The organism is Mesorhizobium sp. M0106, assembly GCF_040322715.1.
GTDB lineage: Bacteria > Pseudomonadota > Alphaproteobacteria > Rhizobiales > Rhizobiaceae > Mesorhizobium.
Genome location: NZ_JAMYUA010000040.1, coordinates 1 through 55,760 on the forward strand (window position 1 = coordinate 1; position 55,760 = coordinate 55,760).

General features: G+C 60.9%; 43 protein-coding genes and 10 pseudogenes. 19 read left to right on the top strand and 34 right to left on the bottom strand.

Features of this window, described 5'->3' with window-relative positions; genetic code table 11:
- Nucleotides 1-4: 4 nt before the first annotated feature.
- The 3 genes from tnpB to NKJ55_RS27740 form a co-directional block, all read right to left on the bottom strand.
- Nucleotides 5-202, bottom strand: coding sequence for an IS66 family insertion sequence element accessory protein TnpB (gene tnpB, locus NKJ55_RS27730; RefSeq protein WP_352452648.1), 198 nt, complete (start codon nt 200-202; stop codon nt 5-7).
- Nucleotides 199-552 (bottom strand): IS66-like element accessory protein TnpA, encoded by a 354-nt coding sequence (gene tnpA, locus NKJ55_RS27735; RefSeq protein WP_352452649.1) that lies wholly within the window; start codon nt 550-552, stop codon nt 199-201. Before tnpA ends, tnpB begins: the two co-directional genes overlap by 4 nt.
- A gap of 348 nt (nt 553-900) precedes the next feature.
- Nucleotides 901-2,043: a hypothetical protein gene (locus tag NKJ55_RS27740; protein ID WP_352452650.1), complete on the bottom strand. Its 1,143-nt coding sequence runs from the start codon at nt 2,041-2,043 to the stop codon at nt 901-903.
- A 166-nt stretch (nt 2,044-2,209) separates the two neighbouring features.
- On the opposite strand from NKJ55_RS27740, the gene NKJ55_RS27745 reads away from it, so the two are divergent.
- Nucleotides 2,210-2,323, top strand: coding sequence for a hypothetical protein (locus tag NKJ55_RS27745; protein WP_352452685.1), 114 nt, complete (start codon nt 2,210-2,212; stop codon nt 2,321-2,323).
- Nucleotides 2,324-2,344: 21 nt separating this feature from the next.
- Nucleotides 2,345-2,950 (top strand): hypothetical protein, encoded by a 606-nt coding sequence (locus NKJ55_RS27750; RefSeq protein ID WP_352452651.1) that lies wholly within the window; start codon nt 2,345-2,347, stop codon nt 2,948-2,950.
- 16 nt (nt 2,951-2,966) lie between these two features.
- Here NKJ55_RS27750 and NKJ55_RS27755 read toward each other — a convergent pair whose 3' ends face one another.
- The 3 genes from NKJ55_RS27755 to NKJ55_RS35680 form a co-directional block, all read right to left on the bottom strand.
- On the bottom strand, nt 2,967-3,149 hold the full coding sequence (locus tag NKJ55_RS27755) for a hypothetical protein (RefSeq protein WP_352452652.1): 183 nt from the start codon (nt 3,147-3,149) through the stop codon (nt 2,967-2,969).
- 12 nt (nt 3,150-3,161) lie between these two features.
- A complete protein-coding gene (locus tag NKJ55_RS27760) occupies nt 3,162-4,478 on the bottom strand; it encodes a site-specific integrase (RefSeq protein WP_352452653.1) in 1,317 nt (438 codons plus the stop codon).
- A 361-nt stretch (nt 4,479-4,839) separates the two neighbouring features.
- Nucleotides 4,840-4,962, bottom strand: a complete 123-nt coding sequence (locus NKJ55_RS35680; RefSeq protein ID WP_502904520.1) for a sunset domain-containing protein — start codon at nt 4,960-4,962, stop codon at nt 4,840-4,842.
- A 717-nt stretch (nt 4,963-5,679) separates the two neighbouring features.
- Between NKJ55_RS35680 and NKJ55_RS27765 the strand changes: the two genes are divergently transcribed.
- From NKJ55_RS27765 to NKJ55_RS27780, 4 genes and pseudogenes are all read left to right on the top strand, one after another.
- Complete coding sequence (locus NKJ55_RS27765; RefSeq protein ID WP_352452688.1) at nt 5,680-6,000, top strand: hypothetical protein; 321 nt, start codon at nt 5,680-5,682, stop codon at nt 5,998-6,000.
- Nucleotides 5,964-6,118: pseudogene (locus NKJ55_RS27770) on the top strand (IS5/IS1182 family transposase); the annotation flags it as partial. The gene NKJ55_RS27765 and the pseudogene NKJ55_RS27770, both read left to right, overlap by 37 nt.
- A gap of 557 nt (nt 6,119-6,675) precedes the next feature.
- Nucleotides 6,676-7,356 carry an outer membrane protein gene (locus NKJ55_RS27775; RefSeq protein ID WP_352452654.1) on the top strand — a complete coding sequence of 227 codons (681 nt, stop codon included), beginning with the start codon at nt 6,676-6,678 and terminating at the stop codon, nt 7,354-7,356.
- Nucleotides 7,357-8,289: 933 nt separating this feature from the next.
- Nucleotides 8,290-8,607 carry a hypothetical protein gene (locus NKJ55_RS27780; RefSeq protein WP_352452655.1) on the top strand — a complete coding sequence of 106 codons (318 nt, stop codon included), beginning with the start codon at nt 8,290-8,292 and terminating at the stop codon, nt 8,605-8,607.
- A 564-nt stretch (nt 8,608-9,171) separates the two neighbouring features.
- Here NKJ55_RS27780 and NKJ55_RS27785 read toward each other — a convergent pair.
- Together NKJ55_RS27785 and NKJ55_RS27790 are read right to left on the bottom strand one after the other, a co-directional pair.
- Nucleotides 9,172-9,390, bottom strand: coding sequence for a hypothetical protein (locus NKJ55_RS27785; RefSeq protein ID WP_352452656.1), 219 nt, complete (start codon nt 9,388-9,390; stop codon nt 9,172-9,174).
- A 706-nt stretch (nt 9,391-10,096) separates the two neighbouring features.
- Nucleotides 10,097-10,309 carry a DUF982 domain-containing protein gene (locus NKJ55_RS27790; protein ID WP_352452657.1) on the bottom strand — a complete coding sequence of 71 codons (213 nt, stop codon included), beginning with the start codon at nt 10,307-10,309 and terminating at the stop codon, nt 10,097-10,099.
- A 334-nt stretch (nt 10,310-10,643) separates the two neighbouring features.
- On the opposite strand from NKJ55_RS27790, the gene NKJ55_RS27795 reads away from it, so the two are divergent.
- Together NKJ55_RS27795 and NKJ55_RS27800 are read left to right on the top strand one after the other, a co-directional pair.
- The gene (locus NKJ55_RS27795; RefSeq protein ID WP_352452658.1) at nt 10,644-10,883 is read left to right on the top strand and encodes a hypothetical protein; all 240 of its coding nucleotides are present in this window, start codon (nt 10,644-10,646) and stop codon (nt 10,881-10,883) included.
- A 239-nt stretch (nt 10,884-11,122) separates the two neighbouring features.
- The gene (locus NKJ55_RS27800) at nt 11,123-11,329 is read left to right on the top strand and encodes a hypothetical protein (protein ID WP_352452689.1); all 207 of its coding nucleotides are present in this window, start codon (nt 11,123-11,125) and stop codon (nt 11,327-11,329) included.
- A gap of 141 nt (nt 11,330-11,470) precedes the next feature.
- On the opposite strand, the pseudogene NKJ55_RS27810 reads toward NKJ55_RS27800, so the two are convergent.
- Together NKJ55_RS27810 and NKJ55_RS27815 are read right to left on the bottom strand one after the other, a co-directional pair.
- A pseudogene (locus NKJ55_RS27810) lies at nt 11,471-11,690 on the bottom strand (transposase); the annotation flags it as partial.
- Between the two features lie 33 nt (nt 11,691-11,723).
- Nucleotides 11,724-11,956, bottom strand: a pseudogene (locus NKJ55_RS27815) (aminoglycoside adenylyltransferase domain-containing protein); the annotation flags it as partial.
- 934 nt (nt 11,957-12,890) lie between these two features.
- Here NKJ55_RS27815 and NKJ55_RS27820 point away from each other — a divergent pair.
- The 3 genes and pseudogenes from NKJ55_RS27820 to NKJ55_RS27830 all read left to right on the top strand — a co-directional run bounded on the left by NKJ55_RS27820 (nt 12,891) and on the right by NKJ55_RS27830 (nt 18,503).
- Nucleotides 12,891-13,871: pseudogene (locus tag NKJ55_RS27820) on the top strand (class I SAM-dependent methyltransferase).
- Nucleotides 13,872-14,275: 404 nt separating this feature from the next.
- Nucleotides 14,276-16,825 (top strand): tetratricopeptide repeat protein, encoded by a 2,550-nt coding sequence (locus tag NKJ55_RS27825; RefSeq protein WP_352452659.1) that lies wholly within the window; start codon nt 14,276-14,278, stop codon nt 16,823-16,825.
- Nucleotides 16,826-17,612: 787 nt separating this feature from the next.
- A complete protein-coding gene (locus NKJ55_RS27830) occupies nt 17,613-18,503 on the top strand; it encodes a hypothetical protein (RefSeq protein WP_352452660.1) in 891 nt (296 codons plus the stop codon).
- Nucleotides 18,504-18,955: 452 nt separating this feature from the next.
- On the opposite strand, the gene NKJ55_RS27835 is transcribed toward NKJ55_RS27830, so the two are convergent.
- The 10 genes from NKJ55_RS27835 to NKJ55_RS27880 form a co-directional block, all read right to left on the bottom strand.
- A complete protein-coding gene (locus NKJ55_RS27835; RefSeq protein WP_352452661.1) occupies nt 18,956-19,474 on the bottom strand; it encodes a hypothetical protein in 519 nt (172 codons plus the stop codon).
- Between the two features lie 417 nt (nt 19,475-19,891).
- Nucleotides 19,892-23,881, bottom strand: a complete 3,990-nt coding sequence (locus tag NKJ55_RS27840) for an nSTAND3 domain-containing NTPase (protein WP_352452662.1) — start codon at nt 23,879-23,881, stop codon at nt 19,892-19,894.
- A 46-nt stretch (nt 23,882-23,927) separates the two neighbouring features.
- Nucleotides 23,928-26,246 (bottom strand): nSTAND3 domain-containing NTPase, encoded by a 2,319-nt coding sequence (locus NKJ55_RS27845; protein ID WP_352452663.1) that lies wholly within the window; start codon nt 26,244-26,246, stop codon nt 23,928-23,930.
- Nucleotides 26,243-28,288, bottom strand: a complete 2,046-nt coding sequence (locus NKJ55_RS27850) for an ATP-binding protein (RefSeq protein ID WP_352452664.1) — start codon at nt 28,286-28,288, stop codon at nt 26,243-26,245. The genes NKJ55_RS27845 and NKJ55_RS27850 overlap by 4 nt, the downstream gene beginning before the upstream one ends.
- Complete coding sequence (locus NKJ55_RS27855; protein WP_352452665.1) at nt 28,285-28,815, bottom strand: hypothetical protein; 531 nt, start codon at nt 28,813-28,815, stop codon at nt 28,285-28,287. The genes NKJ55_RS27850 and NKJ55_RS27855 overlap by 4 nt, the downstream gene beginning before the upstream one ends.
- Entirely contained in the window at nt 28,815-30,098 is a 1,284-nt protein-coding gene (locus tag NKJ55_RS27860; protein WP_352452666.1) for an SIR2 family protein, read from the bottom strand. Before NKJ55_RS27860 ends, NKJ55_RS27855 begins: the two co-directional genes overlap by 1 nt.
- Nucleotides 30,099-30,619: 521 nt before the next feature.
- Complete coding sequence (locus tag NKJ55_RS27865) at nt 30,620-32,098, bottom strand: protein adenylyltransferase SelO (protein ID WP_352452667.1); 1,479 nt, start codon at nt 32,096-32,098, stop codon at nt 30,620-30,622.
- A 351-nt stretch (nt 32,099-32,449) separates the two neighbouring features.
- Nucleotides 32,450-33,058, bottom strand: coding sequence for an RES family NAD+ phosphorylase (locus tag NKJ55_RS27870; protein WP_352452668.1), 609 nt, complete (start codon nt 33,056-33,058; stop codon nt 32,450-32,452).
- On the bottom strand, nt 33,059-33,736 hold the full coding sequence (locus NKJ55_RS27875; protein WP_352452669.1) for an XRE family transcriptional regulator: 678 nt from the start codon (nt 33,734-33,736) through the stop codon (nt 33,059-33,061).
- 92 nt (nt 33,737-33,828) lie between these two features.
- Complete coding sequence (locus NKJ55_RS27880; protein ID WP_352452670.1) at nt 33,829-34,908, bottom strand: RHE_PE00001 family protein; 1,080 nt, start codon at nt 34,906-34,908, stop codon at nt 33,829-33,831.
- 123 nt (nt 34,909-35,031) lie between these two features.
- On the opposite strand from NKJ55_RS27880, the gene NKJ55_RS27885 reads away from it, so the two are divergent.
- The 4 genes and pseudogenes from NKJ55_RS27885 (at nt 35,032) to NKJ55_RS27900 (ending at nt 41,117) form a co-directional block, all read left to right on the top strand.
- Nucleotides 35,032-36,684, top strand: coding sequence for a TnsB C-terminal domain-containing protein (locus NKJ55_RS27885; protein ID WP_502904519.1), 1,653 nt, complete (start codon nt 35,032-35,034; stop codon nt 36,682-36,684).
- A 7-nt stretch (nt 36,685-36,691) separates the two neighbouring features.
- Nucleotides 36,692-37,571: pseudogene (locus NKJ55_RS27890) on the top strand (TniB family NTP-binding protein).
- Nucleotides 37,572-37,576: 5 nt separating this feature from the next.
- The gene (locus tag NKJ55_RS27895) at nt 37,577-38,644 is read left to right on the top strand and encodes a TniQ family protein (protein ID WP_023722827.1); all 1,068 of its coding nucleotides are present in this window, start codon (nt 37,577-37,579) and stop codon (nt 38,642-38,644) included.
- A gap of 154 nt (nt 38,645-38,798) precedes the next feature.
- A complete protein-coding gene (locus NKJ55_RS27900; protein ID WP_352452671.1) occupies nt 38,799-41,117 on the top strand; it encodes a TOTE conflict system archaeo-eukaryotic primase domain-containing protein in 2,319 nt (772 codons plus the stop codon).
- A gap of 82 nt (nt 41,118-41,199) precedes the next feature.
- Here NKJ55_RS27900 and NKJ55_RS27905 read toward each other — a convergent pair whose 3' ends face one another.
- From NKJ55_RS27905 to NKJ55_RS27920, 4 genes are all read right to left on the bottom strand, one after another.
- Nucleotides 41,200-42,615, bottom strand: coding sequence for a hypothetical protein (locus NKJ55_RS27905; protein ID WP_352452672.1), 1,416 nt, complete (start codon nt 42,613-42,615; stop codon nt 41,200-41,202).
- Entirely contained in the window at nt 42,509-42,910 is a 402-nt protein-coding gene (locus NKJ55_RS27910; protein WP_352452673.1) for an SWIM zinc finger family protein, read from the bottom strand. Before NKJ55_RS27910 ends, NKJ55_RS27905 begins: the two co-directional genes overlap by 107 nt.
- 100 nt (nt 42,911-43,010) lie before the next feature.
- Nucleotides 43,011-43,712: an SMC-Scp complex subunit ScpB gene (gene scpB, locus NKJ55_RS27915; RefSeq protein ID WP_352452674.1), complete on the bottom strand. Its 702-nt coding sequence runs from the start codon at nt 43,710-43,712 to the stop codon at nt 43,011-43,013.
- 2 nt (nt 43,713-43,714) lie between these two features.
- Nucleotides 43,715-44,671: a DUF1403 family protein gene (locus NKJ55_RS27920; RefSeq protein ID WP_352452675.1), complete on the bottom strand. Its 957-nt coding sequence runs from the start codon at nt 44,669-44,671 to the stop codon at nt 43,715-43,717.
- A gap of 126 nt (nt 44,672-44,797) precedes the next feature.
- On the opposite strand from NKJ55_RS27920, the gene NKJ55_RS27925 reads away from it, so the two are divergent.
- The gene (locus tag NKJ55_RS27925; protein WP_352452676.1) at nt 44,798-45,904 is read left to right on the top strand and encodes a tyrosine-type recombinase/integrase; all 1,107 of its coding nucleotides are present in this window, start codon (nt 44,798-44,800) and stop codon (nt 45,902-45,904) included.
- Between the two features lie 41 nt (nt 45,905-45,945).
- On the opposite strand, the gene NKJ55_RS27930 is transcribed toward NKJ55_RS27925, so the two are convergent.
- Together NKJ55_RS27930 and NKJ55_RS27935 are read right to left on the bottom strand one after the other, a co-directional pair.
- The gene (locus NKJ55_RS27930; RefSeq protein WP_352452677.1) at nt 45,946-46,638 is read right to left on the bottom strand and encodes a nucleotidyl transferase AbiEii/AbiGii toxin family protein; all 693 of its coding nucleotides are present in this window, start codon (nt 46,636-46,638) and stop codon (nt 45,946-45,948) included.
- Nucleotides 46,638-46,901, bottom strand: a complete 264-nt coding sequence (locus NKJ55_RS27935) for a hypothetical protein (RefSeq protein ID WP_352452678.1) — start codon at nt 46,899-46,901, stop codon at nt 46,638-46,640. The genes NKJ55_RS27930 and NKJ55_RS27935 overlap by 1 nt, the downstream gene beginning before the upstream one ends.
- 311 nt (nt 46,902-47,212) lie before the next feature.
- Between NKJ55_RS27935 and NKJ55_RS27940 the strand changes: the two are divergent.
- A pseudogene (locus tag NKJ55_RS27940) lies at nt 47,213-48,265 on the top strand (site-specific integrase); the annotation flags it as partial.
- Nucleotides 48,266-48,333: 68 nt separating this feature from the next.
- Nucleotides 48,334-48,548, top strand: a pseudogene (locus tag NKJ55_RS27945) (integrase); the annotation flags it as partial.
- A gap of 21 nt (nt 48,549-48,569) precedes the next feature.
- On the opposite strand, the gene NKJ55_RS27950 reads toward NKJ55_RS27945, so the two are convergent.
- The 8 genes and pseudogenes from NKJ55_RS27950 to NKJ55_RS27985 all read right to left on the bottom strand — a co-directional run.
- On the bottom strand, nt 48,570-49,052 hold the full coding sequence (locus NKJ55_RS27950) for an RES family NAD+ phosphorylase (protein ID WP_352452680.1): 483 nt from the start codon (nt 49,050-49,052) through the stop codon (nt 48,570-48,572).
- A complete protein-coding gene (locus tag NKJ55_RS27955) occupies nt 49,049-49,480 on the bottom strand; it encodes an antitoxin Xre-like helix-turn-helix domain-containing protein (RefSeq protein WP_352452681.1) in 432 nt (143 codons plus the stop codon). Before NKJ55_RS27955 ends, NKJ55_RS27950 begins: the two co-directional genes overlap by 4 nt.
- 89 nt (nt 49,481-49,569) lie before the next feature.
- A complete protein-coding gene (repC, locus tag NKJ55_RS27960) occupies nt 49,570-50,775 on the bottom strand; it encodes a plasmid replication protein RepC (RefSeq protein WP_352452687.1) in 1,206 nt (401 codons plus the stop codon).
- Between the two features lie 154 nt (nt 50,776-50,929).
- Entirely contained in the window at nt 50,930-51,916 is a 987-nt protein-coding gene (gene repB / locus NKJ55_RS27965) for a plasmid partitioning protein RepB (RefSeq protein ID WP_352452682.1), read from the bottom strand.
- A 75-nt stretch (nt 51,917-51,991) separates the two neighbouring features.
- The gene (gene repA, locus NKJ55_RS27970) at nt 51,992-53,200 is read right to left on the bottom strand and encodes a plasmid partitioning protein RepA (protein WP_352452683.1); all 1,209 of its coding nucleotides are present in this window, start codon (nt 53,198-53,200) and stop codon (nt 51,992-51,994) included.
- A 733-nt stretch (nt 53,201-53,933) separates the two neighbouring features.
- A pseudogene (locus NKJ55_RS27975) lies at nt 53,934-54,213 on the bottom strand (zincin-like metallopeptidase domain-containing protein); the annotation flags it as partial.
- A gap of 370 nt (nt 54,214-54,583) precedes the next feature.
- A pseudogene (locus NKJ55_RS27980) lies at nt 54,584-55,167 on the bottom strand (Tn3 family transposase); the annotation flags it as partial.
- Nucleotides 55,163-55,401: pseudogene (locus NKJ55_RS27985) on the bottom strand (leucine zipper domain-containing protein); the annotation flags it as partial. The pseudogenes NKJ55_RS27985 and NKJ55_RS27980, both read right to left, overlap by 5 nt.
- 137 nt (nt 55,402-55,538) lie before the next feature.
- Here NKJ55_RS27985 and NKJ55_RS27990 point away from each other — a divergent pair.
- On the top strand, nt 55,539-55,760 hold a 222-nt coding region (locus NKJ55_RS27990; RefSeq protein ID WP_352452684.1), incomplete at its 3' end, for a hypothetical protein.

A 55,760-nucleotide genomic window follows, 5' to 3' on the forward strand; every position in this document is an offset into this window, starting at 1 on the left:
AATATTATGTGGCGGAAAAATCCGGACCGGCGGGCCTAGGCTGGCACCAGGAAGGCTCCGCCACATAATCTCGCCCGACGCATAAATGCGGATCCCGGCCCAACGTCTCCTGAACCTGCAGAGCGAGGCCTTGCATCCCGCGACGCATATCGGTTCGGCCGACCGCCAACCAGATCCGCACCTGGCTCGGGACCGGGATCATGAAACGCCCAGCGCCTTCACCATCGCCGCCGCCAGTGTCGGCGGCGTGGTCAGCGGAATCCGCAGCCGCACCTTGCCGGCGATCTCCAGCTCGATCACCGCTGGTGGCGCCGCCGGCACCGAAGCGGCGACAGGCTCATCGGGAACCACGACAACTTCGGCAAAGCCCGTCTCGCGGGTTCTCATCGTGCGCCGCCACTTATAGATCAGGCTGGTCGCGACATCGTACTGACGCGCTACCGCCGCCACTGTGGACCCGGGCGCGAATGCCGCGGCCAGTATCCGGCACTGATCCTCTTCACTCCAACGACGCCGACGCTCCGGCCCGGTCAATAACGTCACATGGCTCATGCTGTGCTGCTAACTACGCTCGTAAGGACGACCTTATGAGCGCAGCCTCGCTACCGTGCCATGCTCGCGCAAGGCGGTCTTCGCCGGAGGCGTACCCCCAGTGTCGCCGCTGGGGCTTTTTGCTGTGGGTGAGGCCGAGGCGCTGGAGGTGGAGGCCGCAGGCCGAGGCGCTGGAGGTGGAGGCCGCAGGCCGAGGCGCTGGAGGTGGAGGCCGCAGGCCGAGGCGCTGGGGGTGGAGGCCGCAGGCCGAGGCGCTTTCACGGGTGGCCCCTACCCCAAGGGGGGAAGTCCGCCCGCTGCCACGTAAATTAGAGCGTTCGCGTGATCGACCTTCTGTGGGAGTCCGGTCTAGCGCCCCATACGGGTAAGAAAGTCATAAATGGCTTGGTCCAGTATCTCCGAAGGATCATTGGCGAAGTCGCGTACTGGCGAGCCCTCCTTGGCCTGAAGCTGGCGTTGGGTCTGACGGATCGCCAACATCTCTTCCAAGTGAGCATCGTGTAAGAGCACGAACAACTTCCCACCTTCCCGCATTGCCCCGAACGCTGCCAGCTCTGCATTTTCATGCGGCACCGCGCGGCTTACTAGGAAACAAACGGAACGCAAGGCCGCAGCGTTCACATAGCGTTCCGTGGAGTAAATCTGACCTGGGGTAATACCATCGGAATAGTTCTTGCACTCGAATATGATGGCTCTGGTCCGAAAGTCTCTTGTAAGCGTATCCCAAAAGGGATGACCAGCTCGTACCCGATAAACAAGATCAAGAATATCCAGTCCGTCTTCGGTGCGGCTTTGGGGGCGAGGATCGACAAGATAATCGCCGAATAGATAGTTCACAATCTCCTGTAGGAGCGCTTCGTACGCCTTAGCATCTTCTCGTCCCGGCTGAATGCTCCTGAGCTTGTCCCGTAGGACGTCCCCCTCAAGCGGCCCTTCTTCGGAGAAGCCGAGCCCGGCCTCACCGAACTCAAGGTAATCGGGAGTGTCCTCGGAGAACCGGGAGTCGGTCGCCTTCGACCTCTCCGCCAGACGCCGAGCACTTTCGCCAATCCTCTCTACAGCGGCCAATTCCCCAAAGAACTGTGAAAACCGTTTAGTCAGTCCAAGGCGTTTCGGCGGGAGCCTTCTTAGCTGTCGCTCGATCTGCCCTCTGTCCCATATCTCGATTTCGAAATCTCTCTCTAGCCATTCGCGGTGGGCGGGTTCGACGTTACAGCTGAGCAGGACGTAATGCATGCTGGATGAATCGACATTTGAAAGGACTGCTTTGGACCGCGCCACAACATCTCGCAACTCACGAAGGGTGGGCGGGTTCGCCGGCACCACCTTGGTATCGATGACAATGCTGTCCTCCTTCTTGCTCGCATGGATATCCGCAGTCTGCGATGCTGATGTAAGCGGGGACCACTGCCGCGCAATCTGGTACCCAATAGCGAAAAACAATTCCGCGCAGAGCGCCTCAAAGCGCTCGCCCAGCCCTCTGATTTCCACAGCAGCCCTCTCCGTCTCCAACCTGACCAATCGCTAAGTGGGTAACTTCATGGCCTCCACAAGCGCCCTCTTTGCCTTGTCCGGGTCCTGCCCCGCTTAGCCATGCTGGGTTAGTTCCAGGTTCTTCGCACGGTCGCTGTCGGTATGTCCAATCACCCTCACCGCCATCGCCGACACGATGAACGACATGGGGGCGAAGACCTCCCGGGGAGGCAAGTGGTCCGCGACTCAGGTAATGAGGGTGCTGGATCGGGTGGCCATCGCCCCCACCGAACCGTGAGCCCAGAGTATGGATGGTCCCGTGCCGCAGTCAGTCTCCTTCACCACTCCAGTCATCAACCTTGGGCGGCGCACACGCGGCGACATCTACCTTGGCATACCCTCCGAGGCGTTTGCGACGGAGATAGGCAAATCGATCATCTCCTGGGGTATGTTCGAGAACGCTTTCAACGTACGTCTTGAGCAGCTACTCCGCCATCTGCCCCTGCCGGAGGGCGAGCGCTTGCCACACACTTACGGCGAGAGGCGCAAGCTCTTTGCCGCCAAGTTCTCAGAGCTTGAGGTCAATACGTCCGTTGCCGAGAGGCTCGCCCAGAAGCTGCTCAGGGCAGAAGACTGTCAGCGATACCGCAATGCCGTTGCCCACTCCGACATCAAGTGGACGATGGATTTTCGTGACGGGGAGGCGTTCCCGGCTATTCAAATCGAACTAAGGCGGGGCAAGGCTAAGGAGCTGCCCTACGTGACGCTCCCTGACATGGAGGCACTCTCCGAAGACCTGTTGCTTGCCGGAGGCCTTCTAAGTGCACTGTCGATAACAGCCGGCGATGCGTGGCCTGCCAAGGCTCTTGGAGACCGCGAGGTTGCATTGCTCCGCTCCATCTTCACTGGAGACGCCTTGGAGTAGCGAACCCAGGGGCTGCCTACCTGAGGGCGACACAACCACGCGCATACGTCCCACAGCGCGAAACCACGCCCGTCCACCGGTCCTGCATCAGGTAGCTTTCACCGCTCATCCCCAGCAGGGGCCGCATCTCAACGCGGAACGTGGTGGCGACGATGATGGATGCGACGATGATGGCACCCGGCACTAGAAACTTTTCCATGCGTAGTCCCCCTCAATTGGCACTGTTGGTAGGCGGTGGAAGCACCGGCACAATCTTGAGCATCTCCGCCGCCAGGCCAGGCAACATGGCATCTGAGGAGCCGTACTTGACGTGAACCGAGGGGGACGAGTGACCCGCCATATACTCCCGAGCACTGTCCTCCACTCCGTAGCGCCGGCAAAGGTCAACGAAGAGGTGGCGCAGCCCGTGATTAGGAGCGACCCCAGGCCGGACCAGGCCCACCGCCTTGCTCTTCACCCACCGCCCAATGAGCGACGTTGCGCCGTCCCTGAATAGCTGGCCAGAAGGAGCCGCCCTCACCCACTCAAGGAAACCCTCAGCCTCCAGGGCCGGATGGACAGGAATGCGCCGTTCGCTGCTAGCCGTCTTGAGGGAGCGCTTACCGGCGCTTGTCACCTTGAGGAACCACGATCCCTCCGCCTCAAAGAAGTCAGCCTTCCTCAGAGTGTTCGCCTCGCTTATCCGCAGGCCTGCATAGAGGCACAGCCAGGGCAACCAGCGCTTGCTTGAGTCGGTCTCCCTCCGTGCTGCCTTTAGAACCGTGCGGGCCTCCTCAAGCCTATACGCGGTCTCCCCGCCAGGCTTCTCCATATAGCTTGGCAGCTCCACCTTGCCCGACACCGTCTCCGCCGCCGCCATGGCCTCCCGGTACTGCCTCAAGCGCTTGCCCCAGTTGATGATGGTCCCAAGGTTGACGAGCCTGTCCGCTATGGACCGATTGGAGGGCTCTCCCGCCTTCAGCATCGCATCCGCCCAGGCCTCGACCTCGTGCACTGTCACGGTCGCCGCGTTGGATGAGCCCCGGTGGCGAGCAAAGGACTCCGCTATCCGCTTGTACTTTTTGACCGATTTCTCCGGCATCGACTTGGAGCCCTGCCCCGCACTCCGCTTGGTGGCTTGAGCATCGATGATCGTGGCGAATGTGACCACGGGCCGGCCTTGCGCGGCCCCTACGGGCACTGACTCCAGGACGAAGGCGGGAGAGCCCTCAAGCTCAGGCACCGGCCTGTAGTCGCCGCCGCTCCGCGCCACTAGGCCCCGCCGAGCAGCCCCCATCATGTCCACTAGTTCGAAGGTCAGGAGACGCCGCGCCTCCTCCGTAACCAGGAGCCCACGAGCCGCGAGGGCCGCATCAGCGTCAGCCCCATGCATTCCTTCCAGAGCCATCACAAAGTCTGGCCCCAGGCTCGCCTGGAGTGCTGGGAACTTGATGAATAGGGAGAGGGCCAACCTGACCCGCTCATCCTCCCCGGCCTTGAAGTAGGCCAGAAGAGCGCCCCGAAGCTCGGCCAGTTCGCTGGGAGGCATTGAGGCCGCCGCCCTAGCCAGCACCCCGCCATCGTCCGCACGGGCCTCAGAGACGGGGAGACTTGGAGGAGCGTAAAACGGCTCTTCCTCATGTGCCGCCAGGAAGGCCTTGGCGTATTCCCCCGCGAGTGCGAAACGTTGCTTCTGGGTTAGACCCCGAGGACCATGCTCCAGGAGCGCCCCCCACGCCCCGACGCGCAGCCCCTAAAAGCCGTTCTGACCGTTTCGAATTCGTCGCCAGATCAGAGCCGTAACCAGGCTAATCACTGATTGCTTCATAGTTCCCCCACGCCCCACGCCATTCGCATATCGTCCACACGACTATGGACTTACGCACAGCGGCTTCCCCTGCCCGAAATTCCTATCGCTTCGATCTTCGCCACCCCGCCGAACGGGCATCTGCTTCTGAGCAAAACCACCGTTCGCCTTTTGATTCCGAAATCCGGGTCGCGTCGTAGAATTTTTGCCCTGACCGGTGATAGATGCGCTCGCCTTCGGCTGGATGTTGTCTTTAATCTTGCACCCGCTGTTCCCCGTGGCGAAGAGCAAAGGCCAACGCGCCGCCCACAGCTGCAGCTCTGCTTGCGCCGTTATATAAGATAAGCCTAATGTAGTTAATGATCCGGCTATTGAGAAGGGACGGCAGCGCCCTCGGGTTGGGCACTATCTTAGCCACCGCCTGCACTTTCGGGATGCCGGCGGCATCGGCCCATGACATCTGGTATGAAAAGCAGTGCTGCCAAGACGAGCATTGTGAGCCGATCCCAGATGGCGCGGTGCGCGAAACAAGGAAGGGCTTCAAAATGCCCTCCGGTGAGTTGCTGCCTTACGCGGACAACAGGGTGCGTCGATCACACGACATGCGTTTCCATTGGTGCCATACCCAAAAAGCAACGGCAAACCGGCATCGTGAAGTGCAACCTGGCCCCGACAGCACAATCTGCCTATACGTGCCGCCTAGGTCCTTCTAACTCTCTGTCCATCATACCACTCTGGCTTCGTCACCGAAGATTTCTCCGGATGCGTTCAACTTAGAAAGTCCATTTCGACCGAGGTCGAAGGCCTGACCAGCCTGTTCTTCGCCACCGGGCCAGACCGCCGGGCTTGTAGACACACCGGCCTTTCTTGATTTGACCTTTCAGGACGGTAGGCACATGCTTCCGGTAAAGGGCTTCGACTATTGAAAAGTTAGGCGGATCGCATGGTCCTCTCCAGCCCTCTCCAGAGCCGCGTTGGATCTTCCCGTTCGCTTCGACCGCCCGGGCCGAAAGGCTTGCCTTTCCTCGGAGATCTGGTCGCTTTCGGCAGAGACGAGCTCGGTTTCATCACTGAAACCGCACGTCGATATGGCGATGTTTGGCTCAATCTTGCCGGATGGCCCGCTCTTCTGGTCAGCGATGTGGAGGCTATCGAGACAATCCTCGTCAAAGATCATGACAATTATATCAAACATCGGCTCGCGTTGCGCCATGTAAAGGCGCTGTGGGTGAGGAGATCGTTGCCTGCGAAGCCGCTGGCGTGACGCCGATCGTGCTCAAGCCTTTAACCTCAGGGCGAAGGCGGACGGGCGCTTTGGCAAGCAGGACTTCATCTATCAGCCTGAAACCGACACCTATCGTTGCCCAGCAGGCGAACAACTGATCTGGCTGCCGCGAAAAGTCGTTGATCAACCTGTCGAGTTCAACGGGCACGGTTGGTGTCGAGGTCATCGGTCCTGACTCTCCTACGGCCTCACTGTCGCGATTGCAGTGCGATATCCACATGCTTTATGGCATGCTCGGAGGTCTTAGAATACCTGCGACATATCAAAGGGTTACAGTGTCAAACCTACTCGAAATGGTCCGTTGATTCTGCTGGATTTTCTTCGAAATTGTCAAACCTCAATTTCGGCCTGGTCGAGCTGTGCAGCACTCCCGACCGCGAGCAAGCCCCTTCCCTCCCGATCCGCCCGACGATGCTTCCGCTGTGCAGGAAGAGTGCATCTGCTGGTCGGGGGCCGGCGACGATTCCGATCGGGACAAACCAGCGGCCCGGCCCAATACCGTCCCGCGGTGCTGCCGTTGGTGGTAGCTTGGCCCTTCCGCGGTTGTCCTCTTGGCCGCTCCGGCCCACCGCTTGTTGCTTGTCTGCAACACACGGTGAGATTGCGCGCTCCGGCTTGTCGGTTGCATTCCGTCGGGCTGGTGGGGACACAGAAATGAAATTTGTTTTGGCAGCCGCAATTCTCGGCGCAACGCTCACGTCGGCGATGGCGGCAGATGTGGTCCAAGAGCTTCCAGTTGCTTCCACGTATGATTGGACGGGCGGCTATGTCGGCGGCCAGATCGGTTACGCCTGGGGGAGAGACCACATCCAAGACGAAAACCTCGCTGACGGGTCCACCGATTACTCGGATAAATTCAAGATGCGGGGCGTGACCGGTGGTGTTTTTGCCGGCTACAATATGCAGTGGGGCAGCGTTATCGGCGGCATTGAAGGTGACGTCCAGGCCTCCGGGATTATCGGCCACAACCCGGACTGGCCATTCGGCACTGACGACAACACCCGTATCAACGCCCAAGGCTCATTGCGCGGGCGCTTGGGCTATGCCTTCGACAACTGGCTGCCCTATGTCACCGGTGGCTTGGCGGTAGCGCATATCCGCACGAAGTTCGAAGATGGCGGAGCAACGGATTCCGAGTCGCAAGTCAAGGCTGGCTGGACGATTGGTGCTGGCGTCGACTACGCCTTCAGCAGTAATTGGTTCGGCAAGGTCGAATATCGTTACACCGACCTGGGCAAGATCACCACGGCTACCGACAACACTGATCCAGGCTGGGAAGAGCACGAAAAAATCAAGCTAAACGAGGTCAGGATCGGCATCGCCTATAAGTTCTGATTGAGCAGCGCCTTGAATGCAGTTCTTACGCCGTTCCGGCATATGAAAGCCCCGCGAAATTCCGCCGCCTCCGTCGGGGTTCGAGTGCAACCGAGTTTACTGGCGCTGACTCTTAAACTCGCCAGTGAGCATCCGATCTTGGTCGCAATATCTTTCAACGGTTCTTTACTAAGATATCCATGAAGAATTACCTTGCGACGGGCTTGCTTTTGAGCTTTGCGTTCATTTCGGGGGCTCCTCAACTACGCGTTCACAACACGCGATTCTATACGAATCATTGAAGATTGTCGTTGGCTTCACATCCAGAAACGTATCTCGGAATGCATTTTTTAAGATTTCTTCATGCCGCCAAGCTGCCGATAATATTCCTGCTCACCTGTTTCCAACACCACACAGCCCTCCCACGAAGGGCAAGATTAATAACGAGCGAGACCGCGAGATAGAAAGGTGGCATAGGGGTGGTCGCCGACCTGGACGACAGTAAGGACCGGTCGCCAAGTCGACTGTTATCGCTTATACAGGAATTCCCCCGCGTGCGCGCAAGCGCGCAAGGGGTACTGCAATCGCTAGTGAGGCCGATACGCGCACCAGCTCGGCCCAACAGCGATGCTAATTCTGGATAAGAAAGTTTTTAGGGTGGGGGCATCCCATTCTCTGCCAGATGCGATTCCGGCGCACCCGCATCCCCTCACGTGCAATTTTTTTGATTGCCTTTGATTTCTCCGAAAATCAAACCTGCTTTTTTGCCTCTCACCCGTATATAGCGTGACAGAGCGACCTTTGCTGCGTTGGGGAAGATGAAGACCGGCCTCGCCGGAACCGCGCCTCGAGCGCACCAAGCCTCCTTCGGATTTATTCTTTACCCGCTCCGCGCATCGCATCATGGGACTACCCGGCCTGCCAGCCGGAATTCAAACCTGGGGAATTCTCAACATGAATACCGAAACCGGCGGCATGCGTGCGGTGCACTGGCCGGCCAAAAAAAGATCCAGCCGCAGCGCTTGCCGTGCTGCAAGAGATCGCGACACCATCGCCGAAACGCGTACGGAAGGCGCGCAGGGTTATCTTAACCCGCGAGACGCCAATCCCGATGACGCCGAGACGCATGACGTGCCAGGCGACGAGGTGACGTCTGAAACTATGGTGGAGCCGGCACAGGATGGGCTCGACGAAACCCAAGGGGACATTCATGGTCTTCTGTCGGGAAAAATCAAGAAGAATGTTTGGCAGAAATTTCTGAGCGGGAATTAGAGAACCAAGCACGGAGCGAGCCTCTGTACTCTTTCGCTTTGACGCTCAGCCAGCCCGCTAAGGGACTTCTTCCGTCGGCCCCTGTTTGGCCCGATCAATAGCCGCAAGTAATGACTGTAGGGTTGGCGGCAGTTCTGGTTCGACCGCCAGATTTACGAACGTTTGTACGTTATGACGATAGCCTTCGGAACGGATCAGTTTCCGAAACGCTTCGGAGACAGACTGATGGTCTGCTTTGTTGCTCGTTGTCACGTTCGGGAAGTCCGTCCCAATGATCCGTAACTCGCCCGCAACGAACGGGTTCCATCAGGAGGTCGGAATATTTGGTAGAAATTTCTGAGCGGGAGATCGGATAGGCTGGCTCGCGCGAAGACCCCCCGTGCCCCCTTCGTTTGCCGCAGCATTGATCCTCGCTCTTTGAACTGAAGATTCGTGTCTATCTAGCGTCGGTGTTGCACATCGTGAACGTTGGAATGCTTCTGTCCAATGTTTGCTCACGCTGTGATGCCAACGGGCAGGCTCTTGCGGCAGGGTGCCGCAAGGCGAATGAAACGCCGGCCCAGTTCAACCCGCGCGACATCCTTCAAAGCTGGCGGGATCGATCTTCACCAAGCCGTCTGCAGCCTCGACCGCAGTTCGTATCCTGCTGCACAGCGCGAGATTTTCCGCCAGCATTTCTTCAGTGCGTTGAAGCGCGAGCTCGGTCCGGTGGATGCGCTGCCTGGCATTGGCAACTTCCGATGTCAAAAGATCGGCCGCCATCCCGTGGCCGTAGGGTTCCATAGTGTCCGTGTCCATGGGTTTCTAATACATGGGGGGCGATATCGTTCCCTGATGTCGGGCGAAACGGCGGGCCGCAGAAAAGCGCGATGGGCCGAATGACCAATGCGCGCCGTGTCAAAACAGCGCCGGCAACAGGCGAACGGCTTCGGCCGCTCTAGATCCCACGGGCAGAGGCGATCACGGTCCAGAGGGCCATTGATCTGTTCAGGTACGACTACAACGTAAGCGAAGACACACTCAGGCGGCTGGTGATCAAGCACCGTCTTCACAACCAGACAATGCCCGGTGCTCCGTGGAGAATAAGCGCTCCCGGTTTGGCTATGGCGCTCGCCGGCGATGATGACGCGCTTGCGCGGTTGAGGCGGGACGATCGCGAGCATCCGGACGTAACTCGGTATTTCAAGCGGCTCGGCATCCCGCGACCCTGACCTGTTATCAAAAGTTATGGTCGCGGCGACTGTCTAAAATAGACATTAAGTAGATGTCGCGGCCCGACAGGGCCCCACACATGCCCATACGTGCGGAATTTCTCGACGAGGCCGCGCGTGCGAACTCTTGCCTCGAAACAGGGGCCGGAGATACTCCAGCCTTCTCGCGCAAGCATTCGGCGTCTCCGCATGATCGACGCACGATGTTTGCACAAATGTAATGGCCGCTGCAAGAGTGATGCACGATGGACAGTGGTGGGGCACGCGTTGACGAGATGTCAAGCAGTCAGGATTTTCGCTTCCTTGGCGGCGTTGAGAAATGCCACGCGCGCTACCTGCGGTGCGCTGCCGCCGCCGAGCACCTTCATGCATGCCATACGAGCCTGGATGCGGCGGCCGGTTTCTCCAATGGGCCAGCGGTAAAGCAGCATTTCGGCGGCTTCGCGGGTGCTCGAAACACTGACTTTGCCCGAGGACAGCAAAACGGTCACGGGCTCTTCGAACGTGCCGACGTCTCGTTCGCAGGTCATATGCTGGTCTCCTTTCGCAACCTCCCAAGACCTTACGGGTGAACCCTCCGTTCCGTTGCGTCACGTTTGTCCCGGTGGGCGAACATTCTGTGAGGATGGGACCTCGTCCAGAGCGCGGGCTTGATCGCTCAGACTGGACTCGCTAACGCGTTGCGGTCCTCAAATAGCGAGAACCGTCCTTATCGCTACGGGCCACTTGCCGGCGCAGGCATCCGCAGACGGAAGTCAATACTCATTTCTGGGGATGGAAATCTCGCGTGCAGATCGGCGAAGCTGGGCAAGAGGAGTGATCGTCATGACCGTTCTTGCCCATAGCCTCGCCAGCGACCCCAACGGAACGTGGCGGGTCGTCTTCTTGCCTGAAGAGCTGCATCTCTATGTGGAGATCAATCGGCTAGGCGCCGGCACAAATCCCGTTGACTGGATGAGCCTCGACGACTTCCTTGCACGGCGCCCAAAAGATGCTCTCCACCAGCGGGCGCGCGACAGACTGGTCTCGCTTATTTGCAAGGCGCTTGGGGCCTGTCCCGGCTGACGCCGAACCGTTCTATCGACTGGGAAATAGCCTGTGCTTCTATCCGAAGGCGATGGGGGAAAGCGCTATGGGCAGGGGAAGAATGATCGCGGTTTTGGCCGCAGCTCTGGTGATTGCCGGTTGCCAGAACAGCGGGTACTTGCTGAAACCATACAGCGCTTCTGTCGCGCCCAAGCACGTCGTCCCAGACCGTTGGCGGTTCATTCTGGGTCTTCGATCGTCCGGACCTTCGCAAGATCATGACGACACCGTCGCCAGGCACTATTGCCGCTCCGGCGATCATCAGTGGCGCAACAGTCGGGCTCGTGAAGCTCGATCCGGTGGTTGCTGCGCACAAAGCCGTCGCCCTGCAGTACCTCGCTCAAACTGGCCGGACCTGCGAGATCAAAACCAGCGTCGAGATTTGGCGCCCGGAGTTTGAACACACCTACGTTTGCTCAAACTGAGGGTCGGGAGTCGCGAGCGCAAGAGCGAACCGTTGCTGCCTTGCGCATCGCCCTCTAGGCCGCCGGCGTCGAGTTCATCCCGGAGAACGGCGCCGGCGCCGGCGTGAGGCTCCGCAAACCTTAGGCCGTAGACTCATTACTGCGCAGCCACACACCTGCTTTTCGCCATCGGACGAAGCGGTTGCAACACGTGGTGCGCGGGCCATAGCCATGAGGCAGGTCGCGCCATGGGGCACCGGAGCGCAGCACACAGAAGATGCCGTTCAGCACGCGCCGATCATCAACACGCGGCACACCTCTGGCTTGTTGGGTAGCAGCGGCTCGATCACCATTCAAGGTCTGTCAGACCATATCGGCTCATGGAGAGCCCTGAATCAGAATCCGGCCCGATGTGGAGTGTCAGTAGGACGTTTCGTTCGTCACCTGTCACCTTATCGAGCAGTGAAGGAAATGCATCGCACATTGCGCGGCGAACGTGCTCCGCAGGGATTTCCGGCAGAAGCTCTTGGTTGCGGTCGGGCCGAGCAAGGGGCGAGCTTCTTGCCGGGCCTGCGCCAACACCAGAGTGAGTTCAGGGTCCAAGACAAGCTGTAGAATCTCGCCTGCTTCGAATGCTTCCCCTAACCACACAAAAACTCATTGCCCGACCGCCTGTGCCGATGATCTCCGGGGATACGCCACGACGCCTGCTTGATTTATGCGGGAGTCTCCCGACTACGTTGCTGGATGGGTAGCACGCCACAAATTGAAACGGTTTTGATCGAGATGATTGTCCAAGCTGCAGATTTTCCAGCGGCCAGCTTCGATTGCGTAGCAGGCGACTGCGCCGATAAATCTGGAGCCCGAATACTCTTCAATGTTCGCCTGACAGCCATGCGGATGTTCAGCGAATTGTCGCGATCGCGAGCAAATCGGACGGGGGGATGACTCCTCTGCTTCTGCTGCTGGAATCGTACGGGAACGTCGATCAAGATCCATGAGGTGCCGGTTGAGGACTACCCATTGGTAGTCTCCATCGCCGATTGGGCCAATCAGCCCTTCACTCGCAAGCCATTACCAACGTCAATGTCGAGGTTACCCTGCTCCTGGACGCCGTCGCATCGGAAGCACGGCCGGATTAGCTGAATTGCGGACTCAGCCGATGTTAGCGGGGCTTACGCGTTATGAACGGGGCCCCACTCCTCTTGCTGCTTTGCGCATTCCACACTGCCATTTATGCGACTGATCGCGGGAAAGGCTGCCCGGATGGGTCGCTACTTCGGCATTGGGAGGAGACTTCTGTAGTCCGATCCCTCTCCGCCCCCAGATCGGTATTGATGTACCGACATCGGGTAGTCATACTTACGGGGCAAGTGAGGAGAAAACGAGCCACAATGCGTCTGCTGCCAAATCTGCTCTCCCGTTTTGTAAAAAACGGGCGCCTGACTGTCATATTCGAGAACGGTTTCAGGCAAGCCTTCGGCAGTGGACAGGATGGCCCGACGTGACGATCCGCCTAACCGACAAAGCGGTCGAACGCGAGATCTTCTTCAATCCGGAACTGAAAGCGGCCGAAGCCTACATGGATGGCCGCTTGGTGATCGAGAACGGTGGCAAAGCACTTGACCTTTTGTCACTTTTTTCCGTCAACCGCACTGGGTTGGCAGCCCACCCTGTTCAGAAGGTGTTGCGGAAAGTCTGGCGTGCGTTGCGCCGGCGCCAGCAGAACAACAAGCTCGGTCTCGCCGCCAAAAACGTTCAGCATCACTACGACATCCCGACGAAATTTTATGAGCTATGGCTCGACGAGACAATGACCTATTCGTGCGCCTATTACACGGCACCGGACAACAGTCTGCAGCAAGCGCAGATGGACAAGCATCGCCACATTGCCGCGAAGCTCAAGCTAGAGCCGGGCATGCATGTGATGGAAATCGGCTCAGGCTGGGGCGCTCTCGCCATCTATCTCGCCAAGTATTGCGACGTGAAGGTCACGGCGATCAACGTTTCGACGGAGCAATTGGCGGCGTCTCGGCTTCGAGCGATCGAGGCCGGGGTCGCTCATCAGATCGATTTTCGCGAGGTCGACTATCGCGAGGTCAGCGGGCAGTTCGACCGTGTTGTCTCGATCGGAATGATGGAGCACGTGGGCGTCGTTCATTTCGACAGCTATTTCACGATCATCAGTAGATTGTTGAAGGAGGGCGGCTTCGCATTGGTTCATGCCATCGGACGCATGTCACCGCCTGGCACGACTGCGCCGTAGCGCACGGGGATCTGGTGCGCCGACTGCGAAAATTTGCGGCTGCACTATTACTGGACGATCCACGATTGGCGTCTCGGTTATGAGGCCAGGCGCGAGGAGGCAGTCGCCATGATGGGCGAACGATTCTGCCGTATGTGGGATTTCTATCTGGCGTCGGCCGAACTCGGTTTCCTAAACGGTTCAAATTTTGTCTTCCAGATGCTGATCTCGGCTCGCCGTGACGATGTCCCGATCATCCGCGATTATATTGTTGAAGATGAGCGACGCCTACTGAGCTCGATGCAGACGAGTGCGTAGTTTCGCTATCTACACCGTGGGCCCGGTCCGCTGGTTAGCTCGCCCTGCAGGACTCGGATGACAACAGACAGCCACGCCCACTCATCCCGCCGGTCAATCTTCGTCCGACGGAAGCGCCAGTGCAACCAATCGACAAGTCCGCAGATCAAAGCGGTCGGCCACGAATGACAGCTTTGCGCCTATATCAGTCACTCAGGCGGTCTGCAGCGATTCCTGAAAGCAGCCGTGGCACTACGAGTCCGGCGGCGGTGCCGAAAGCACTATCCTTCGTTCATTGTTCTCGACCTCCCCAGGTGCCAGACTGTTGGTGCGCAGCGAGGATTCGTGGGATGAAGGATTCTTGATCGTAATTGCGGTTCGCAAAGGCGGCGCTGTCTGCGAAATGTGGGATCTATGGGGGGAGAATGGCTAGCTATCAGCGTGTAGCATTATTCATCTTTTTCGATGCGATCGAGCGGGACCTCGTATCGCGCATTCGGAGCGTCTGCGGTTTGGATACCGCTGAGATACTGACTCCCGAGGAGCGCGAGAAATCCAAGCTGCGCCTGCTGACCCGCGGCGAAGACGTTGCCGGAGGCGATCACGACCTGCTGCATGGTCTGGATCTTGGCGACAAATATTCGATCCTGCTTCGTCACAAGGATCGACTCGATGAAGTCTCGGCTGAATACTATTTGAAGAACCGGAGCGCCTTCGAGAAGGCGATCCCTATTAGAAACTCTACGATGCACGGGCGACCGTTGACGACGGAAGAGTATTCCGTCGGCTTCTCTATCGCGCACAACTTCCTGTCGGCGCCCAGCTATTGGCCGACCCTGTACTCGACCTACAAAGAATATGGACAGGATCCCAACGCGCTACTGTCGGTCTCGGTTTCGCTGTGGGACGAGCCTATCACTGGAGAGGTGCTTAACAACCTTCCCGTGCCGGATTACGACGATACCGGTTTCCAGCCGCGAAAAGCTTTGGAGAAGGAGCTAAAGAAAAAGATCCTTGGACGCCATCCCGTCGTCACCGTTTTGGGGGACGGCGGGGATGGCAAGACAGCTCTTACGCTCCAGACCCTTTATGGGCTTCTGCAAACTAACGACCACGATTTTGATGCCTTCGTATGGGTTTCCGCTAAGGCCAATCGCCTGACCACCAATGAAATTGAGCGTATCGAAGGCGCCATAACTTCGTCGCTGGGGCTGTTCGAAGAGGTGGCAGAACAGTTTGAGGCAGGTGAAGATTCGCCTATCGATCGGGTCACGCGGCTGCTCGCACAGAACAAGGTCCTTTTGGTGATCGACAATCTTGAAACAGTTCTCGATGAGACATTGGTCGATTTCGCGGCCGACGTGCCCGGGGAAAGCAAGATCGTATTCACCTCGCGTGTCCCGCTTGGAGGAGACCTTTCAGTTAAGGTCCCTGCGTTCTCCGAGGGCGAATCGCTGACATATCTTCGCCGTCTGATCGAGGCATACGACATTACTGCGTTACGTAAGCTATCGGAGCAGACCCTGCGTCGGCACCTAAGTCGGCTTGCACACAAGCCCCTGCTCGTGAAGTGGTTCGCGATCGGCGTGTCCACCGGACTGGATCCGGCCCAGATTACAGCTAACCCGCAGATCGCGCTCAAGTTCTGCATGGAGAATGTGTTTGAGCGGGTTTGTGATAGCTCGCGTACAGTCCTCTCCATCATGGCGGTTGTACCTCAAGCGATCTCCGCGACCATTCTCCAGCACATCTCCTTCCTTCAACCTGCACGGGTCGAGGAAGGTCTTGCCGAGCTCATGCGCTTCGGCCTGATCGAAAAGACGGACTCGTCGGAATACGAGCGGCTTTACCGCCTCAAACCGTTCGCGAGATCGTACATCGCGCGCGTGCTGAAGCTCACACCACAAGACGCGGACGGGATCCTTGCTAGGTTCCGTGGTGTCAGCGGCGCATTTCAGGAGGAGCGCGGCGCAGCGCAGCGTAACAGGTATGACCCTCGGTCTTTCGTGGTGCGCACACAGTCCGAAGCGATTGCGACGCGACGGCTGAGGCATGCGGTGAGCTTAGCACTGAAGTCGCGCTTCGACGAGGCGCATGATATCATCAATGAACTGAAAATATCATCTCCGGATTACTTTGAGGTATATCGTGTTTTGGCTTTCATTTACTATCGACAAGGTGATGTAACAGGTGCTTCGGGAGCCTATGAGGCGGCTTTCGATATCGCTGACAAGCAACCTCAGCTGCACTTTTTCTACGGCGGTTTTCTGATGCGGAGCTACGGGGACTACCCCGCGGCGCGGGATCAATTTGACGCCGCGCTTGTAGTTGACCCGAACGAAACGACGGTGTTGCGCGAGGTCTCGCGCGCAAATATGTTTCTCTACGACTTCGAAAGGGCACAGCGGCACATCGATGCCGCATGGCAAGCAGGCTTCAAGACGTTCCGCGACGAGATCATTGTCAACGATCTGCAAGCCCAATTGCATGTGCGCCAGGCCGACCATCTACTCTCTACCAGTGATCCACGCGGTGCGCTCGATGCAGTGGAGCGACTCCACGACTTCTTGAAGACGATCAAGCCTGAGGTAGTGGATAACCTCATGATAGATCATCTCTCAAAGGCACAAAAGATAATCGGTACCCTAAAGCTGCTTCCGATCTCTACGAATTCCGAATTACTGGAGAGCACAGCCTACTTCATACGCAACCTCTCTCCTCGCTACATCGCCACCGAGAATGGCGATGGGGCAGGCACCGAAGTCATCCGCGACCGGTCGGGCCAAATGAAGCCGCAAGGTAGGACCGACAAGTTCGGCTTTCTCCGCGACACGTTTGGCGTCGATACATATGTCAGTCGCGGTGCGGTGACTGCAACACTGTGGACGGACATGTGCGAGGGTCGGACCGTTTGCTACGACATTCATTCCGATCAGACGGGCCGGACCTGGGCGGAAGGGGTTGCGTTGATTTGAGCTCAGCCGCAGGGTATTTGCTAGCAACCTTGGCTCGAGCACCAGGTGCATTGGCGTTGTTTTTGAACGCGATGATCATGTCGAGGTTATCCGGAAGGCCGATTCTCGAGCGACCTTGGTGAAAGGGCTTACCTCAGGGCAATCGGCCGATTCCGCTGCTGCCACCAGCTTTCCTGTCTCGCGCGAATTACCCGTGGCAGGTCATCTTGCACAAACTCGCCCCTTCTCTTCACTGGATGATTCTCTCCGACCGACACCGACTGGAGCGGCATGGGAGCGATTGATATGCACGATTTGGACGTGAACCTGCCATCGATCAGCTGACCTATTAAGGACTTTCTGGAGTCTTGAGTGATCTCAGAGCGGGGAATCCGCTGTATGCCGGTTTGGGTTCATGCCACGACGATGTTCGCGCCGACTTGTGTCCGCTCCTTTAAAATTCGAGGCTTGAACCTGCCAATCCGCTTCCGGCCCCAAGGCTGCTGCCGGGCGCAAGGCGCCTCATGTACAAACCCGCTCCGCGGGAGGGTCGCCTAGTTGTGGGGCTGCGGTAAATCATCGTCCGTGAGCAGGTAAAGGCTGCTATCAGACGATGAAGTTCCTTCAACGAGAGGAACTCCCCATGGCTACTCGCTTCAACGAAGGCCGACATGAGGGCGTCCCAGCGACGGGGCGCTCTGTTTTTATTCGCGCGACGTGCGCGCTATCCGCCCCGCTCCGCAGTGTCGCCTCTCGATCCCGCCGAGCCAAGATCCGCTCGCCTATACCCAAATGGTGGGAATGCGCTATGGATGCCGTCATGAGACAGTCGCCTGGCAAACTGAGTACCGAAGCGCGCATCTACGCGAAAAATCTGGCTTACGAGATTGCTCGACGAGAGAGGATAGGCGCGCCTATGCTCGATCCCGGCGGCAAGGCGACGACGTGGCGCGATGCGCAAGTGGCGCTACGTCACGCGTTCATGGATGAAGGATCGCCGCCGCGACGGGTAAAGCTTCTTGATGCCGCCGCTACTCGTATGGAGCGCCTCTCTCCCTTTGATCGTGGTTTTCGCATCGCGCTATTTTCGGAAGGCAGCCGGCAGAGATCGATATTCGATCTGCGCATGCTGGTGCATGGCAGCCATCCGCTTGAAGGGCTGGAGCACGAAAGCGGAGTAACTGCGCTATGCGCCACCTTCACAACGAAGCGCAGCAAGCGCGACGCTTTTGATGTCGTCCCATCTGTTTACCTTTCCGATCACACCATCGGGCGCCTACGCGAGCGTTCTGAGCAATGGAGTACCCCCGAGGCTGGGTTAGCTGCTCTGCATATCGCGACTGTTGCTGCCGATCTTGCGCGTCCTGACCCTCGGTTGAGTTTCTTGAAGATGTCTTCGCTGTCCTGCGCTATCGATGGAGGTATCCTTACGGGAGCGATGCGACGCAGCCCCGTCGACCATGGGACCGTACCCCTATGGGACGTCCGCACGCTGCTCGATGACGATTTCAAACTCGATCCGGCGACTGTTCAGCAGGCCAGTCAGGTCGCCGAGCTTGTCACTCGCGTCCTAGTAGGTGGCGAGAACTGGATGACGATCAGCCTTCAATCGAGGAATAGTTACGCGATCGATTTCGTTGAGCCGCACGAGGATCACGTCACAGCGACGCTGCGCGCTCGAATGGGAGTCAAGCACTGACGCGCGGTGGGCGGCGAACGAAAGACCATCCTTGTTTTCCGGATGAGAATGCGCCACGTCCATCTGCATCCAAAGAGGCAGTGATTTTCCGTTGTCAATCTTGGGCCGGAAGCAGGCGTTCTATGTGCCTCGCGACGAATGGCAGCTATCCCACCCTCGGTGCCTGAAGCGGACAGTCTGGAACCGGCCCCTTTCCGGCATGTCGGCGTTGCGCCGCATTGCGGTTATTTGGTTGGCTCCAATGGTTCCCCAAAGCAGCCACGCTTGCCAACCATCAAAATCTTCACAACATCGGAGCTTCGTGTGACACTGACGACGCCTAAGTGCGGGCAATGAATTGACTGTGGAGAGGTTGAATGACCCCATTAGCGGCTAGGCTTTTCAGAATGGGTGATGAGCAGAGTCAGCGAGCATTGGCCGCCTCACAATTCCTAGAATGTTCGGCCCTGACATCAATGGCTCTGGAAATGCGCAGGGCTGATCCGCCAGGCAGCGGATTTAGCGCAAACGCGCGCCTTCCTGCCCCTCGAACCTTTATTGAAACTGTGATTAGGGAAAGGCGTATCGCGTTCGCCTGCCAAGAACGAGCAGGTGATGGCCGAGTAACGGTCAATGCCATCGCTGAACAAAATGGCAGGATCGCTGTGGCATGGCAGGCCGCATTTCAACGGGGCTCGGACCACGTAACATTCGGTGAGGACATTCTTCCGTCCGATGAAAAGTTCGCGAGCATTTACGCTGGCCTCCTTTTGGTTGAGAAGTTCCTTTGCCTGATCAACCAACCCGGCCTTATAGACCGGCGAACTCGCGATACCGACAAACGGGTACTGCGACTTGCGGCAGAATGCGGCGTCGGCGCGCCAGAGGCAAAGTGGCATCAGTGTCACATCAGGCCCGGAGTTCATGGTGCCGCCCCTGCCGGCGCAAACGCCACGCACCGTGAACATCAGCTGCACTACGTTCGGAAGCACTTAAAACCCTCCCTAGGCCCCGACCGGTGGATCGAGGGCCATTGGCGCGGAAATGCAGATCTTGGCACTTATCTTAAGAGTTACGTTGGCCACCCTCCAAGGCACGACAGTGTGGGGAGCACTGGTGAGCAAGAAGACTAGATTACGTGCATCAGGCAACTATTTGGGAAGTCGGGACGTCGGCGCTTCGCCCCATTCGGTTGCTGCCGCTATGATGACGCTTTCCAGAAGCAGGCATCTGAGTTGCCACGGCAACTTGGCGCCTTCACTTCGGTCGGCAGAGACGGCCGGCCCGCATGCCAGAAGCGGACGCTCGCGCCGCTTGATTTTGGCAGGCATCGATATTCCTCTCGCGCGCGCTCAGTCGAGGTAGGAAGCGACGTCGAACTCGATGCTGCAGACTTGGATGCTCAGAGGTCAAGAGCCAGCAATGCGATCACCTAGCCGCTTTCGGACAGCCTCTCGTAGTTGAATCTTGCCAAGATCGTCCAGTATGGAGGCGGGGAGAGGTTCGACCGTTGCCAACAATTGACGCCCAGGATGATCGGGTTCCAACAGATCAATAATTCGCTCGGCAGTGGTCCGGTCACGCCTGGCCAGGGCGTTAGCCCCGACGAGCAGCAGAGCGCGTCGCTTGTTCGAACTGGCGACCCGCTCGAAGATTTTAAGAGCAGTTTCCGCCGAGGCATGGGCGCCGACGAGATGAGCCGCTGGCGCCGCGAGGATTGCCGGGGACCTAAGTAGAAACGCGGGTGTCAGACGCCCGACAATACTTGGGTCCACGGACTCTGCATCGGCCAAGGCATCAAGGGCGTCGAGCCGGATCCAGCGCGCTTCCGGGATGTTGACGAGGTTCCAGATCTTCTGCTGGATTCCAGCGCTGCAGCAATGCGCTGCGACAATCAGGGCGTATTGGCTGAGCGTTCGGTCGACGGTCGTATTGGCAAGATCGATAAGCGTATCGCCGATCGCATCGGATAAGGAACCGTTGGCGGCAAGGGCAACGACGGCTTCCTGCGCGATATCAAAGCTTTCTGGCTCGTCGTGATACGGCTCGGCGCTCGACCAAGTGTCGTGGATCAAAGCCAACAGCGTGTTGAGGTGATCCGGATGCGGCCGTTCTGCGAGCAGAGCGACTAGAGCGCGGCGAACGCGGCTGCCGGGATCGGATGCCATGGCGAGGAGTGCAGGCGGCAAAGGATCCGGGAATGTCGGCGCCAGATGAAGTAGTGCCGCACGGCGCGCATCCGCGCGCTGGTGCCGCAGCGCCGCTTGAACAAGGGCGGTATCGCCAATTGCAATCGCCGCCTCAGTTGCACTGACGGCATGCTCCTTGCGGCTGGCAATCGTCAGCCACTGAGCAATCGCTGGCGAGGCGTCGCCTCTGCTTTCGATGATTACCGGCACCACGAGATCAAGCGCCTCCGCATCAAGTTGCGATGCACAGCCCGCCAGGAGCGCGAGCGCCGGTCCGTTGACCCGGCGAGCTTTCCGCTTGGTGGTGGGAAGTGCGTTTAGGATTTCCCCGAGCTCATTTGGAAGTGCACCAGTGATGCGCCTAAGCTTGGCGTGACTGTCTTTCCCAAGGCGCCGGCGGGCGCGCTGCATGGCTGTGAGCAGGGTGACTTGTCGATCAGGCTGCTCGCCATTCACCTGGAACGCGGCGACCAGTGCATTTGGCGCGACTTTCAAAGCTGTGAGCGCAAGTTCGTCACGCAGATCCACGTCAGAGAGGACAGAGCCGATCCGCACCGCAAGCACAGGCTCCAGCGATGCGCGCCAGTGCTCTCGCACTGCCGCCCAGACATACGGCTCCTCATCCAGGCCTTTGCCCACAGCGAGAATGGCCCAAAGCTCGTCTTCACCCGCCGACGCGGGGGACGTCAGGAGGGCCTGCGCCCAGGCACGGACCAGTTCCCCAACGCGCGGATGGTTGGCGAGGACCTGCCAGCGACCCTCTTTGCGGAGCTGGCGGATGTAGGCGTCGATGAAGACGCCGGATGTGTAACCGTCGCCTTCATGGCGCGACTGCGCGGCCTCTTCGACGGCATGATCGCGTTCGCCATCCTCGATCGCGCGCCACTCCTCCCGGCCGCTCTGAACGTGCTGACGGTGGATGCTCGCGAGGTCATGCAGCGCAGCCCGCACGACGCTCTCAAATCCATCTAGGTCGCGCACGGCGCCGGCCGCGACGGCGTCGGCATTGAGCTCGAAGCCGTTGCCGACCATCTGGCGCGCGGCCTCGAGATAGGCGGCGGTCAGGTTGGGTGCCAACCGATCGAGCCGCTTGGCGAAGCCCGTTCCATAGTTCCCTCGGTCGAAACCAAGCACCTGGCGAATAAATCGGTCGGCGATTTTGGCTGCGACTGGGTTCGCGGACACGATATCGTACCAGGCATCGTCAAAGGTCGGTGGCTGCCAGTTACGGATGAAGAACGAAGCACCCCGCTGCGTCCCTTTCAACAGCCATCGCGCGACGCGGCTCGGTATGGACGCATCGCTGCCCACCTCCGACGCCAGCTCCAGCAAAGGTGGGAACTTGGAAGCCGGATCCATCAGGCTTTCGTCCAACCAGGCATCGATCGCTTCGTGGCTGCCGGAGTCAATGTCGAAGGTTCGCTCAACGTCCTCTCGGCGAGCGAACGACCGGGTCACTTCAAAAATTCGAGCTGCCGTTTCCAAGCCCCAACCGCGATGCGCTGACGGCAACTGCACGAGCGCGGCGATAAGAGTCTCGATCGCAAACTCGCTCTGGCCCCAGTTGTCCCTGGCGAAGGCTTCAAACCCTTGTCGGACGCTGGGATGAGCAAAGGCGATGGTGCGGGCCGGCTGACGCAAATGGCGGGCCGCGACCATGCGGTCTATAAGACGGTCTAGGCCGTCGCCGAGTGCGCGATCAAGCCCGCGTAGCGCGCGCTGGAGAGGGTGGAGTCGGCTGCGGTCGAATTGACCGCGTGCCGCCAGCAGCGCCCAAACGATGGCTGACGTGCCGCAAGTGTCGATCGACGATAGGGCTCTGAAGACAACACCTTCCACCGCATCGCGCTGCGCCAGTTCGAGCAGCCGGCGAAAGAAGACATGGTCTTCTTCGCCGACATCGGGGCCGGTTTGCATATGCGCGAAGTACAGCTCGATCTCAAGCGGCGTGCCAAGCCTGTCGAGCACCCCGTTGCGAAACGCATACGCCTTGGTCTGCAGAGCGGCCGGTAGCTGATCCATGCGGTTATCATGAATGTCGCGAAGTTGACCGTCCCGGTACTGGCCCGCATCCAGCTCGACCGACCACGCGTTGAGGCTGCCGCTGACCTTGGCGCTCTGCATCATGTCGCTGCGGGACGTGATGACGAACTGATGATCCGGCGTAGCCTTGGCAAGGAGGCGTGGCAACTGCTCAGTCCAAGCTTCGCTGCCCCCGCGTAGGCTGAATTGGCCCCATGGATCATCGACATAGAAGAGTGTCGGTCCATTGTTGACGACCTTACGCACGCTCGTCGGCGCATCGTCCGCCCCAACAGTGACGACCTCCAGCACACCATTACGCCGACGCGCGATATCGCATAGCTTGAGCGCTGCCTGCGTCTTGCCTGTGCCCGAGGGTCCCCGAATGACAACTGCGTTCTTGTCGTTCAGGACCTTGAGCATCTCGTCAAAGTTCGCAGGGGGCACGAAATGCTCGAGGCTGGCAGAGCTGGCCAAGAACCCGCCGTGCGCCCGCACCGTTGCGAGAAGGTCATCGCTCGTCCATAGACCGGGCGTGCTGCCTCGGGTCCGCCGCCTGGCTTCGAGACGCAGCTTTTGGAGGAGATTTAACTGCTCGACCTTGGGAACGTGCAACAGGTCCGACATTAGCGCTCGGATATCGGATGCGAGCTGTTTCTCGGTGAGCTTGCCCCAGATCGCGACACGGCCTTCGGGCGACGTTTTCAATGTGGCGTGCAGGCTCGACGGAAAGCTTGCCTTATCGGAGACCTCTTCGAAGCCTTCGACCAGCAGTCCACGCGCGACGCCCTTTACGTCGGCATTGGTGACGAGCAGATAGCGAGTGTTCGGCTCGTCGAGATGATGCAGTGCTTTTCGGCGCCCCCCCGTTTTGTCGGAGCCGTGCTTGAGCAGGGCTTCGAAGTCCTCGACCGACCAGGGTTCGCCGTTGTCCATTTTGACTTGGACGACAAGCCTGTACCCGCCTGCGACGGTCGCTCTGGGTTGTAGGCGTCCTGGCACGTGGGGCTCCAGATCCGCTTCCAAATCCTCCTCGTTCGCTGGCTCGAGTACGAGGCGCGTAGCCGCCTTGGAGATGAGGAGGAGTTGCAGGGCAGCGAGGATCGAGACGTCGAGCTGATAGTCGAAACCCGCTTGAGCGGCGGCGGCGCCTCGTAGGAGACGTTTTGCGTCCGCGCTATTGGTCAAGGGCGGGTCCGACGGGTTGAAGCGCAATCGCTTGGTATCTCCACGACTATTTGTCGACATCGTCGAACACCGAGCGCTTCGTGGCGACCGGAGTGGGAGCCGGAGCTTCCTCCTTCTTTTGCGTCACGATGTGCGTCCAATCCGCTTCGTCTCCCAAGCCTTCCTCCCGCTCGCGCTTGCGCTCTTCCAGTCCCTTGACTGACCGCTTCACCTGATTGCGCACGTCGTCGATCAGCGCCGCGGCGTCCGCGTCGACACCGATCGCCTCAATGTGATCGAGCACGCCAAGAAGCTTCTTGAAGTGGCTGACAGGCTCCTCGTCCAAGTCAGCGTCGGCGACGATCTCGTCGATCCGCTCTTCGAGCGAAGGAAGCACAGTTGTTCGCAGTGCCAACCCCATGCCGATCAGTCTCAGCGGCGGTACGAGCGCTAGCATCTCTGGTTCTTCGAAGAAGGAAGCATCTAGGTTCGTGAGCACGGCGGATTCCAGGGTGTCGGCTGCCTCCGAGCGCAGATCGTCCGGCAAGACGCCGAGGTGGTGGGCTCGGGCGTAGGCTGCGATCTGGGGATCGTTGCCGGCGAGCTCGGTTCGCCAGCAGGACCGTCGCAGTAAATTTGGAAATTGCTGGACCGCTTTGGCGAACACGGGCCCGCTCGCCCGATACGACAGGAAGTGGAATAGCATCCAATTGCGGTGCCATTCATCGGGGGTGTGGCCGAGCCGGGCGACCAGAGCGTCGTCGAGCGACGTTGGGATGACAAGTGCGTCTCGAATGAGAGGCGAGCCCTCGCACGTGAAACTGCTGAGAATGGTGTCGATCGTGGCGCCCCGTATGAGCGCCGCCATCATATGCGGCTTCTGGCGCAGGATCTCCGTCAGGGCGTCGGAGATCGTCGGATGAGCGAAGGTCCATTTTGATCCGGAGAGTTTCAGGAACGAGCCCTTCAACTCAGCGAAACAATCCTGAATCTTAGTGATCGTGTACCCTGTCAGCTCCGCGACCGCCTGGGCAGCCAACACATCATGGTCGCTGGGATCGAAGCCAGCTTGATGGACGTAAACCAGGATGAACGCGGCTTGCAGCTGATCATCCAAGGCGTTGACCGTATCAATCAGATGCTCTGTCGGCTCTTCCATGAAGCGCACGAGCGAGCTTTCGCGGGGCGCGAGCCCCTTGGTGAAGTTCGGGTCACCAAGACGTTCGGCAATCCCCGGAAGAAAGTCGCGAACGGCGGCGACTGCGGCTAGGTGTGGCTTGACGCTCGATCGCCAGCTCTGGCTCTGCTCGCCGAAATTCACATGGTTATAGAGAATCTGCGTCTTTTCTTCGAACGTCAGCTCGCCAACATCGACTACGGCGCTGCCATCAGCGAATTGGGCAAGGTTGCGCTGTCCGAGCCGACGCCGCGCCGCTTCATAGATATGCTTGCGGGAGGTCAGGAGAAAGCGGTTGCCGTGCTTGATCGCGGCCCGCAGCTTGGAGAATGCCGACGCCCAGTCCTGCACGTAGTCGTCGCGTAGCACATTCGAGCCGAAGGCGTCGTCGATCCAGAAGAACCGGCCGGGATCGTTAGGATTCCATCCGGCCTCGAAGTCGCGGGGACTGGTCAAAGCAAGAACGGTGTTGTCCGGATTTTCCGAAGCTATTGTCGAGACGATCGCGCCAATCGCTGATTTGCCGCTTGAGGGATTGCCCAGCAATAGCACGACGCCATGGGCGGAGATCGCGTTGACGGCGTCGCGATGGGCTTTTGTTGGCACATAGGTGCGAAGCTTTGGAATCCAGCTGTCAAGCAGCGCCCGGCTTTGCTCGCTTAGCCGCTCGTCCACGATCGAGGTGAGGTCCCCCAGGCCGTAGACCTGCGGGACGAGGGCCCGCAGGCGCGCGCTGGTCCGGATGACCCGGACGATATACTGGCGACCAAGAATGTGCGGCTTACGCACGCCGAGCGCCCGAAGCCTGGCACGCATCGCCGCCGCGACAGGCGCATCCACGCTCATGTTCGTCATGAAGGCGTAGGTGTCAGCCTGACCGGCTTTGACCAGTTCCTCGACATTCTCAAGCTCGGCGGTGAGAACGCTGACCTTCAAGGCCTTCATGGCATCGGAGGTATGCTTGCACTGGACCGTGCCGATGGGCGGTGCGTCGGTTCCCGAGGGGATGAGGAAGACCGCGTCCTGGCCGCCGTCCTGGGCTTCGCGGAAGATTTCCACGGGCCGGCCGAGCACGACCTCGCATACCTGCGAGCAAAGATCCTGAAACGCGCGCCAGCCGATGGTATGGAGCGCCAGATCGCTCCAAGGGCCGTGCCCTCGACGCTCGCGCGGCGCCGGAAGTTCGATTTGCGCGCTCTCGGCCGTCATGCGGTGGCGACACGTAGAACACCGACCGGCATCGGATGGATTTCCTGGTCAATGACCACGCTTGTGGCGCCGAGCGGTCCAAGGTCGATGTCGAGACGCCGGCCTCCCTCCGTCGAGGTGCTCACCAAGCGCCGGCACAGCAGATCGGCCAGCGCGGGGTCTTCGACTGCGCAGATTATTTGGCGCCCGTCCGAGCGGAGAGCGGCGAGCACTTCGACTAGGTGAAGAGCCCTGAAATCGTCGATGTGCTGAACGGGGTCGTCGAGCAGAAGGGACCTGAGTGGTGTCCACGCCCGCGCAAGATGGACCGAGAGAAGGAAGGCTAGACCTGCTGCGCGACGCTGGCCGCTGCTGAAGACAAATTGCGGGTTCAGACCGTCCCCCACCTTGAGGCTCAGAAAACGCCGGACGTCGCCGCGGATGCTGTAGTCGATCGTTCGCCAGTCGGCATGCGGTCGCAGGCGCTGATAGAGCTCGTTGAGCAGAGGACTGATCTGAGCGAGCCGCTCATCGATGATTTCCGCGCTCACGCGCCTGACGGACCGTTCGATTTCGCGAGCTGCCGTGACGGCATTCTGCGATTGGCTGACCGCTCTGGCCAGTTTCTCAATTTCAGCTCGCAGGGCCGAAATGTTGGTTTCGATCGACGACATCCGCGACACCGCTTGCGAGGCCTCCAGCACGAGGAGCGCACGCTCGAGGTCGATCAACCGGTCGCGTTCGGGAGAAATGGCCCGCTCCAGCCCGTCAGGATCCTGGATGAAGCGGTGATCGAGCCCCCACTGAGTGTAGAAGTCCACATGTGCCGCTTCCTGATCGCGCAGCTGGCGCAGCTCGTCCGCATCAGTTTGAACTGCTGCGGCGGCGGCCTGGAACGCGAGGCTGGGTTGCCGCGCGTTCTCTTTCGCGGTGGCGAGAGCATCGCGAGCGGCCTGAACACCCGAAGCCAGTGATGTAATCCGTCGCCGCGCCGCGGCCAGACCGGCGGCAAACTCGTCCGAGGTTCGGTGGGCTGCGCATAGCGGGCAGTGTTCGTCGTGCAGACCGAGGCGCTCACCGTGTTCGACGAGAAGGCTCAGCGACGCTGCGATCGCGTCCGTCTCTTCCTCGCGCACGAGGCGTTGTTCGGCTTCCGAGACGGCTTGCTGCGTAGCCTGATGCTCGCGCTGCGCCGTTTCGTGCGTCGCCGACGCGGTCTCGCGTTTGGCAACAGCCTCCGGAGCGTTGTAGGCCGCCTGCGCCGCCGCGACCTCGCGACCGAGTTGAAGCGCTTCGCCCATTCGGCCCAATCGAGTTCGTCCGTTCGCGAGCGCGTTTCGACCTGCAGCCAGCCGCGCCGTCAGCTCGGGCGGCCCATCCGGCGCCGCGGCGGCGATCACCTGGAGCGCGGCGGAAACATCTCCGGATCGGCTAAGGGAGGCTTGTGTCTCAGACTGCTGCGTTAACCTGTCCGCCAGCCGCGAACGGGCAGCCTCATAGGCGGCCTCGTCTCTAGAGTGAGCGGCTTCGGCGGCCGCCACGACCTCCTTGGCTTTGCTACCCGCCTCCGAGCCTTCCAAAGCACCGAGCGCCGACCGGACGAGATCGAATCGCTCCGTTTCGGTGAGGTCCAGACTGAGCGCGGCGATCCATTCGTCGCGGATGATCGATGTCCGGGTAAGCTGCCGGAGCGCGTCGTCCGGCGCAGGTGCGCGGCAGAGCGCGGCGTGGATTTCTTCCGCCGAGCGATCAGCCCCCGATTCACGCGTGCGCGTGATGGTGAACGGCTTCCCATCGTCGTCGACGAACGAGGCGGTGACGTAGTGGGCTTCAGGAACGCCTTCGCCTCGCCACCAAAGGTAATCGCTGAGGCTTTCCTTCGCCGCCTTCTCGACGGCGTATTTATCAATGGAGCCCGTGATCGCGAACTCGACTGCATCGCACAGCGTACTCTTGCCCACGCCGTTCCGGCCGGTGATGACTGTGAAGCCTCGTCCGAACTTGATCCGGACGAGATCCCTGAAACCACGAAAGCCGCATACTTCGATGCAATCGAGCCTCACGATGTCGCTCCCAAAATTCGAGCGACCTCTGCTGGCGTGGCCTCGTTGAGAAACGCGGTAACGGCGTCCGGAGGAAGGTCCTTCAGCCTGGTGCGCAGTCTCGTTTCGAAATTGGACGCGCCGAGCAGCGGCTTGGAACGGATGGACAGCAGCGGTAGGAGCGCCTTCTCAACGTCATCGGGTGTGGTGATCGAGGCCCTGGCGATCTTTCGGGTCAGAGAGAAATCCTCTTCAATGCGCTCGATCTCGCGCCCTCGGCGCGCATCCTGATCTGGGGTGAGAAAGACCGAATAGACGTTCCACGCCTTCGCTCCTGCGCCGCGCAACGAAGCGGCGTGGCGGGTGAGCGAGCCTTGCTGCATCTCCTTCCAGGTGCCGAGGAGAGTATCTGCAGTGTCGAAGACGTGGACGAACCCCATCAGCGCTGCGTTTTCGAAACAGCTCACGGGGCCGGCCGAGCCAGTCCACGTCCAGGTTTCGTACTGGGCGTCGCGAAGGAGGATTTCGGCTTGAGTGAAGATGTCCATCAGATGCCCAACACCGCTCTTGCCGCAGGGAGATCGAACCACTCGCCCGCCGGGTCTGGACGAATAACATCGCCTGCGCGGCCGCTCCGGACGACGTTGTCGGGGACGCCCAGGTCGGTCGCACCTACCGCGACAACAATGTCGGACCGCATCGCAGCGGGCGGCTCGACGAACTTTCCGCGTAGCGTCCCGAGGACGGATTGTGCCCCGTTTATGAGGCGAATGGTCCGGCCGTTCAGCTCATAACCGTCGGCGCGTTGAACTGCCCCCGCCTGACGGAGCAGCAAGTGGAAGAAGCCCAAGGCCTCTGGATTCGCCGGGCGAAGCAGCTTGGCCGGCTCCGCCGCCGAGACGCCTTCGGCATCCCGCCTCAGACCATAAAGGGCCTCGCTATCGAAATTTCCGACGTCTAGCCAAGCCGGGTCGCAGTGGGCTCCGGTGGCTTGCTCGAATGCGGCCCGTCCGGCGTCCAGGACCTGACGAATGTAGTTCGATGAGAATGCGCGACGAAGGTCGTCGAGCGCCACGGCCCCGGACTCTTGGACATGCTCGAACGTCACGTTCTGCGCGTGCGCTATCTCCCAGAGCTGCGGTGCCTTCTGCTCCAGCGCATTCGTTGGCGAAAGGTCGATCACCGTTACGGACAGCGGCTGCACGTCGATCAGCGCTTCGCCGATCACAGCGTTGAGGTATTCCCAGTCCGACCAGAAGCCGACGACGAGCAGGTCCTTCTGTCGAAGGTTGGCGGCCATCCATACTTTGCTCCGTGCTATGCGAGCCGATATTGTCGGGTCGTCGAGCTGCGAAGGTGCCCACACCGTGGACGGCCGGTCACGATGGGAGCAGCCATGGAATTTCAGCAGGGGCGCCTGACGGACCGCATCGACGGTAGCTTCGTCGCCGTCGAGCGAACCGCGGAAGTCCGCGCCATAGTCCCATGCCCGCCGCTCGATAAGCGTGTCGTAGTTGCTCGATATGCCGGCAACGGCGGCGCGAATGATGAGAAAATCGGCTATTGCGGCATGTCCGGTATTCGAAGGCCGCACGAAGGCGGGCCAGGGCACCAGATGTTCGATGAAGATCGATTGCAGGGTATTGAGGCCCGCGAAGTGCTCGGCGAGAGCCTCAAGATTGTCCCGAAGAGCAAGGTCGCAGTTCGGGTTTGATTCAAGACGATATTTGTCGAAGCAGCGCTCGGCGACAGTGCGGGCAGACGGCAGGCTGCTGGGTGGCGCCATCGATAGCCCGGCGCCGCAGACCACCAAAAGGCGGCCGGCGTTCATTGAGGCTAGAAGTCGAGTGATTGTCTCAGGCGTCAAGCAAGCCTCCGCCGAGAACTAGCTCGCCGACCTGCTGGCTTCGCTGCTGGCGCGTTAAGTCGCCGAGATGTTCGATCCGAACGGGCGGCCGAGCCGGCAGCTTTACTGTCATCTCAAATTTCTCCCCCTACAACCCCGATGCACGGCGTGTAGAGAGGTACATATCAGTTTGCCTCTCAAAGTGAAAATCTGAAAGCTGCACCACGTTGATTGCTGAGGCGATTCGAAGTAGATGACCTGAACGGCAGCTATGCACCGAATCAATTCGAAACGAGACAGTCGGCTCCCGGCCCCGTAGCTGCCGAATATTCCCCTTTCGCTTCCCTTCCGGCCAATGGTGCCCGAAGGAGAAGCACGATGGGACATTTCCAGCACGATCCTGCGATACCGGAGCGCAAACCTTGGAATGCTAGCCGGAACGTCGCTCGCGCGATCGAGCGCTCTTTTTCGTCATCCAACGCATCTCTTCGCAACGACCCTCAGGTTCAGGTCCCACAAAAGGTCTTATAGACGCGGCCATCGCGCGGTGGTGGCTCGGCATAGCTCGCGAAGCCTGGCTGGACTTCGTATGGCTTGCCGAGCACGGTCAGAAGGTCCTCGAACGGTCCGAACTCCTGTTTCTCCACGGCGGCCTCGATGACCGCCTCAACGCGGTGGTTGCGCGGGATAACGGCCGGATTGACGCGCTGCATGGAAGCCCGGCGCGCTGAACCTTCCTGCGGCTCTTGCCCGAGCCGTTTGCGCCAGCGCTCGGCCCAGTCGTCATATGGGGCAGGGTCTTCGAAGAGGCTGCGCACCGCGACGTCGCCTTCGGGTCCCATAGCGGCCTCGCTCAGGCGTCGGAAAGTCAGGGTGAAGTCCGCCTTGCCAGCGACCATCCGATCGAGAAGATCCTGCGTCAGCGCAAGATCGCCCTCCCGCTCCGACAAAAGTCCCAACTTGCTACGCAAGCCACTATTATACGCGTCGCTGAACCGTGCTGCGAAGGCAGAAAGCGCCTCTTGGGCCTGCTCCACGGATTTGTCCTGATCCTCAGCCAGGAGGGGCAGCAGACACTCCGCCAGCCGCGTCAGGTTCCACTGGGCGATCCCAGGCTGATTGGCATAAGCGTACCGACCTAACTGGTCGATCGAGCTGAATACGGTCTTGGGATTGTAGACGTCCAGAAAAGCGCAGGGGCCATAGTCAATCGTCTCGCCGGCGATAGACATGTTGTCGGTGTTCATAACCCCGTGAATGAAGCCGACGAGCAGCCACTGCGCTACGAGGTTCGCTTGGCGCGCAATCGCACTTTCCAGCAGTGCCAGGTAGGGGCGAGCAGCACCCGCGGCATCCGGGTAGTGCCGGGCGATCGCGTGATCAGCGAGAGCCCTCACCGCATCCACGTCCCCGCGCGCCGCGAAGAATTCGAAGGTTCCGATCCGCATGTGGCTGGATGCAACCCGTGTCAGCACTGCGCCTGGCAGGTAGGTTTCTCGTATCACCTCATCACCCGTCATGACCGCAGCAAGCGCCCGAGTGGTCGGAATGCCAAGAGCCGCCATGGCCTCGCTGACAATGTACTCGCGCAGAACGGGGCCAAGCGCCGCCCGCCCGTCGCCGCCGCGGGAAAACGGTGTTCGGCCGGAGCCCTTTAGCTGGATATCCCGGCGCACTCCTTCCTGATCGACGATCTCGCCTAGCAGGATTGCCCTTCCGTCGCCGAGCTGCGGCACGAACTGGCCGAACTGGTGTCCGGCATAGGCGGTAGCGATCGGCTCGGCACCTTCGGGAATCCGTTTGCCGGCAAGAATCTCAACACCCGCCTGCGTGGCGAGTTCTACCGGGTTGAGCCCGAGCTGGACGGCCAGCTCCTGGTTAAGCTTGAGGAGGTGCGGTGCGGAGACCGGGGTCGGGGAAACACGCGCATAAAACGAGCTCGGCAGCCGAGAATAGCTGTTGTCAAATGCAAAGCGTACCGTCATTCACACTCCTCAAACATCAACGGCAGTCGCGAGACGCTTCGTCGGTCGCAAAGGTTGTTATCAATGACAATAGTGCCATCAGACTGCCGGTCCGTATGCTGATGTGGCGATGCTCGAACTTCATGTCCAGCTACGTGCCAGAAATGGATGTGTCAGTGCCTTCGGGCAAGTAGTCTCTTCGAGCGGAACGGCCACGACGCTTCTCGCGCCAGCGAACGTCTGGTCTTCGCGAATCGGTAGCCTTAAGCCGCCTGACTGCTTTCGGCCCCCACACCAGTCGTTCCGTTGCTCCGGCTTAGTGGACGCTTCTGGCACTACAGCCATCTTCGCCAAGGGATACGAGCTGCATATTCACACTAACCCCACCCTGAAATCCTCCAGAACCTGAGCCAGCCCTGGCGCGCCGAGAAGTGTCAAAACGCGCTTCGCTTGAAGCTTCGGTATCGCCCGGTCGTAGATGGCGAGATTGGTCCCGCCGTTGAGGCGCGAGGGGTAAATGATTCCGTCAAGCTGAGATGGGTGCTCGTGAAACGCTAGCGACCACCGGCGTGCCAAGTTCTGGCGCTGTGCCCGAATGACATCGGTCGGCACACCCATCCGAACGGCATTGTCGCCTCTGAGGTCGACCAGGCGTAGGTCCGCCGTGGTCGCGATCTCCGCAAAGCGCCGTCGGGTCAGTTCCACCTCCTCCACCGGAAGATCGTCAAGGATTCCTTCGCGGCGGTCGCGGAGCACGGTCTCGAGGAAGCACACCTTCAGGGAGTCACCGAGATAGAGAACACCAAACCGATTGGCGTCAACGCGGCGTCGAGGATCGCTGAATCGGCTCGGCGACTTCCCGTGTCCCAGCGGATCGCGATAAGTGCTCCAGTAGATCCGGCCGAATGTCCGTCCCGGCGATATGGTCTCGATTTCGAGCTTTGCACGCCCGAAATCGGGTGGAGGAGGAACGCCGGGCATTCAGTCGAAATCGCCCCTGGCCATACCCTCCGCTGCGGCCAACACCGCGGCATCATCGCCTTGCTGAAGGGCTCTAAGGCCCGTCCGGCCATCAAGGGCGCCGTGGCGCGACGCCAGAAACCGATAGACGGCCCAGGCACTGTTGCCGAGAGTCTCGTGGAGCGCCGGCAATGCGCCGAAGGGACGACCGTCCTTGTCGAGTTGCCAGACAGGAAAGCGGAATCCGCGCTTGGCGCCATCGATCCCGAGCACCTGTCCGCTTTGCCGCTTGGCGTTGACCGTCACCCGCGACGTGCCGATCAGCTTGGCAAAGGCATCCGCGCTCAGCATGTCTTCGCCGGCGACAATTTCGGCAACACGCTTGCGGCCACGCGCGCGCGCTGTGGCAAGCGCCGCCTCGAGTTCGGCATCGGGCTTGCCGGTGTCCTCGACGGGAAAGGTATCGATCGGTTGCTCCTCGACCGGCGTGATCGTCTGCGCATCGGCCGCCGGATCGACCTCTACCCGGAACGAGACGCGGTGGCCGATCTTGCGGCTGCGTGCGATCGCTTCCTGATAGCGTTCGAGCAGCACCTTCTTGAAGTCTGCCTGTGCCGGCAGCTTTGTCGTGAAGCTCAGGGCGGCGACTCCCGCCTGCGACGCGGACCCGCCATGATTGCTGCGCTTTGGAGCGGCCATGATGAAAACCTCCTGCTGTCACCAATATGGTTACAGAGCGCAAGTTCGTCAAGTTCGATAATTTCGTAAAGCCAGTGGAGAATGGCTGCGCATTAAACAATTCCCCAGGCGCGAAACCTTCCCCTGCCCGTCATCTCGCGCAGGCCGAGCTCGCCGACAAGATTGAGCGCCCCCTGTTTTGTCACTTTTAGCCGCTCCTGGATCATGCCAGCCGAGACGAGTGGCCGCGACAGCACCAGCTCGATGAGGTCCGGCAGTTTCGAACTGGCGCGGCGGTCGCGGAGTTTTCGCTCCATCTGGCTTTTTGCCAGCACCAGCCGGTCGTGCTGCTTCAATCCCGCAAGCGCGGCGTCGTGGATTGCATCGACGGAGGCCAGCAACCGGTCGGACCGATTGCGTGCCCGCCGCCGCTCGCGCGGAATGTTTTTGGCGCCGAGATGCAGACAGGCGAGATGGTGGGCGGAAAGATCCTCCTGGCGCAGCAGCGCGGCGCAAAACAGCGGCCCGAGCCAGGCGGCATGCTGCAGCACCTCGATGTCGGTCCAGGCCTCGAGCAGGATCGCGCCGCTCAGGACGACCGGCAGATCCCGCGTCCTGTCGATAACGTCCTGCCATTCGGCCAGCCGTTCTTCTTCATTCCAGTCGAGATCGTAGATCAGGCCGTTTTGCGGCTCCGGCCGGTCACGTCGTGACGTTTCCTCCTTTCGAGCCGGCACGTCGGCGCCACTCAGAATCCTGGATGAGCGGGCCAGAACGGCATCGATCTCGGCAAATTCTTCGGCCAGCAGATCGTCCTCAGCGTCATCCCGACCGTCGGTTTCAACGGTGCTGCTTCCAGCCCCCTCCCCTTCCCGGCTTTTTTGTCCCGATGCCGGCGTCACGCCGCCGCGACCGGTCAGGGCCAAAAAACCTTCCCGGCTGAGCGCCCAGTCCGGTTTTTGCGCAAAAATGCGCCGGCGGGCGCGCAGCACGGCATGCGCCCGGGTGAGTTCGTGGGTCGGCGTGCGGATGTCCATGTGGGCGTCGTGCAGGACAAGGTCCTCGAGGTGCACGAGTTCACCCTCGAGCCAAAGTGCTGCGGCCGCATCGCCAAAATGCTGGCGCTCGACAAAGCCGTCGCGGACGGGGGAATGAGCCAGCCGCTCGTCGAGCCGCGCCAAGGCTTCGGTCACGCGGGAAACCGGCTGTGGCTTTTACTTGCGGATTTCAATCCTGCGAATGTCATATCCGCGTTGGCTTTGGGTGGTATTGCGCGACTGATTTCTCGCTAAGAATTTCAATCATGGGGTGCCGCCTTGCAGAAGCTGGTGCAAAAGGGGCCTTCGGCCGCGTCCCGAACTGCGACCGACGACCACTGGTCGCAGGCGCGGCGGATAGCGAGCGAACTCGACAAGGTCCTCGATGGTTCCGCGCCGCGCCGATCGGCGATTGCTCGCGTAGCGGCTGAGCTGCAGTTGTCGACCCGTCAGATCTACAATCTCCTGGCGCGCTATCGTGACGACCGAACAGTAACGGTGCTCTTGCCGAAAACGGGCAACACACGCCGGAAGCGGTTGCCGTCGAAGATCGAGGAAATCATTGCTGCGACATTGCGCGAGCAGTGGCTTGTTCTGGAAGCGCCGCCGCTTGCCCCTGTCGTCGCCGAAATCCGCGCGCGTTGCGAGGAGGCCGGCCTTCGACCGCCGTCCTACATTGCCGCCGCGCGCCGCATCCCGGCTTTGTTCACGCCGGAAGAGATTGCCAAGGGGCGGTCAGCCAACCCGAAGCACCTTCGTCGCCTCAAGCCGCGGCCGGGCTATATCCATGCCCCGCGCCCGCTCGACGTCTGTCAGATCGATCACACGCCGACCGACATCAACTTCGTCGAGGTGGTCGACGGTGCCGGCATTTTCGTCGGCCGCGCCTACCTGACCATCCTCACCGACGTGTTCTCGCGCTGCATTCTGGGTTTCTGCCTGTCCCTGGAAAAGCCGTCTTCCCTCTCCGTCGCACTCTGTCTTGCGCACGCAATGTGCCCGAAGGAGCAGTGGATGGCCGCACGCGGCCTTGACCATGACTGGCCAATGCTCGGCCGACCACGCCGACTCGTCACGGACTCGGCCAAGGAGTTCAAGGGGCGGGCGTTTCAGCGCGGCTGCGAGGAATACGGCATCGGCATCCGATATCGTGACCGCGGCCGCGTCCATCAGGGTGGTGTGGTCGAGCGTCTGCTGGGCAAGCTCAATGCCGTGCTTGCTACGCACCCGGGATCGACCGGACGATCGGTGGCCGACCGTGACGAATATCCGTCTGAGAAACGTGCTTGCCTGAGCTTTGCCGATCTCGAGCGTTGCGTCGCGCTTGCTGTCGTCGATCACAATCTCCAGGAGAACGCCAAGACGCTAAAAGTGCCGCTTGCCGAGTGGCAGGCACACGCGGTGGATAATCCGCGCTTCAATGACGACGCGCATGACGTCCTGCTGACGTTTCTGCCGGGTGCCGAACGGCGCCTGACGCCGCAAGGCATCAGCATGTTTGCCCTGTTCTATTACGCGCCATGGCTCGGTTCGTTCGTTCCCGAACGCGACCGGTTGGGCAAGCTGGAGATTCGTTACGATCCGCGCGACATCAGTCATGTCTATGTCCGCGACCCCGCAGGTGTCGCCTTTCGCTCGGTCCGGCGCCGTGACGGGATTTTGACGCCGGTCACCCTGTGGGAGCACGAAAGCGACCGCGCCAACCGCCGGATGGCGAATGCCCGGTCGAATGTCGAGAAGGTCCAGCTCCGCCGTGAGATTGCGTCCGTTGCCGGAACCGCCAAGCACAAGAAGACGGAATTGCGCAACGCCGTTCGCGCTGGCCATGCGGCGGGAGCTTCCAAGCCTTATGAGGCAATGGCGCCGGTGCCGCCGGCCCCGGTGGAGCACCCGGTGCGTCAAAAGCGGCGGCTGCCGATCGAAGAATGGTAGCGCGTGAATGGCCGATCATCTTCTCGACCATGTACGGCCCTATCTCGATGGAAACATCGAGGAGCGGATCGCCTTCATCCGCTCGCCGCGCTGGATTCGGCCATCACGCGGCGCTGGACGCTCATGAGCGGTTGGCCGACTTGCTTTCCCGTCCGGCTGCACTGCGCACCGGCGGCCTGATGCTGATTGGTCCTTACGCCAACGGCAAGACGATGGTCGCCGAGCGATTCGCAATCGAGCATTTGAGGATGTCTCCGACGCAACGGGTCTGGATCGTGCAAACCCACGAGGGCGCGGGGCTTGCCCATTTCTATGCCAGCGTCCTTCAGGCGCTGAAAGCGCCGATCGGCAACGTCCGCGATGTTGGTCGGAAGGCTGCGCAACTCGATCACTTGCTCGCCAGCCTCGCGCCCCGAATCCTGATCTTCGACGAATTCCACAACGCGTTACGCGGCCGCACCCGCGACGTCGAGGCGATCTTCGCCTTCCTGCGTCGGCTTGGCCGGATTCACGACATCTCGCCGGTGCTGATCGGTGAGGTCGCCGTCTATGACTTTATCAATGCGACCGATGAAATGGCGAGCCGGTTCGAGCTGTGCGCGGTCCCGCGGTGGCGCTATGGCGAAGAATATCTGGCGCTCCTCGACAGTCTCGAGGCGGCCCTGCCGCTCGCCAAAAGCTCCGACCTGTCGGAGGAAGAAATGGCGCGCAAGATCTTTTCGCTCTCGGAGGGCCTGATCGGCGAGGTCGTCGCCATCCTCACCAAGGCGGCGGTGGTCGCCGTCCGATCCGGCGCCGAGTGCATCTCGATGGCGATGATCGATCGGTTAGGCCACATTCCACTCTCGGCCCGTCGTCAGGCGCCGGTGCGCGAAGCCCTGCTATAGCGGCTATGACCGGCACGGCCGAGTTCGCGATCGAAGTGCAGTCGCACTACCGGGAGATTCATTCCGACCGCTGGCCAGTCGTGGTCGTGCCGCAAGCGGATGAGCTGCTATCGAGCTGGCTCAATCGCCTGGCGTTCGCCAATGGCATCGCACCGCGCCATTTTGCCGACGTTTTCGGGATAGACGGCGGCATGTGGTCGGCGCGGCTCGATCTTGCGCTGCCGGATGGCGCGGCGCGCCTGCTTCATCACTATTCCGGAGTTGCGCGAGACACTTTGGCTGCAATGACCCTTGCGCAGGATGAGCGCACGCGCCTCCTGCTACCACTGCGCCAGACCGGCCACCGAGGGCGCTCGACCTGGCTGCAATTCTGCCCTCAGTGCCTCACCTCCGATTTGGCGCCTTACTTCCGCCGGCGGTGGCGGATGGCGAGCAGTATCTCCTGCCCGATGCACGGCTGCGGGCTGCGTGACCGGTGTCCGTCTTGCGGCAGCGGCACTGCAGCATTTAATCAATCGGGCCTTATTCCGCAGCATCATTGCGCCACTTGCCATTTCGACCTGAGAACAGCCGCGAAAGTCAGCGTGAAAGCGGCAACGCGGCGTTTCGAGCGCTGCCTTCATGACATGCTCCGCATGGAGGCCGCCAAGGGCTTTCTCGCAAAGAGTTCGCTGATCGCGCGACTCCTCAGCCTTCCGACGGCCGTTGATCCCGGCTCGGCCAGGACGCTGATCAACCTATCTTCAGCCGCGCGCATCCGCTGTTTCGACCAAATAGCAGAAGAATGTCACGATCATCTGACGGCCGGGACGGAGGCTTTCGAAATCATCTTCTGGCGTCAGCGCATTCTCGCCGCCGGTAGCCTTGCTGCAGCCTTGCAACCGCTCTGCCAGTGGATGCGCAAGCGTGTCATGATCGAGGACGAAGCTCCCCAAAGGACGATTGATATCCAGGGCGTCGATCTTTCTGCCCTGATTGGCGCTTATCGACGTGTTAGAGAACGGCAGTTAGGTGGTCATGGTACCAGAGCATATCGGCCTGTTGGAGGCCGAGCTGACATATCTGGCGTTTGATTGACAGACAGTGGTTCAGGCTGTGTCGAAATGCGATTTTGAAAGAGACGATGAGATTGACCGTATCCGTGCCCGCCTGGGATCGCTGGCTGCGGAGCGACGAGCCCTTGAAGCAAGACTTGTCGAGCTTGATCAGCCACAGGCACTGCTCCCCTTGGCGGACCTGTCCGCGCCTTTCGCCGAAGCCGCGCCGGTCACCAATGCGTCAACGGCGGTAGACAAAATTGCTCTGTTCCGCCGCCTATTTGCTGGCCGATCGGACGTGCATCCGGTCCGCTGGGAAAACAGGAAGGCGGGGCGGTCGGGCTATGCGCCGGCCTGCGCCAATGAGTGGGTGAAGGGAATCTGCGGCAAGCCGCGGGTAAAATGTGGCGAATGTCCACGTCAGGCCTTCATTCCGGTCTCCGACGACGTAATTGAAAACCATCTGCGTGGCGCGACCGGGTCGCGACGCGGCTCCGAGAACTTCGTTGCCGGGGTCTACCCGCTGCTGCTTGACGAAACCTGCTGGTTCCTGGCGGCTGATTTCGACGGCGAGAGTTGGTCCGCGGATGCAATCGCCATGATGGAAACTTGCGATGCCAAGGGCATTGATTCCGCGCTCGAGCGGTCGCGGTCCGGCAATGGCGGGCATCTCTGGATTTTCTTCTCCGAACCGATCCCGGCGCGCACCGCGCGACAGCTCGGCTCCCTCCTCGTGACCGAGACCATGGAGCGACGCCCGGAAATCGGCTTTGCTTCTTACGACCGCTTCTTTCCAAGCCAGGACACCATGCCGGTTGGCGGGTTCGGAAATCTCATCGCCCTTCCGCTGCAGCGGCGCGCGCGGAAACAGGGCAACAGCGTCTTTGTCGATCGAGATCTGCGTCCCTTTGCCGACCAGTGGGCGTTCCTGTCGTCATTGCCGCTTCTGCCCGCCGACGCGGTGAGCCGCTTGGTAGACGAGGCGGAGATGCGGGGCCGCGTGCTCGGCGTGCGACTGCCGGTCGAGGATGAAGCAGCGGATGAGCCCTGGCGGATGACGCCTTCCAGGCGTGCTCCGATCGCAGTCACCGAGCCGCTGCCGGACCGAATCAAGATCGTGCTCGCGGATCAGGCCTATGTCGAACGCGCCGGCTTGCCCGCCACCATGGTGGCGCGGCTCGTTCGGTTGGCTGCTTTCCAGAATCCGGAGTTCTATCGCGCCCAGGCCATGCGCCTGTCGACCTTCGGCAAGCCCCGGATCATTTCCTGCGCGGAGGTGCATCCGAGTCATGTCGGGCTGCCGCGCGGCTGTCTGGACGAGGTGATCGACCTGATCCGGAACCACGGCGGTGACATCGACCTGGAGGATCGCCGGGAATCGGGAACTTCGCTTCCCGAAGGCACACGGTTTCTCGGCGCGCTGAGGGGCAGGCAGGTCGAAGCCAATGAAGCGCTGGCGGCGCACGACTTTGGCGTGCTAGCTGCCGCCACGGCATTCGGCAAGACGGTCGTCACCGCGGCACTGATCGCGCAGCGCGCCCGCAACACGCTGATCCTCGTGCACCGTCGCGAACTGCTCACTCAATGGATCGAGCGTCTTAAAGCCTTCCTCGCAATTGACCCGCAGCATATCGGCATCATCGGCGGTGGGCGCCGCAAGCCGACGGGCATCATCGATATTGCGCTTATCCAGAGCCTGGTCCGGCGCGGCGAGGTTTCGGATCTGGTGGCCGACTACGGCCATCTCGTCGTAGACGAGTGCCATCATCTGTCCGCAGCAAGCTTCGAGCTGGTGGCGCGGCGCGCCAAGGCGAAATACGTCATCGGCCTGTCGGCGACTGTCGCGCGCAAGGACGGGCACCATCCGATCATCTTCATGCAATGCGGACCGGTCCGGTATCGCGCGAGTGCGCGCCACCAGGCAATCGAAAGCACATTGAGCCACCGTGTCCTGGAACGACCGACCACATTCCAGCTTCCGCTTTCCCTTGCGAACATGGAACGCCCCTCGATGCCAGCAATCTATGCCGCGCTTGCTGTGGACGAGCCCCGCAACGATCTGATCTTCGACGACGTGCTGAAGGCGCTGGAAGCGGGTCGGTCGCCGGTCGTGCTGACCGAACGGCGGGATCATCTCGAACGCTTGCAGGCGCGATTTGCCAAGTTTGCTCGCAATCTCGTGGTCCTGCGCGGCGGCATGAAGGCTGCTGACCGCAATGCGGCCGAGGCTGCCCTTCGCGTATCGGACGATCAGGAACGGCTCATTCTGGCGACAGGCCGCTATCTCGGAGAAGGCTTTGACGACCACCGGCTCGACACGCTGTTCCTGACCATGCCGATCTCGTGGAAGGGGACGCTCGCCCAGTATGTCGGGCGCCTGCATCGCGAACATCAGGGCAAGTCCGACGTTCTCGTCTATGATTATGTCGACGGGGCCGTGCAGGTTCTGGCGCGTATGGCCGCGAAGCGGCGGACCGGATATCGGACCCTTGGCTACCGTCTGGAATAGCGTCGGTCAGGGTCTATCGACGATGTTGCCGCGTTCGTGCGACGATATGGCTGTTTGGCTCTCCAAGGCCGTCCGGCCATGCCTATGCGCCCGGGCGCAACGCTTGGAGCAGCGGCTTGAGCTTGTGCTTGCGCCGGTGTTTTTCGATAAGCTTGTCGATCCTTTCGATCCAGTCGTCGAACCGGCCCGCCGCATCATAGGCGAGCACCGCCTTTTCCAGCCACTGCGCCGCCAGTTCGTAGAATCCGGCCTGGCCCGAATCCATGACGTTGACGGCCATGCGCTCGCAGACATCGATAACCCAGTCGGGATGGCTGGCGTGCGCCGCCTCGGCGAGGCGCATAAGAACCGTATTGGACGGATTGCGCAAAACGTTCTCGACGTCGACGGACCGCACCGCCTCGTCGATCCTGCCTTCGTTCAGGAAAATCTCGGTCCGGTCGTGAGCGTGTTTCGCCGCCGCCAGCTTCGCGAGAAGGCGGGCGCGCATCGCCGTCCATTCCGGTCCGGCCAGGGTCTCGGCCGCCCGAAAATCATCGAGCGACAGACTGTGCTCGAAAGCGGCGCCCGCCGCCGTCAATGCGGGTTCTCTCCTGGCCAGCGCGGCGGCGCAATCGCGCAGCCAGCGCGCGAGACCGACAATCCCATAGGGGCGGTCCTCTTCCGCCTTCAGCGTCAGACCCCATTCGGCCAGTTCCAGCGCCTCGTCGATCTGTCCCGCCTCCTTCAAGACCTGTGAGAGCAGCAGAACCTCTTCAGCGGAGCGAAACTGTTTCCGGGCATAAGCGGCAGCTTCCGCGACACGTGCCAGCCGCACGAGCATCGCGGCATGATCGCCATGCCGTCCCGCCGCTCTGGCGAGGTTGAGAAATTCCTCCGCCCGCCCGCCGATATCGAGCACCCGCAGCCGGGCTTCCGTCAGCCGCTCCATGATCCAGTCGCCCTGGCCCGAGAGCGGCCAGGTTCGTCCCCGGCCGGCCATCACGTCCGCAAGACCGATCTCATCCCAGCCCTGTTCGAGCGCATCGATCGCGACCTGCAGATGGTCGTCGAGGCCGTAGCCGTCGAGTTCGCCCTGCCAGACGTCGAGCCGCGCCATCAGGTCGTCGCGTTCGCCAGGTGCGAGATCGCTCATCAGGACCGCCTCGGCGATCAGTTGGCCGAGCACGGGAAAAAACTCGTGCAGCGTTTCGTCCCAGTCGGCCTGTTCGAGCCATGCGGGCACCAGGGCCTCGGTGACCGGCTCCAAAATGGCGAGGGCGTTGCGACCGTCACCCGCCTCGAGGAAAGGCCTCGCCTTGTCGATCAGCGCCGCGACGCCGTCCTCGTCGACCGCGGGGACATCGTCGCTCCAGCCGCGTCTTCGGGAATTGCGCCCCGACAGCAGCGCCTCAGCCTGCCGTCTGATCGGTTTCGGATCGACGGCGGTGCGGCGCGCACCCGCCAAAAATCCGTCCGGCGCGCCGACGGCCAGTTCCGCCTCGAGCCAGAGCACCAAGCCCGGATCCTCCTCGGCGGCTGATCAGCAGCGCCGCCAGCGCCGCCCGATCGAGGTCCCGGAGCATGTCCGCGAGCGGAAGCCTTTCCACGACCTCGCCCGGCTTGGCAACAAACTTCAGGAGCACGGCGACGACATGCTTGCAGGCGCCGCCCCAGTCGTAGGGGCAGGAGCAGCGTGTCTCGGTCACGCCGCGCGTGTGGGCGACGCCGCCTTCGCGGAGCCGGACCGTCACGACGTAAGGCGCGAATTCGCTGCCTTCGACCTGCGCGGTCAGGACATCGCCGCGGCGCACGAGTTCGGAAACACCCCGCTGCGAAAGTAGCTTTTGCCGCGCGCGAAGGATTCCTCGGTGGCGAGGGCACGGATCGTGTGTTCCCCGAATGGCGGTGGCGTCATGGCAGCCCGTGCTCCTCCGCCTCTGCGTCTTCGCTGACAATGCCGAGCGCGCCGGACAAGTCGGCGAGCAGTTTTGCCTTGTCGAGCAGGCCGGCGTCCTCGAGCTTCTCCATGTCGGGGAGATCGCGCAGCGTCTCGAAGCTGAAGTGGGACAGGAAGGTCTTCGTCGTCACATAGGTGTAGGGCGCCCCCGGCTGCGGCGCGCGCGGTCCGGAAGCAATGAAGCCGGCGCCGCGCAGATTGCCAATGAGGTCGCGGCTGATCTCGCGGCCGAAAAAACCGGACAGCTCGGCGCGGGTGATCGGCTGGAAATACGCCACCGTCATCAGCACCAGCGCTTCCGATTGCGACAGGTCGACGGTCTGTTCGCTGACGCCCGAAGCGGCGCGGATAGCGTCTGAAAAAGCCGGCCGGGTGCGGTGCTGCCAGCCGTCGGCGACCGCCACCAGATCGTAGGGCCGGCCGCGCAGTTCGGCGCGGATGTCGTCGATCAGAAGATCGAGATTGCAGTCGCGGCCCACCATCCGCGCAAGAACCTCCCGCGACACCGGCTGGTGGGAAGCGAAAATGACCGCCTCGACCCGCCCCATCCATTCACGCCACCGAACCTCCGGCGGCAGGTGGTCGAGATCCCGGTCAAGCAACAGTCGTTGCCCATCCCCATTTTCTCGGCGAGCCTTCGTCGGACGCGCCGCCATCATCACAGCCCGTAGATGCGAAAGGTGGCGCGGCCGGACAGTTCGCGCACCGCGCCGAGACCGGTCAGCCGCTCGAACAGGCGCCGCGCGCCCCATCGCGACAGATGGGGCGTCTGCAGCGAGCCGGGCACGGCGTCCTCGTCGAGAAGCAACCCGATCGCCTCCCCCGCCCCTTTCGCCCTGAGCTTGGGCGCCGCCGCGGCAAGCCGGGCGGCGTTCCGGGCGATGTCGGCGGCCAGCCGGCAGGCCTCCACCGAGGCTTGCGCGACCGCGAGGCAGACCGCCCGCTCGAACTTTTGCTCCCCCGGCCGTATTTTTGCGCCTCGTGCGCCCTCGGTGCGAAAGGCTGACGAATGCACCTGCGCCATCAGGAGCGGCACCGGCCGCGGCCAGCGCAATCTTTGCGCCAGCGCCAGGTCGGCGAGCCACCAGCCCAAAAACGCCGCCTCCGGCCGCGCGGCGTGGACGTGCCCGGCGATGGCGGCGGCCATGAACGGCGCCGGCGGCGCGGACCGCAGCAGATCGTCCATGCGTTCGGGGATGGTCGCCAGCGCGCCATCCCAGCGGACCCCGAGCAAGTCGCAGATTCCGCGCAGGCCGTCGGCGTCGACCGCCGGCGAGCGTGAGGCCAGTCGTTTCCATGCCGCAAAAATGGCGCCGGAGGGGCCGGGATCGTCGCCTGGGCTGCGCAGATGCCAGGCGTCGCGCAGCGCCGCCTCGTCCTCGGCGCGGCCGGCGAGGCGCACGGCGGCCGCGGCGCATTTCAACGCCTGGCGCTGGCGCCAGGCGCCGGCCCAGGGCGGCGCCTCGCGCACCAGAGTGTCGAGCGCATGCAATGCCGCGCCGGCTATGAAGGCGGCCTCCGCATCGCTCGTCACCGACCCGCGCTGGGTCGCCCAGCCGGGCACGGTGGGCGGCTCGCAGGTCGATGGAATCGGCGACATGGCGGGACGAATCATGGCGGGGACGATAACGCCATCGTGCGCTTTTCGCTAGCGATCCGGTGCAAAGCGCACAGCCTGTCGCAACGCTTTTATGTCCGATAAGCTTGCCTTATCGGACATATGGCAATAGCCTCACAAATCATGGAAAATCCCCGGCAAAAGCCCGCCAAAATCGACGGAACGGCTGACAACGGTCCCGATGGTGACCTGCCCGACATCGTCGATCTGGTGATGGCAATGGGCACATCGCCAACGCGGCTGGAAGCCCTCGTCGAGACCGCGACAGGCTACGCCAACGCCGCCAGCTCCGAAAACACGCGCGAGGCCTACGCCAAGGACTGGCGGCACTTTTCCTCCTGGTGCCGCCGCGAAGGTTTTGAGCCGATGCCGCCGTCGAGCCAGGTCATCGGTCTCTACATCGGCGCTTGTGCCTCGGGCACCGCCGCCGGTGATCCGAAACGCAGCCTGCCGCCGCTCTCCGTCGCCACCATCGAGCGGCGCCTCTCCGGCCTTGCCTGGAATTTTACCCAGCGCGGCTTGCCAATGGACCGCGCGGATCGGCATATCGCCACCGTCCTCGCCGGTATTCGCCGCAAACACGCAAGGCCACCGCGGCAAAAAGAGGCCGTGCTTGGCGACGATCTTATCGCCATGATCGCGACGCTCGGCCATGATCTGCGCGGCCTGCGCGACCGCGCTATTTTGCTCCTTGGCTTCGCCGGCGGGCTGCGCCGCTCGGAAATTGTCGGCCTCGACCTCGTCCGCGACGACAATAGTGATGGCGCTGGCTGGATCGAGATTTTTCCGGACAAGGGCGTGCTGGTCACCCTGCGCGGCAAGACCGGCTGGCGTGAAGTCGAGGTCGGACGCGGCTCCAGCGATCAATCCTGCCCCGTCGTCGCGCTCGAGAGCTGGATCCGCTTCGGCCGCATCGCGAGAGGCCCTCTCTTCCGCCGCATCTTCAAGGACAACAAGAAGGTCGACGTCGAGCGGCTTTCCGACAAGCATGTCGCCCGCCTGGTCAAGCAGACCGCACTCGCCGCGGGCGTCCGCTCCGATCTTCCGGAAGGGGAACGTGAGCTGCTGTTCTCAGGGCACTCGCTGCGCGCCGGCCTCGCCTCCTCGGCCGACATCGAGGAACGTTACGTCCAGAAGCAGCTCGGTCACGCTTCGGCCGAGATGACGCGCAAATATCAGCGTCGGCGCGATCGGTTCCGGACCAACCTCACCAAGGCGTCAGGGCTCTAGCAAAGCCCCCTCCCCCGCTTGAAACCGGCTGCCGGCGCTGGTCAGGACGATGTCGCTGTTGACAGCACCTCTTCGAGCAGGGCTGTTGCAACGGCAAGGCTATCAGCAGCCATCTCCTGGTAGTCTGGCATGATCATGAGCTGTGCGATCGTCCGTCTGACGAACTCCGGATTCAGCTCTGCAAGCCGCTCTCTTGTTCGAGCGACAGGATCCGGAAATGCCCGGAGGGCACCGACAACGCCGGCTCGATGCGATCGCGCGGCGGCTGCGATATCGAAGATGTCCCGCGGTCTGGCCTCCGCGCCTCGGTAATAAACCTTTTTGGCAATGATCTCGGGAATGGTCTCAAGCCATACCGAACGACCTTCTACCTCTCGCTTTTCGAAAGGTGTCCCGGTCAAGGCCCCGGCCACGATGAAGTCAATCTCGCCCAGGCCCTCGAACGCGAATTTCTGAAACCTCGTCCCGTCGCTGTCATATGCGGCAGGACCCGTGCTGAAGCTCAGTTGGCTCTTGGATGGGTCAATGAAGCCGAGTAGCTGAGGGTCGTCGAGGAAGATATCGACGTCGTGGCTTTCGCGATGGTTGATCTGGATCATCATCGCCGTGCCGCCGCCAAACGACCATTCGAATTCAAAACCTCCGGCCTTCTCCCGGAGTTGGTCGATCAGATCGGCAGCAATGGCGAAAAGCCGCCGCCATTCGGACGGACGACGGCTATAGACCTCGATCATCAGGCAGCGAGTTGATAGCTCTCGCCGGACCAGGCAGAGAAATGGGCCGCGAAAGCCTTCAGATCATCGACCGCTATCTGGTGCGCGGCGGCGAATTCCATCTGCTGCTCGACAGGCACTTCTCCAAGGAAGGCACTGACCTGCCCAGGATACTGCTTCGCCAGATCTAGATCTGAAAGACAATGAGCCAGCCCCACGCCGTCGAGCTGTTCGCTGTAGGGCGCGTTCACTGTCGTCAGAACCAAGGCCAGATGGTCACTCATAGTCATGCAAAATAGTCAATTCGTGGATGGGGCACAAGCTGCCAGACTCGGGCATTGCAAATGGCTCGGGAGGCTCACAATCGAGCTACAGAAGCGCGCGGGATCGAGCAGCATTCGGCCGGCTGCGAACGATCTTCGGAAGCATGACTCCGGCACGTCCCGCCCTCACGAAGCTGCAGGGCGCGATCGGCTCCGCGTCGACTTCACCCAAAGGCTCTGAAGGTCCCCTTCCCGCGCTTGAAGCCGTAAGGTGTAAACGGCGGTTTCGAATTTCAGCTTACGGCTTCAATTGAAATCGGGAAGTAAAAGCGACAGACGACGACGTCGCGACGTTGCGCCATCTCGCCAGGGAAGGCATCGGCGAGAATTCGCTGCGGGCGCTGGCCTCGGACCTAGGCTACCTCGAAGCCTGGTCGCTTGCCGCCACCGGTTTTCCGCTCCCCTGGCCGGCGCCCGAGGCGCTGCTGATCAAGTTCGTCGCCCATCACCTGTGGGATCCTGCAAAGCGTGAAACCGATGTTTCGCATGGCATGCCGGACGATGTGGGCGCCGCGCTGAAGTCGGCCCGCCTTCTGCGCAGCGACGGCCCGCACGCGCCCGCTACCGTGCGCCGGCGGCTGTCGAGCTGGTCGACGCTGACCGGCTGGCGTGGCCTGAAGGGAAAATTCAATGCGCCGGGTCTGCACAGCGCGATAAAACTGGCGGTGCGCGCCAGCGCCCGCCCCCGCGTGCGAAAAAACAAAAAGGCGGTGACCGCCGACATCCTGGCCGCCCTCCTGAAAGCCTGCGCCGGCGACCGTCTCGTCGACGTGCGCGACCGCGCCCTGCTCATCACCGCCTTCGCCTCAGGCGGCCGGCGCCGCAGCGAGATTTCGTCCCTGCGGATCGAACAGCTGGTTGAGGAAGAGCCGGTGCCGGCCGATCCCAAGGATCCAGAGGGGCCAAAACTGCCCTGCCTAAAAATCCGGCTTGGCCGGACCAAGACGACACAGGCCGATGGGAATGCTTTCGTGCTGCTCGTCGGCCGCCCGGTGCTGGCCCTAAAAGACTGGCTCGAGCGGGCCGGCATCAGCGAGGGCGCCGTGTTTCGCGGCATCGATCGCTGGGGCAACCTCGAAAAACGCGCCCTGACGCCGCAAGCGGTCAACCTGATCCTGAAGCGCCGCATCGCCGAGGCCGGGCTCGACCCGGCGGCGTTTTCCGCCCACGGCCTGCGCTCCGGCTATCTCACCGAAACCGCCCGCCGCGGCATTCCGTTGCCGGAAGCCATGCAGCAGTCGCAGCACCGCTCGGTGCAGCAGGCGTCCAACTACTACAATGACGCCGAGCGCACGCTCGGGCGGGCGGCGCGGATCATCGTCTGAGTCGCAGATCGATCCGACACATCACAGCTTGCGGCGTCAGCTCCAGGACTATTGGTTCCGAGACAGCCGCGCCTGCCGCCGGCGTGCGCGGCGACCGGTCGGAAGGCGAACGGGCCAAAAGTTCTCCGGCCATTCCCTGCCCGCCGGGCTTGCCTCGTCGGCCGAGGTCGATGAACGTTTTGTGCAAAAGCAGCTCGGCCACACCTCGGCGGCGATGACACGCAAATATCAGCGCCGACGTGACCGGTTCCGTGTCAATCTCACCAAGGCCTCGAGGCTGTAGGCGACAGAAAGCCCCTTCCCCTTACGCGCCAAACAGCCGCCGGTCCCAGTAGACGGGCTGATGGAGACTCGTCTGGATCCTTGAAAACTCCGGATGCGCTGGATTGATCAGCACATTGCTATCGAGACGCGCCACGACACTCGGCACCAGCAGGATGACGCTGCGCCGTTCTAAACACCAGGTTTCGCCAAAACCCTTGCTCACCGTCGCCGGCATTGTGTCCCAGCCGGGCAGTGACGGCTGCGAAAAGACCTCGTAGCTCAGCCCGCGCGGGATCATGATTTCGATGTAGTGCTGGTTGGGCGGCAGTCGGCCGCTGCCATGCACCAGCTTTTCCAACAGGGCCGTCGAATAATGCTCGCTGGTGTAGATGATAGGACTTCCAGGCGTGTTCCATCGCCCTGGCGCCATTGTCGAGCCGGTCGCGTCGAAGATCGGGTAGGTGCCGGCCGGATCGCCGATGCGAAAGGACGATAGCGTGCGATCGAGAGTCTGCGCCGTCACGCAGCACTGCCGTACTTCAGACCTCCGAGGATATCGACAACCATTTCGGCGCCGAACTCGCTCAGGATAACGACGTCGATCGGTCGCTTGTCCTCAATCATCGGGTGCGGCCGAAACAAGAAATCGCGCGCGTCCTCTTCGTTCTGCCAGACATCGACAGCAAGACCCCAGACGCGCGCCACGCGGGCCAATCGTGTGCCCTCGTCTGACGAGAGGCGATGTACCATCTTGCGCCGCTCGTAGGTCGCCTTGGGGATCAGCCGGTATTTGAACTGAGCATCGCCAGGCGCCAGAAGATGCGCAACGCGCTCGAGCGCCCCAATGGGAAGTCCATTCTCGATCCGGGAGATCAGTCCGAAAGGCGACCGCGCCGCCACCTCTTTAACGGGCAGCCCCAACACGTCGGCGACATTTCCGAACGCTAGCATTTCACGCTCCATTCCATATGAGGCAAAATATAGCCTCACATGAGGCGCCATGCAAGCCCCTGCATCAGCGCGAACCGATCCGCCAACGGTTACCCTGTCATCTTTGCCGTCACGCCGTTCGCTCGCAATGCCGCCATCAGCATCGGCCCGACCGAAAACTCCCCTGCCCTCGCCTTCTCGGTCAACACCCGCAGATAGCCGCCGGCTGACTCGATGTGTTGTGCCCGGTGCAGAATGCAGGCAATCACCACTGCGGCGATCTCCTGACCCATGACATGGCAGGCATCCTCATACGCCGACGGCGAAACGCCCAGGTATCCCCGCACCTGGGCGGCGGTTATCATGAAATCGCGCCAGTTGCCGATCCCCTCAACGGCGTAGTCCGCAATTTCGGGGCAGGCCTTCAGCACTAGCCCCAGCGGATAGGTTTTCGGCGGCTCTGCGGTCCTCGTTATTGGCTCGGCCGGCGACCCGCTTTTTTCCAAAGCAGGTTCAAATTCAAAAATAGAGTCGGTATTTGAATCAGATTGCTGCCGCTCGCTTTGGGACTCATTGCCGCTCGGATTCGTAGATTCCATATGGATTTCCAGCAGCTTATCCACGTCGTCACGCAACGCGGCAAGATCGGCCACTATCGGTTCAAGCTCGGCAATGCGGGCTCGGCGCGGAATTGTCTCCACAATGGCGCGGAAACGCCTCCACAGGCTTCCCCAGTCGCCCGGCACGTCTTCCTCAACGGCCGCCTCGACCAACTTCTGGATATCGCGGCGGTGTAGCGTAATGCGTTCCCTCATAAGCCTGAGCGCCCTGTTATCGGCGCGAACACGCTCGGCCGCCGCCTCGAACTCTTGCGCACGGGCCAGCAGCGGCGCCAGCGAGAAGCCAAATGCTTCCTCGATCTCCCCACCCCTGCCCTTGCGGGCATAACGCTTGCCGTTCGGGCTGTCCCGACGGATGACTAGACCGCAATCCACCAGTTCCGCCAGGTTCCTCCGCAAGGTGGAATCGGGCATGCCGTGCGCCCTGAGGGACAGCTGTGCGTTCGAGGGAAACACGATGATGCCGTTTTCCTCACTCAGCTCACTGTCAGGATAGAATGACAGCAACGCATTCAGGACGGCCAGGGCGCGATCGCCGATGCCGACGATGCTTTTGCCCTCGCAGAGGTTGCGGTAGATCTGCCACTTGTCGACGACCCTGCCCTTGGGGATCTCACGTGACTCGTTTTGCGCTGCCAGCATGGCAAGCGACATCGGCCGCCGCCCAAAGGGCGTCGTTGCAATACCCGTCTCCATTTCTTCCTTCGCCTTCAATTAGGCAAAAGAAATCCATCCGCCGAATCGACGCTTAAAACTCTTGACACTGATTCGCGGAAATGAGATTCTCGGCTTGCTAAAGATCGAGAAGGGCTTCCACGGTTCGCCGTCGGGGGCCTTTTTCTTTTGCGGTTCAGTCTCCTGTTGCTGTCCTCTCCGACTTCCTGAACGCCTCATAAAGGTCGCCCAGATTGTCGGAAATCCACGTTCCAAAGCGGCCGCCATCTGTCTCCTTCACGGCGATCGTGACGGCCTTGCCTGCCTTCTTGACACTGACGCTAACTGATTTGTCCTCAGGAGCCCAAGATTGTGCCTCGGGCTTTACACTGGCCTTGCGAACGGGCTTCCCCTTGGCATTCAAGGCCGCAAGCAACCTTTCGAAGCGTTCGTTGCTTTCCAACTCACCGAATTCGGGTTCGGACTGGATTTCAGTAACCATGTCGGATTTCCTGCCGACAAGCAGGGACAGTTCGACCCACCGCTCGCGACCGACAGACCCAGCTGATCCAATCTTGCCGATGACAGATGCCGGAATCCTTGTGACAACTGACACCATCTTTGAGACAGCAGCGGCGTTCGAGGCCAATGCCGACGAGATGACATCTCTGTCGTATCCTAAGTCTTCAAGGCGCTTTGCGAACATCGCCTTCTCGATGAAACTGAGATTTGCCCGAGCAGAATTCTCCTGACCCTGGGCAATGACATGAGTCTTGTCGTCGATCTCCTTGACGACCGCCCTCACCTTCCGCCCCAGTTCGCCGGCAACTCGGACGCGGCGATGGCCGAAAACGATCATGTAGCGGCCGTCGATACCGGGATGCGGACGAACAAGTATGGGAGTATCCTGACCCCTCTCCCGGATCGCTTCCAGCAGTTCTTGATACTGCTCCTTGTCGTCGCCCATGCGGTCGGAAACGAACGAGCCGTCGATGACGTTTGGATCGAGTTCGACCACATGCTCGCCTTCAAGATACGCATCCGCTTGCTTTGCCAACTCATTGACTGAGCGGATCATAGATTTCGAAGCGCCGCGGATCGGATATGCCGCCGTGGAGGTAGACGACACCTGGTCGTCGGTCTCCGTTTCTGAGAGGCCTGCAAGAAGGTTCTTACGTGCCATATTTGTCTACCTCCAGATAGCGCCTAGTCCATTGAATGCATTCGAAAAAGATTCGATTTTGTCAGCGGACAAAAGTCAGCGCCCCCATGCTTTATGAATCAAGTCGGCGACTTCACCGTTTACGACTTCCAGCGCATCCATTGCCCGCTCGTATGTGGAACGGGTCATCGCATTCTTCTCAACTTCGTAGAGGGTCTGCTTGGTAATCCCCGCATCGGAAATCGCCGTCGATTTCAGCATCTGGTTCTTGAGAATGAATTCGCCAAACAGCGTATGCAGGAACGCCACCATCTGCGCTTGCGGCTGATCCGTGGGTTCGAATCGAGTAACAAGATAGCGATACCACTCCAGGTTCACCTCGGCACCCGCCGCCCTGATCGGCTCGAGGATGTTCCCGAGCATCAGCAGAAACTGGCCCATGCTCATCACATCGAGCATCTGCGGATGGATCGTGATCAACACTGACGTCGCTGCGGTCAGTGCGGTGATCGTCAGATACCCGAGCTGCGGCGGACAATCGATAACTACGACATCGTAGCGATCGTCGACCTCCGTCAATGCCGTCGAGATCCGCGTGAAGAACGCCCTGCCCACATTCGAAGACCTGTCGGTCATTGCCAGAGGCGTGTCGTATTCGAATTCCTGCAGCTCTAGGTTCGCAGGGACGATATCGAGGCCCGGGAAATTCGTTGGCTTGATGATTTCCGAGAGAGGCACCTTCTGGTCGTCATATCGAATCGAGTCGTAAAGCGATTTCGTCTGGTCGAGTTCAGGCTGGAACCCATGCAATGAGGAGAGCGACGCCTGCGGGTCGAGATCGACAGCTAGGACACGGTGCCCGGTCAGCGCGAGATATTGGGCGAGGTGGGCTGCGGTGGTGGTCTTACCGCTGCCGCCCTTGAAATTGACCACAGCTAGGATCTGAAGCTTCTCGCCCGGCCGCCGATGGGGAACATACATTCGGGCGTCGGATCGCCCGTACTGGTCGAGATACTGGCGCAGCTCAAGCATCTGTTCAGCAGTATACGACCGCCTGCCCGACGTTGAGGTTTCAGGCACCGGGCCTTTGCGTTCCAGATGCAGTTTCTTCAGATGGCTTTGGGAGACCCCAAGATACGTGGCAACCTCGGCCAGCGAGAACGAGCGAAGATTCTTCTTTGCATGGGGAGGGAAGCGCTGCATCGAGAGTAGGTGCAGCTTCTTCGATATCTGGTCGCCCTGGTCGAGAATGCTTTTCTCGAACAGCAACGGGATTTTCGTGGGAACGGGCGAACTCACGTTCATTCGATCGACACTCTCTAAAAACGATTTTTGCCGCAAAGAGGCTAAGCAAGCGTCATTATGTCCGATTCGTTCGATCCGGCAAGAAATTTTAAGTTAACAAAAGGTTAACGGCCTGGCGGCAGCGGAATCACGTGATCCGATTCATGCATTTGAATAAGCTACACAATTTGCTGATTTTGTCAGCGGACAAATTTCCTGCTTTCTGCAGCCGCCAGTCAGTCTTCGAAAGTATATCGCCGATCATCATGCCGTGCGGGAAGCCGTCACGAGTGCTGCGCACCCCTTCCACTCTACGGGAACACGAGTTCACGTGAAACTTTATGTCTGCCAAGAAAACCCACCGAAGCTTTCGGATCTAGGGCAGGGCAGGGGGACGGCGCCTTGTCGATCACCCCCATCCGGGATGTTGTCCTGCAATGACGATTGCAGCATGTCCGTTTGTTTTTCGAAAACAAGCCCGCGCCTCGGGCGGAGAGCGCGGGCCAATCGGGTTGGGCCGATTTGTGGCGGGCAAGCGGGGGCGGGCCGCTGTTCACAGATTATTATTTACGCGCTAATGTTATGCTGTGAAGATTGGCAACTTCTCCGGGTCGGGGATCAATTAACGGAGCCGAGGGCGCCAATCGCGCCCGGTTCCCAACTGATCCGAGGCGGTGACGTACCTGCTTTGGCACATGATCTTCGCATCGTGATTGAGAAGGGCCGCCGCCCCGGAGCCTGCTCGCGATGCGCATTATTGCATTATGGTTCGGGCCTTAACGCCCGCTGCATACGTCAAATGAGTCGGTACAGGGCGCCAATGCGACGTGCCCTGCAGCTTAGGCTGGCTTACCTGCAACTGCTGAGCGTGCATCCAGTCGGCAGCGGCCTGCGCCTTCGCAGCGGCCGTGATGATGGCCCTCTTGTCATTCTTCAGGACAACGAGCCAGCTCGCCAGATAGGCGGCTGTGTTTGTCGCGCGGATCATGCGCCGCGCCCAGGTCGGCACACAGAAACGATGCCGCGAGCTCGGCGCGTTATCTGAACAGTCAACCTGTCTCAGTGGGGCCTTCTTGGCGCCGGACCCGAGAATTCACCGGATTTTCGATCAGCGGATCGGCATGAGACAGGTTCCATAATGAAATCGATGCTCACGAAAAAAACGTCCAGAGCGCCTGGAAGACATACCGATCACCAATGATCCCGAAACTGCGAGCGCCACGAAGAGGGCGATGGTTGATGGCCTAAGGACCAAAGCAACGGCCAGGACGCCCCAAATACTGACCGCGCCCCCAGAAACGAGGAGTGCCATTGCGGCGCCGGGTGACATGCCGAGATCAAGTAACCCCCGAACCAAGGGCAGTACCGCAATACCGTCGAGATACATCGTGCTCCGACCAGCACCGAACTGGGGCGCAAGAAACTATGGCGGCCGGTGTTGACACACGCATTTCCCTGATCGCCATGGCAGCGGCAACCAGGGGCTGAGCCACGGCCGCCGCCTTGAGCTCAGGCAACGCAACATGCGCGGTGCATAGCGTCGGAAGCGAGATATCCTTGCCCGACATGAGCCAGTGGCTCGTCGGCCAGCGTATTGCTGAGCTGGGCGCCTGTCGCGACCAGTTGATCGGGTCGATGCCACTCCGCCGATTTGGCGACCGCCATTTCCAGCGGCACACCATCATTGCGGCTCCGAGCAACAAGCCGCCCAGCGCGGTGAAGGCGCGCAGCGTGTCCGTGACGGCTGTCTTGAATCGGCAATCCGTTCATCGTGTAGTCGTTTCGCCTCACGCCAGGTCTTCCCCACGATCCGGTCATGGGTCTCGACCACGGCATCGGCGACCGCCGCCTCCGATTTCCACGGCGCAAACGGCAAGGATCGCCCAGCGTCGATCCGAGCTGATATCGCGCAAGCCATCGGTGAAGTAGCGCTCACCCTGCCGACGCAGGCGAGCGATGCGTTGTGGCGGGATAGGTACCGCGCCGCTCGATCATCGCAATAACCGCCTGAGGCGTCGGCCGGCGCAGCCGATGAGGGCGAGACGAGCGATCCCGCAATCCTGGCATTCCCTGGGCGCGATACCGGTCGAGCCATTTGCGAGCCGTCCGCGGCAGACGCCTGCGGCTTTGGCGACGGCCTCAGGCGTCTGTCCGCTCTCGACCTGCATTACAATTCGCTCTCGACCGAGCGGCGTCAGACGGGTATTCTTATGGATGTTCATCCGGTCCCCCTGGAATCACTGAAGCTTCGACAACCTCAGCTTTCCCGGTTCGGACCGGATGGATAACCTTCTGAAAGCTCAACTAGCTACCAATGCGATCAGCTTTCGGGCTATCGGGGCATCCAGGGAGGATGGGTATGTTCTTGGCTAACGGGCTCAAGCTGCGGGACCGCGGGTGCACGCTGGCACTGATTTTGGCGATCATATGTGTATGTGCGCCTGCACTGGCGGCAAACGCGTCGGATCAGGCGTGCCGGTCCATCGCCAAACTCACAATTCCAAGCGTGATCTTTACCGAGGCTAGCCTTCAAAAGCCGCAGGAGATCCCCGCAGATCCCTTCACTGCATTCACCGGCGCC

Excerpts from the sequence above, each read along its gene's own strand:
- NKJ55_RS27920 (WP_352452675.1), bottom strand. The coding sequence starts at position 44,671 with ATGATTCGTCCCGCCATGTCGCCGATTCCATCGACCTGCGAGCCGCCC.
- NKJ55_RS27795 (WP_352452658.1), top strand. The coding sequence starts at position 10,644 with ATGACCGTTCTTGCCCATAGCCTCGCCAGCGACCCCAACGGAACGTGG.
- NKJ55_RS27765 (WP_352452688.1), top strand. The coding sequence starts at position 5,680 with ATGGTCCTCTCCAGCCCTCTCCAGAGCCGCGTTGGATCTTCCCGTTCG.
- NKJ55_RS27760 (WP_352452653.1), bottom strand. The coding sequence starts at position 4,478 with ATGCCTCCCAGCGAACTGGCCGAGCTTCGGGGCGCTCTTCTGGCCTAC.
- NKJ55_RS27825 (WP_352452659.1), top strand. The coding sequence starts at position 14,276 with ATGGCTAGCTATCAGCGTGTAGCATTATTCATCTTTTTCGATGCGATC.
- NKJ55_RS27775 (WP_352452654.1), top strand. The coding sequence starts at position 6,676 with ATGAAATTTGTTTTGGCAGCCGCAATTCTCGGCGCAACGCTCACGTCG.
- NKJ55_RS27865 (WP_352452667.1), bottom strand. The coding sequence starts at position 32,098 with ATGACGGTACGCTTTGCATTTGACAACAGCTATTCTCGGCTGCCGAGC.
- repB (WP_352452682.1), bottom strand. The coding sequence starts at position 51,916 with ATGGCACGTAAGAACCTTCTTGCAGGCCTCTCAGAAACGGAGACCGAC.
- repC (WP_352452687.1), bottom strand. The coding sequence starts at position 50,775 with ATGGAGACGGGTATTGCAACGACGCCCTTTGGGCGGCGGCCGATGTCG.
- NKJ55_RS27870 (WP_352452668.1), bottom strand. The coding sequence starts at position 33,058 with ATGCCCGGCGTTCCTCCTCCACCCGATTTCGGGCGTGCAAAGCTCGAA.
- tnpA (WP_352452649.1), bottom strand. The coding sequence starts at position 552 with ATGAGCCATGTGACGTTATTGACCGGGCCGGAGCGTCGGCGTCGTTGG.
- NKJ55_RS27875 (WP_352452669.1), bottom strand. The coding sequence starts at position 33,736 with ATGGCCGCTCCAAAGCGCAGCAATCATGGCGGGTCCGCGTCGCAGGCG.
- scpB (WP_352452674.1), bottom strand. The coding sequence starts at position 43,712 with ATGGCGGCGCGTCCGACGAAGGCTCGCCGAGAAAATGGGGATGGGCAA.
- NKJ55_RS27925 (WP_352452676.1), top strand. The coding sequence starts at position 44,798 with ATGGAAAATCCCCGGCAAAAGCCCGCCAAAATCGACGGAACGGCTGAC.
- NKJ55_RS27845 (WP_352452663.1), bottom strand. The coding sequence starts at position 26,246 with ATGACGGCCGAGAGCGCGCAAATCGAACTTCCGGCGCCGCGCGAGCGT.
- NKJ55_RS27830 (WP_352452660.1), top strand. The coding sequence starts at position 17,613 with ATGGATGCCGTCATGAGACAGTCGCCTGGCAAACTGAGTACCGAAGCG.
- NKJ55_RS27860 (WP_352452666.1), bottom strand. The coding sequence starts at position 30,098 with ATGAACGCCGGCCGCCTTTTGGTGGTCTGCGGCGCCGGGCTATCGATG.
- repA (WP_352452683.1), bottom strand. The coding sequence starts at position 53,200 with ATGAACGTGAGTTCGCCCGTTCCCACGAAAATCCCGTTGCTGTTCGAG.
- NKJ55_RS27855 (WP_352452665.1), bottom strand. The coding sequence starts at position 28,815 with ATGGACATCTTCACTCAAGCCGAAATCCTCCTTCGCGACGCCCAGTAC.
- NKJ55_RS27785 (WP_352452656.1), bottom strand. The coding sequence starts at position 9,390 with ATGGAACCCTACGGCCACGGGATGGCGGCCGATCTTTTGACATCGGAA.
- NKJ55_RS27930 (WP_352452677.1), bottom strand. The coding sequence starts at position 46,638 with ATGATCGAGGTCTATAGCCGTCGTCCGTCCGAATGGCGGCGGCTTTTC.
- NKJ55_RS27895 (WP_023722827.1), top strand. The coding sequence starts at position 37,577 with ATGACCGGCACGGCCGAGTTCGCGATCGAAGTGCAGTCGCACTACCGG.
- NKJ55_RS27755 (WP_352452652.1), bottom strand. The coding sequence starts at position 3,149 with ATGGAAAAGTTTCTAGTGCCGGGTGCCATCATCGTCGCATCCATCATC.
- tnpB (WP_352452648.1), bottom strand. The coding sequence starts at position 202 with ATGATCCCGGTCCCGAGCCAGGTGCGGATCTGGTTGGCGGTCGGCCGA.
- NKJ55_RS27935 (WP_352452678.1), bottom strand. The coding sequence starts at position 46,901 with ATGAGTGACCATCTGGCCTTGGTTCTGACGACAGTGAACGCGCCCTAC.
- NKJ55_RS27800 (WP_352452689.1), top strand. The coding sequence starts at position 11,123 with ATGACGACACCGTCGCCAGGCACTATTGCCGCTCCGGCGATCATCAGT.
- NKJ55_RS27780 (WP_352452655.1), top strand. The coding sequence starts at position 8,290 with ATGAATACCGAAACCGGCGGCATGCGTGCGGTGCACTGGCCGGCCAAA.
- NKJ55_RS27955 (WP_352452681.1), bottom strand. The coding sequence starts at position 49,480 with ATGCTAGCGTTCGGAAATGTCGCCGACGTGTTGGGGCTGCCCGTTAAA.